The sequence below is a fragment of the Mesorhizobium sp. M0496 genome, from assembly GCF_040321205.1.
In the GTDB taxonomy this organism is placed as follows: domain Bacteria; phylum Pseudomonadota; class Alphaproteobacteria; order Rhizobiales; family Rhizobiaceae; genus Mesorhizobium.
This window is the reverse complement of record NZ_JAMYRC010000017.1, coordinates 1-56,522: the sequence shown is the minus strand read 5'-3', so window position 1 is coordinate 56,522 and position 56,522 is coordinate 1. Positions and strand designations below refer to the sequence as shown.

The 56,522-nt window shown below is 63.8% G+C and carries 54 protein-coding genes and 1 pseudogene; 29 read left to right on the top strand and 26 right to left on the bottom strand.

Translation table 11 applies throughout. The annotated features are described in order from the left end of the window. The first annotated feature begins 25 nt into the window (after positions 1-25). From murQ to NKI73_RS16520, 7 genes are all read left to right on the top strand, one after another. On the top strand, positions 26-949 hold the full coding sequence (gene murQ, locus NKI73_RS16550) for an N-acetylmuramic acid 6-phosphate etherase (protein WP_352631447.1): 924 nt from the start codon (positions 26-28) through the stop codon (positions 947-949). Positions 950-1,046: 97 nt separating this feature from the next. After that, a complete protein-coding gene (locus tag NKI73_RS16545) occupies positions 1,047-2,564 on the top strand; it encodes an ABC transporter substrate-binding protein (RefSeq protein ID WP_352631445.1) in 1,518 nt (505 codons plus the stop codon). A gap of 31 nt (positions 2,565-2,595) precedes the next feature. After that, positions 2,596-3,555 (top strand): ABC transporter permease, encoded by a 960-nt coding sequence (locus tag NKI73_RS16540; RefSeq protein WP_352631443.1) that lies wholly within the window; start codon positions 2,596-2,598, stop codon positions 3,553-3,555. Continuing rightward, entirely contained in the window at positions 3,555-4,394 is an 840-nt protein-coding gene (locus tag NKI73_RS16535) for an ABC transporter permease (protein WP_352631441.1), read from the top strand. The genes NKI73_RS16540 and NKI73_RS16535 overlap by 1 nt, the downstream gene beginning before the upstream one ends. After that, the gene (locus tag NKI73_RS16530; RefSeq protein ID WP_352631439.1) at positions 4,391-6,139 is read left to right on the top strand and encodes an ABC transporter ATP-binding protein; all 1,749 of its coding nucleotides are present in this window, start codon (positions 4,391-4,393) and stop codon (positions 6,137-6,139) included. The genes NKI73_RS16535 and NKI73_RS16530 overlap by 4 nt, the downstream gene beginning before the upstream one ends. A 229-nt stretch (positions 6,140-6,368) precedes the next feature. Continuing rightward, entirely contained in the window at positions 6,369-7,376 is a 1,008-nt protein-coding gene (locus NKI73_RS16525; RefSeq protein ID WP_352631437.1) for a serine hydrolase domain-containing protein, read from the top strand. Continuing rightward, entirely contained in the window at positions 7,376-8,491 is a 1,116-nt protein-coding gene (locus NKI73_RS16520) for an anhydro-N-acetylmuramic acid kinase (RefSeq protein ID WP_352631435.1), read from the top strand. Before NKI73_RS16525 ends, NKI73_RS16520 begins: the two co-directional genes overlap by 1 nt. On the opposite strand, the gene NKI73_RS16515 is transcribed toward NKI73_RS16520, so the two are convergent. From NKI73_RS16515 to NKI73_RS16505, 3 genes are read right to left on the bottom strand one after another with little or no spacing between them, the layout of a single operon-like run. Then, positions 8,492-8,920 (bottom strand): GNAT family N-acetyltransferase, encoded by a 429-nt coding sequence (locus NKI73_RS16515; protein ID WP_352631433.1) that lies wholly within the window; start codon positions 8,918-8,920, stop codon positions 8,492-8,494. Beyond that, a complete protein-coding gene (locus tag NKI73_RS16510) occupies positions 8,917-10,308 on the bottom strand; it encodes a sigma-54-dependent transcriptional regulator (RefSeq protein ID WP_352631431.1) in 1,392 nt (463 codons plus the stop codon). Before NKI73_RS16510 ends, NKI73_RS16515 begins: the two co-directional genes overlap by 4 nt. Further along, a complete protein-coding gene (locus tag NKI73_RS16505) occupies positions 10,305-12,125 on the bottom strand; it encodes a sensor histidine kinase (RefSeq protein ID WP_352631531.1) in 1,821 nt (606 codons plus the stop codon). Before NKI73_RS16505 ends, NKI73_RS16510 begins: the two co-directional genes overlap by 4 nt. Before the next feature lie 311 nt (positions 12,126-12,436). Here NKI73_RS16505 and NKI73_RS16500 point away from each other — a divergent pair, with 311 nt between their 5' ends. Then, positions 12,437-13,765, top strand: coding sequence for a dicarboxylate/amino acid:cation symporter (locus tag NKI73_RS16500; RefSeq protein ID WP_352631529.1), 1,329 nt, complete (start codon positions 12,437-12,439; stop codon positions 13,763-13,765). Between the two features lie 61 nt (positions 13,766-13,826). Here NKI73_RS16500 and NKI73_RS16495 read toward each other — a convergent pair. The 13 genes and pseudogenes from NKI73_RS16495 to NKI73_RS16435 form a co-directional block, all read right to left on the bottom strand. Beyond that, positions 13,827-13,959, bottom strand: a pseudogene (locus NKI73_RS16495) (ABC transporter); the annotation flags it as partial. Then, positions 13,952-14,974, bottom strand: coding sequence for an ROK family protein (locus NKI73_RS16490; protein ID WP_352631429.1), 1,023 nt, complete (start codon positions 14,972-14,974; stop codon positions 13,952-13,954). The gene NKI73_RS16490 and the pseudogene NKI73_RS16495, both read right to left, overlap by 8 nt. Beyond that, positions 14,971-15,693: a ribulose-phosphate 3-epimerase gene (locus NKI73_RS16485; protein ID WP_352631427.1), complete on the bottom strand. Its 723-nt coding sequence runs from the start codon at positions 15,691-15,693 to the stop codon at positions 14,971-14,973. The genes NKI73_RS16490 and NKI73_RS16485 overlap by 4 nt, the downstream gene beginning before the upstream one ends. After that, a complete protein-coding gene (locus NKI73_RS16480) occupies positions 15,690-16,523 on the bottom strand; it encodes an alpha/beta fold hydrolase (protein ID WP_352631425.1) in 834 nt (277 codons plus the stop codon). Before NKI73_RS16480 ends, NKI73_RS16485 begins: the two co-directional genes overlap by 4 nt. Further along, on the bottom strand, positions 16,523-17,341 hold the full coding sequence (locus tag NKI73_RS16475) for a sugar phosphate isomerase/epimerase family protein (RefSeq protein ID WP_352631423.1): 819 nt from the start codon (positions 17,339-17,341) through the stop codon (positions 16,523-16,525). The genes NKI73_RS16480 and NKI73_RS16475 overlap by 1 nt, the downstream gene beginning before the upstream one ends. Continuing rightward, entirely contained in the window at positions 17,341-18,417 is a 1,077-nt protein-coding gene (locus NKI73_RS16470) for a Gfo/Idh/MocA family protein (protein ID WP_352631421.1), read from the bottom strand. Before NKI73_RS16470 ends, NKI73_RS16475 begins: the two co-directional genes overlap by 1 nt. 11 nt (positions 18,418-18,428) lie before the next feature. Next, the gene (locus NKI73_RS16465) at positions 18,429-19,250 is read right to left on the bottom strand and encodes a sugar phosphate isomerase/epimerase family protein (RefSeq protein WP_352631419.1); all 822 of its coding nucleotides are present in this window, start codon (positions 19,248-19,250) and stop codon (positions 18,429-18,431) included. Positions 19,251-19,448: 198 nt separating this feature from the next. Further along, entirely contained in the window at positions 19,449-20,291 is an 843-nt protein-coding gene (locus NKI73_RS16460) for a carbohydrate ABC transporter permease (RefSeq protein WP_352631417.1), read from the bottom strand. Between the two features lie 5 nt (positions 20,292-20,296). Beyond that, positions 20,297-21,193, bottom strand: coding sequence for a carbohydrate ABC transporter permease (locus NKI73_RS16455; protein WP_352631415.1), 897 nt, complete (start codon positions 21,191-21,193; stop codon positions 20,297-20,299). Positions 21,194-21,329: 136 nt separating this feature from the next. Next, a complete protein-coding gene (locus NKI73_RS16450; RefSeq protein ID WP_352631413.1) occupies positions 21,330-22,577 on the bottom strand; it encodes an ABC transporter substrate-binding protein in 1,248 nt (415 codons plus the stop codon). A gap of 110 nt (positions 22,578-22,687) precedes the next feature. Continuing rightward, complete coding sequence (locus NKI73_RS16445) at positions 22,688-23,833, bottom strand: ABC transporter ATP-binding protein (protein ID WP_352631411.1); 1,146 nt, start codon at positions 23,831-23,833, stop codon at positions 22,688-22,690. An 87-nt stretch (positions 23,834-23,920) separates the two neighbouring features. Next, positions 23,921-24,871 carry a PfkB family carbohydrate kinase gene (locus NKI73_RS16440; protein ID WP_352631409.1) on the bottom strand — a complete coding sequence of 317 codons (951 nt, stop codon included), beginning with the start codon at positions 24,869-24,871 and terminating at the stop codon, positions 23,921-23,923. Positions 24,872-24,874: 3 nt separating this feature from the next. Further along, the gene (locus tag NKI73_RS16435) at positions 24,875-25,675 is read right to left on the bottom strand and encodes a beta/alpha barrel domain-containing protein (protein WP_352631407.1); all 801 of its coding nucleotides are present in this window, start codon (positions 25,673-25,675) and stop codon (positions 24,875-24,877) included. A 162-nt stretch (positions 25,676-25,837) separates the two neighbouring features. Here NKI73_RS16435 and NKI73_RS16430 point away from each other — a divergent pair, with 162 nt between their 5' ends. From NKI73_RS16430 to NKI73_RS16420, 3 genes are all read left to right on the top strand, one after another. Continuing rightward, positions 25,838-26,599, top strand: coding sequence for a DeoR/GlpR family DNA-binding transcription regulator (locus NKI73_RS16430; RefSeq protein ID WP_352631405.1), 762 nt, complete (start codon positions 25,838-25,840; stop codon positions 26,597-26,599). A gap of 270 nt (positions 26,600-26,869) precedes the next feature. Continuing rightward, positions 26,870-28,018 carry a Gfo/Idh/MocA family protein gene (locus NKI73_RS16425; protein WP_352631403.1) on the top strand — a complete coding sequence of 383 codons (1,149 nt, stop codon included), beginning with the start codon at positions 26,870-26,872 and terminating at the stop codon, positions 28,016-28,018. Positions 28,019-28,028: 10 nt separating this feature from the next. After that, on the top strand, positions 28,029-28,988 hold the full coding sequence (locus tag NKI73_RS16420) for an alpha/beta hydrolase (RefSeq protein WP_352631401.1): 960 nt from the start codon (positions 28,029-28,031) through the stop codon (positions 28,986-28,988). On the opposite strand, the gene NKI73_RS16415 is transcribed toward NKI73_RS16420, so the two are convergent. Next, entirely contained in the window at positions 28,985-30,019 is a 1,035-nt protein-coding gene (locus tag NKI73_RS16415; RefSeq protein WP_352631399.1) for a LacI family DNA-binding transcriptional regulator, read from the bottom strand. The two genes, NKI73_RS16420 and NKI73_RS16415, sit on opposite strands and share 4 nt — an antisense overlap. Positions 30,020-30,374: 355 nt before the next feature. Between NKI73_RS16415 and rsgA the strand changes: the two genes are divergently transcribed. Then, on the top strand, positions 30,375-31,400 hold the full coding sequence (gene rsgA / locus NKI73_RS16410; RefSeq protein WP_352631397.1) for a ribosome small subunit-dependent GTPase A: 1,026 nt from the start codon (positions 30,375-30,377) through the stop codon (positions 31,398-31,400). Positions 31,401-31,418: 18 nt separating this feature from the next. Here rsgA and NKI73_RS16405 read toward each other — a convergent pair whose 3' ends face one another. Beyond that, complete coding sequence (locus tag NKI73_RS16405; RefSeq protein WP_352631527.1) at positions 31,419-31,952, bottom strand: sterol desaturase family protein; 534 nt, start codon at positions 31,950-31,952, stop codon at positions 31,419-31,421. A 185-nt stretch (positions 31,953-32,137) separates the two neighbouring features. Between NKI73_RS16405 and NKI73_RS16400 the strand changes: the two genes are divergently transcribed. Beyond that, on the top strand, positions 32,138-32,608 hold the full coding sequence (locus NKI73_RS16400) for an NUDIX hydrolase (RefSeq protein ID WP_352631395.1): 471 nt from the start codon (positions 32,138-32,140) through the stop codon (positions 32,606-32,608). Between the two features lie 10 nt (positions 32,609-32,618). Here the strand turns inward: NKI73_RS16400 and pobA are convergent, their stop codons facing one another. From pobA to pcaD, 6 genes are read right to left on the bottom strand one after another with little or no spacing between them, the layout of a single operon-like run. After that, the gene (gene pobA, locus NKI73_RS16395) at positions 32,619-33,791 is read right to left on the bottom strand and encodes a 4-hydroxybenzoate 3-monooxygenase (protein WP_352631393.1); all 1,173 of its coding nucleotides are present in this window, start codon (positions 33,789-33,791) and stop codon (positions 32,619-32,621) included. Further along, on the bottom strand, positions 33,791-34,843 hold the full coding sequence (locus NKI73_RS16390) for a 3-carboxy-cis,cis-muconate cycloisomerase (protein ID WP_352631391.1): 1,053 nt from the start codon (positions 34,841-34,843) through the stop codon (positions 33,791-33,793). The genes pobA and NKI73_RS16390 overlap by 1 nt, the downstream gene beginning before the upstream one ends. 12 nt (positions 34,844-34,855) lie before the next feature. Beyond that, complete coding sequence (pcaG, locus tag NKI73_RS16385) at positions 34,856-35,470, bottom strand: protocatechuate 3,4-dioxygenase subunit alpha (protein ID WP_352631389.1); 615 nt, start codon at positions 35,468-35,470, stop codon at positions 34,856-34,858. Continuing rightward, a complete protein-coding gene (pcaH, locus tag NKI73_RS16380) occupies positions 35,470-36,225 on the bottom strand; it encodes a protocatechuate 3,4-dioxygenase subunit beta (protein ID WP_352631385.1) in 756 nt (251 codons plus the stop codon). Before pcaH ends, pcaG begins: the two co-directional genes overlap by 1 nt. Next, positions 36,215-36,622 carry a 4-carboxymuconolactone decarboxylase gene (gene pcaC / locus NKI73_RS16375; protein ID WP_352631383.1) on the bottom strand — a complete coding sequence of 136 codons (408 nt, stop codon included), beginning with the start codon at positions 36,620-36,622 and terminating at the stop codon, positions 36,215-36,217. The genes pcaH and pcaC overlap by 11 nt, the downstream gene beginning before the upstream one ends. Continuing rightward, complete coding sequence (pcaD, locus tag NKI73_RS16370) at positions 36,615-37,424, bottom strand: 3-oxoadipate enol-lactonase (RefSeq protein WP_352631381.1); 810 nt, start codon at positions 37,422-37,424, stop codon at positions 36,615-36,617. The genes pcaC and pcaD overlap by 8 nt, the downstream gene beginning before the upstream one ends. 93 nt (positions 37,425-37,517) lie before the next feature. Between pcaD and pcaQ the strand changes: the two genes are divergently transcribed. The 8 genes from pcaQ to NKI73_RS16330 all read left to right on the top strand — a co-directional run bounded on the left by pcaQ (position 37,518) and on the right by NKI73_RS16330 (position 45,613). Further along, positions 37,518-38,435: a pca operon transcription factor PcaQ gene (gene pcaQ, locus NKI73_RS16365; protein ID WP_352631379.1), complete on the top strand. Its 918-nt coding sequence runs from the start codon at positions 37,518-37,520 to the stop codon at positions 38,433-38,435. Between the two features lie 143 nt (positions 38,436-38,578). Continuing rightward, positions 38,579-39,895: an ABC transporter substrate-binding protein gene (locus tag NKI73_RS16360; RefSeq protein ID WP_352631377.1), complete on the top strand. Its 1,317-nt coding sequence runs from the start codon at positions 38,579-38,581 to the stop codon at positions 39,893-39,895. A 21-nt stretch (positions 39,896-39,916) separates the two neighbouring features. Then, positions 39,917-40,660, top strand: a complete 744-nt coding sequence (locus NKI73_RS16355; protein ID WP_352631525.1) for an ABC transporter ATP-binding protein — start codon at positions 39,917-39,919, stop codon at positions 40,658-40,660. Beyond that, positions 40,657-41,385, top strand: a complete 729-nt coding sequence (locus NKI73_RS16350; protein ID WP_352631375.1) for an ABC transporter ATP-binding protein — start codon at positions 40,657-40,659, stop codon at positions 41,383-41,385. Before NKI73_RS16355 ends, NKI73_RS16350 begins: the two co-directional genes overlap by 4 nt. Beyond that, entirely contained in the window at positions 41,382-42,278 is an 897-nt protein-coding gene (locus NKI73_RS16345; protein WP_352631373.1) for a branched-chain amino acid ABC transporter permease, read from the top strand. Before NKI73_RS16350 ends, NKI73_RS16345 begins: the two co-directional genes overlap by 4 nt. Then, a complete protein-coding gene (locus tag NKI73_RS16340) occupies positions 42,275-43,339 on the top strand; it encodes a branched-chain amino acid ABC transporter permease (protein ID WP_352631371.1) in 1,065 nt (354 codons plus the stop codon). The genes NKI73_RS16345 and NKI73_RS16340 overlap by 4 nt, the downstream gene beginning before the upstream one ends. A gap of 2 nt (positions 43,340-43,341) precedes the next feature. Next, complete coding sequence (locus NKI73_RS16335) at positions 43,342-44,127, top strand: coniferyl-alcohol dehydrogenase (protein WP_352631524.1); 786 nt, start codon at positions 43,342-43,344, stop codon at positions 44,125-44,127. 40 nt (positions 44,128-44,167) lie between these two features. Then, on the top strand, positions 44,168-45,613 hold the full coding sequence (locus NKI73_RS16330; protein WP_352631369.1) for an aldehyde dehydrogenase: 1,446 nt from the start codon (positions 44,168-44,170) through the stop codon (positions 45,611-45,613). Between the two features lie 34 nt (positions 45,614-45,647). On the opposite strand, the gene NKI73_RS16325 is transcribed toward NKI73_RS16330, so the two are convergent. Beyond that, positions 45,648-46,577: an aldose 1-epimerase gene (locus NKI73_RS16325; protein WP_352631367.1), complete on the bottom strand. Its 930-nt coding sequence runs from the start codon at positions 46,575-46,577 to the stop codon at positions 45,648-45,650. A gap of 109 nt (positions 46,578-46,686) precedes the next feature. On the opposite strand from NKI73_RS16325, the gene NKI73_RS16320 reads away from it, so the two are divergent. From NKI73_RS16320 to NKI73_RS16285, 8 genes are all read left to right on the top strand, one after another. Next, on the top strand, positions 46,687-47,430 hold the full coding sequence (locus tag NKI73_RS16320; RefSeq protein ID WP_352631365.1) for a FadR/GntR family transcriptional regulator: 744 nt from the start codon (positions 46,687-46,689) through the stop codon (positions 47,428-47,430). Then, positions 47,427-49,154: an IlvD/Edd family dehydratase gene (locus NKI73_RS16315; protein WP_352631363.1), complete on the top strand. Its 1,728-nt coding sequence runs from the start codon at positions 47,427-47,429 to the stop codon at positions 49,152-49,154. The genes NKI73_RS16320 and NKI73_RS16315 overlap by 4 nt, the downstream gene beginning before the upstream one ends. A gap of 11 nt (positions 49,155-49,165) precedes the next feature. Further along, positions 49,166-49,942, top strand: coding sequence for an SDR family NAD(P)-dependent oxidoreductase (locus NKI73_RS16310; protein WP_352631361.1), 777 nt, complete (start codon positions 49,166-49,168; stop codon positions 49,940-49,942). 32 nt (positions 49,943-49,974) lie between these two features. After that, positions 49,975-50,973, top strand: coding sequence for an AraD1 family protein (araD1, locus tag NKI73_RS16305; RefSeq protein ID WP_352631359.1), 999 nt, complete (start codon positions 49,975-49,977; stop codon positions 50,971-50,973). Between the two features lie 52 nt (positions 50,974-51,025). Next, positions 51,026-52,051, top strand: coding sequence for an ABC transporter substrate-binding protein (locus NKI73_RS16300; protein ID WP_352631357.1), 1,026 nt, complete (start codon positions 51,026-51,028; stop codon positions 52,049-52,051). Positions 52,052-52,127: 76 nt separating this feature from the next. Then, entirely contained in the window at positions 52,128-53,231 is a 1,104-nt protein-coding gene (locus tag NKI73_RS16295; RefSeq protein WP_352631355.1) for an ABC transporter ATP-binding protein, read from the top strand. Then, the gene (locus NKI73_RS16290) at positions 53,228-54,100 is read left to right on the top strand and encodes an ABC transporter permease (RefSeq protein ID WP_352631353.1); all 873 of its coding nucleotides are present in this window, start codon (positions 53,228-53,230) and stop codon (positions 54,098-54,100) included. Before NKI73_RS16295 ends, NKI73_RS16290 begins: the two co-directional genes overlap by 4 nt. Continuing rightward, positions 54,097-54,897, top strand: a complete 801-nt coding sequence (locus NKI73_RS16285) for an ABC transporter permease (RefSeq protein ID WP_352631351.1) — start codon at positions 54,097-54,099, stop codon at positions 54,895-54,897. Before NKI73_RS16290 ends, NKI73_RS16285 begins: the two co-directional genes overlap by 4 nt. 15 nt (positions 54,898-54,912) lie before the next feature. Here NKI73_RS16285 and NKI73_RS16280 read toward each other — a convergent pair whose 3' ends face one another. Continuing rightward, complete coding sequence (locus NKI73_RS16280; RefSeq protein WP_352631349.1) at positions 54,913-56,316, bottom strand: FAD-binding oxidoreductase; 1,404 nt, start codon at positions 56,314-56,316, stop codon at positions 54,913-54,915. Between the last annotated feature and the right edge of the window lie 206 nt (positions 56,317-56,522).

Here is a 56,522-nt window from a genome sequence, read left to right as displayed (position 1 = left end):
GCCACATGGTTTTGAAAGCATTGGGATGACCGAACAGAGGTTGATGTCCGAGCTGGACCGGCTGGTTTCCGAAGGCCGGAACCCTCGGACCATGGATATCGACCTGCTGCCCACCATCGACGTCCTGCGCAAGATCAACGACGAGGACAAGGCCGTCCCTGCGGCCGTCGAAAAGGTCCTGCCTGAAATCGCTGCCGCGGTGGACCGCATCGTGCTTGCCTTCCAGAAAGGCGCGCGGCTGATCTATATGGGTGCCGGCACCAGCGGCCGGCTTGGTGTTCTCGATGCATCGGAGTGTCCGCCCACGTTCGGCGTGCCCGAAGGCATGGTGGTTGGCCTGATCGCCGGCGGTCCCGACGCCCTGGTGCGGTCGACGGAAGGCGCCGAGGACGATCCGAAAATGGGCGCCAAGGCATTGCAGGACATCAAGCTCACCGCCGACGACGTGGTGGTCGGCATCGCGGTCAGCGGCCGTACGCCCTATGTCATCGGCGGGCTGAACTATGCCAGGCAGGTGGGCGCAACGACGGTTGCCCTGTCCTGCAATCCGGCCTCGACCATTGCCGGCATCGCCGACATCGCCATCTCGCCGGTCGTCGGCCCGGAAGTGCTCACCGGCTCGACCCGGCTGAAGTCTGGAACCGCGCAGAAGCTGGTGCTCAACATGCTGACCACCGCCTCGATGATCCGCATCGGCAAGAGCTACCAGAACCTTATGGTCGACCTTAACCCGTCCAACAAGAAGCTGGTCGCGAGGGCGATCAGGATCGTCATGCAGACGACCGGCTGTACGGCGCGACAGGCAAAACAGGCGCTCGGCCAGACCGGCAACGATGTGAAGCTGGCGATCCTGGTGACGATCACCGGCACGGGTGTCGAGGAGGCGCGCGCGACTCTCGGCAAGGCCGGCGGTTTCCTGCGAAAGGCAATCAGCGACATGACGGCATGAGCCGCATAGACTGGGCCGATGGTCCAAAGCATGTGTGTCTTGGAAGCGGTCGGCAGAAACTGCAAGGCATCGAGTCAAACCACAAAGGGAGACGAAAATGGCAAGGCATCTCACAAGAACACTGCTTTCAGGTATCACGCTGGCCGCGATGCTCGGCATTGCGACGATTTCGAGCCACGCGGCAACGCTGCACATGGCCTGGTCGCAAGACGCAACCGGGCTTGACCCGCACAAGCAGACGGCCTTTTCATCGCTGCGGCTCTTGGAGCTGATCTATGAGCCGCTGGTGCGGGTCGATGCCAGCCTGCGGATTATCCCCGCCGTCGCCACCTCCTGGGAATTCTCCAAGGACGGCAAGGAGCTGACCTTCAAGCTCGACCCCAAGGCGAAATTCCAGGACGGCAGTGCCGTGACCTCGGCCGACGTCAAGGCATCGTTCGAGCGTATCCTCGACGAGAAGACCGGTGCCGCGGCCCGCGCCAACTTCCTGTCGATCGCCAGCATCGACACGCCCGATCCCGCCACCGTCGTGTTTCATCTGTCGCAGCCTGATGCGCCGATCCTGACGGCGATGAGCGACGTCAACGCGGCCATCGTTCCGGCCAGCGAGATCAAGGCCGACTCGATCGGTACCAAGGCTTTAGGCTCCGGACCCTTCAAGCTCGACAAATGGGATCCCAATGCCAAGGAAGTCCTGAGCGCCAACAAGGATTGGGCCGGCGGTGCGACCGGCGTCGACGGCATCGAGATCAGCGTGCTGCCGGACGAGGCTGCGATCCTGGCCGCCATGCGCACCAAGCAGATCGATTTCGCGCTGCTCAACGACCCGCTCGTCGCCACGCTGGTGCCCAGGGAACCCAGCCTGCAGCTGAACCGCGTGCCGGTGCTGGCCTATCACGTGCTGCAGCTCAATCCGTCACGCAAGCCGATGACCGAGCTCAAGGTACGCCAGGCCATCTCTTGCGCCATCGACCGGCAGGAGGTGCTGGACACCGCATCGCTCGGCGAAGGCAAGGTGACCGGACCGCTGACCATTCCTGCTCTGGCGACCGACCCGAGCCAATTGTTCTGCTACAAGCGCGACGTCGAAAAAGCCAAGAAGCTGATGCAAGAGGCAGGCTATGCCGACGGCTTTTCGGCGACGGTGATCGGCGCCACCGGCGAACCGCCGACGGCAGCGGCGGAGGCGCAGGTCATTCAATCGCAACTCGCCGAAATCGGCGTCAAGCTCGACATCAAGATGATGGAACTCAACGTCTATGTCGACGCCTGGCTGAAGGGCGATTTCGACATGGCGATCGCGCTCAACGGCGGCCGCGCCGACCCCTACACCATGTACAACCGCTACTGGACCAAGGCGGGCAATCTGCAGAAGGTGGCGAACTACATCGACGATACGCTGGACAGCCAGATGCAGCAGGGCCGCGCCGAGACCGACCCGGCGGCGCGCAAGGCGATCTTCGCCGCGTTCGAGAAGCACCTCGCGGAAATGTCGCCGTGGATCTGGCTCTACACCTCGTACAGCTATACGGCCCAGCAGAAGAACATCGCCGGGTTCGTGCCGACGCCGACCGGTACGCTGTTCAGCCTGAGCAAGGTTACCATTCAGCAGTAGCCGCCGGCATTGGACGAGAGGTACTCTTCGCGTGAACTATCTGATGCGACGACTGGCGACGTTTCCTCTCGTCCTGCTTGGCGTGTCCATCCTGGTCTTCGTGGCGATCCGGATGGTGCCGGGCGATTCGATCACGGCCATGCTGGGCACCGAGGCCGGTCTGCTGACGCCGGCGCAACGTGACTCGCTCGCCGCATATTTCGGCATCGACCAGCCATGGTTCGTCCAATACTGGCGTTGGATCGGCGGTATCCTGCACGGCAATCTGGGCATCTCGGTCACCTATGGCAGGCCCGTGCTGGACGTCATCCTCGAGCGCTTTCCGCTGACGCTCGAACTGGCTGTGGTCTCGATGATCATCGCGCTCGCCGTCGGCATGCCGGCCGGGATCTTCGCCGCCACGCACAATGAGAAACTGTCCGATCTGGGTGTGCGCATCGTTGCCATGATCGGCCAGTCGACGCCGAGTTTCGTGCTTGGCCTGCTGATCATCTACACGCTGTCGGCCGGCTTCGGCGTGCTGCCGGCGATGGGCGAATTCGCACCGCTCTGGCAGGATCCCCTGCGCAATCTCAGCCAGCTGATCCTGCCCGCCATCACGCTCGGCTTTGCCTTCGCCGCGTCGGTCACCCGCATATCGCGTTCGGCCATGCTCGACGTATTGAGCGACGACTATGTGCGCACCGCGCGCAGCAAGGGCGCCTCGGCGCGCAGCGTCATCTGGCGGCACGCTCTGCCCAACGCGCTGATCCCGGTCGTGACGCTGAGCGGCATCGAATTCGGCTATCTGCTGGGCGGTGCCGTCATCGTTGAGCAGATCTACGCCCTGCCCGGCCTCGGCCGCATGGTACTCGATGCGATCCAGCAGCGCGACTATGCGCTGGTGCAGGGCAGCGTGTTGTTCATCGCCTTCAACTTCATGATCGTCAATCTCCTGGTCGATCTCGCCTATGTCGCGCTCGATCCGCGCATCCGGCTGGGAGAGTCCTGATGCGCATCCTGCGCGCCATCTTCGGCCACGGCAGCGGCCGCATCGGCGGCGTCATCGTCGGCGTCTATCTCACGGTCGCCATCCTCGGCATGCTGGGGCTGACGCCGCACAACCCCATCACGCAATATCGGGTCGACCGGCTGCATGCGCCCAATGGCGCCTACTGGATGGGCACCGACCTGTTCGGCCGCGACGTGGCCAGCCGGCTGATGGCCGGCATCGGTCAGTCGTTCACGGTTGCCTTCTTTTCGGTCGCCTTCGCGACCCTTGCCGGCACGGTTCTGGGGCTGGCCGCAGCCTGGCTCGGACGCCGCTGGGACGGTGTCGTGATGCGGGTCATGGATGTGCTGCTCGCGTTCCCGGCCATCCTTTTGGCGCTGCTCATCGTCACCGTTGCCGGACCCGGCACATGGACCAGCATCGTTGCCATCGGCATCGTTTACACGCCGATCTTCACCCGGGTCGTACGCGGCCCTGCTTTGTCGCTCAAGGCGCGTGAATTCGTCGATGCCGCACGCACCTTCGGCAGCAGTTCAAGCTATATCGTGACGCGCCATCTGCTACTCAATCTGGTGGCACCGTTGACGGTACAGGTGACACTGGCATTGGCCTGGTCCCTTTTGACCGAAGCAGGTCTGAGCTTCCTCGGGCTCGGCACGCAGCCGCCGGCGGCATCGCTCGGCCTGATGCTGAGCGACAGCCGCAATCTGATGGAGACGGCGCCCTGGCTGATGATCTTCCCGGGCCTGGCGATCATGATCAGCATCCTAGGCTTCAACCTGCTTGGCGACGCCTTGCGCGATATTCTCGACCCGAAGATGCGGAGGGCGCCGGCATGATCCCGCTGCTGTCCGTGTCGGACCTGCGCGTCGGCTTCGGCCGCAATCCGCAAGCCAATGAGGTGGTGCGCGGCGTCAGCTTCGATCTGGCCGACGGCGAGACGCTGGCCATTGTCGGCGAAAGCGGTTCGGGCAAATCCGTCACCGCGCTGTCGATCAACCGGCTCATCGATTTCGGTGGCGGCCGCATCACCGGCGGCGCGATGAAACTGAAACGCGCCGACGGCAGCCTCTTCGACCTGATGACCGCGACCGAGCCGCAGCTGACCGGCATTCGCGGCGCCGAGATCGGCATGATCTTCCAGGAGCCGATGACCTCGCTCAATCCGGTGCTGACCATAGGCACGCAGATCGAGGAATCGTTTCGGCTGCACCGTGGCCTGACCGGAAGACAAGCCACGGCAGCGGCCAAGGATGCGCTCGACCGCGTGCGCATTCCCGATGCCGCGCGGCGGCTGAAATACACGCCCAACCAGCTGTCGGGCGGCATGCTGCAAAGAGTGATGATCGCCATCGCGCTGGCCTGCAATCCGCGCCTGCTGATCGCCGACGAGCCGACGACGGCGCTCGACGTGACGGTGCAGGCGCAGATCATGGCGCTGCTTGCCGAGCTGAAGCGGGAAACCGGCATGTCGATGATCTTCATCACCCACGACATCGGCCTGGTGGCCGGCATCGCCGACAAGGTGATGGTGATGCAGAACGGGCAGGCCGTCGAGCAAGGCGAGCTGAACCAGATCCTCGATAATGCGCAGCACCCCTACACGCAGCATCTGCTGCGGGATGTGCCGCATTTCACCAACGGCAGCACAACGCGTTCGGACGGACGGCGCGACAAGGGCGCGAGCCATGAGCCGGCCTTGAAGGTCGACGGCCTCGTGGTGCGGTTTCCTCTCAAGAGCAGTTTCTTCAGCCGCGCCACGGGCGCCGTGCATGCCGTCGATGGCGTCGATTTCGATCTGATGCCAGGCGAGACGCTGGCCATCGTCGGCGAGAGCGGTTCAGGCAAATCGACCACCGCGCGCGCCGTGCTGGGGCTGGTGCGGTCGACGCGCGGCAGCTTCTCGGTCGGCGCTCGAAAGGCTTCCGCGCAGCAAAGCGCCCTGCCCGTGCAGATGGTGTTCCAGAACCCCTACGCCTCGCTCAACCCCAGGCTCAGCATCGAGAGCATTCTGGCCGAACCGGTGATCGCCACCGGCGGCCGGGTGAATGCCGGAACGCGGGCCAGGATGGCGAGCCTGCTGGAACGCGTCGGCCTGCCGAAAAACAGCCTGGAGCGCTATCCCCACGAATTCTCGGGCGGCCAGCGGCAAAGGCTGTGCATCGCCCGCGCGCTGATGCTCAACCCTTCCGTCGTCGTTCTCGATGAGGCGGTGTCCGCCCTCGACGTCTCGGTGCAGGCCAAGGTGCTGGAACTGCTGGTCGACCTGCAGCGCGAGTTTGGCCTGGCCTACCTGTTCATCTCGCATGACATGGCGGTCGTCGAGCGGATCGCTCACCGCATCGCCGTCATCTATGCCGGCCAGATCGTCGAGATCGGCGACGCGACCTCGGTGCTGTCGAAGCCGAAGCATTCCTATACCAAAAAACTCATTGCCGCCGTGCCGACCATCGACCGCCGCCACGAGCATTTCGAGATCGACACGCGCCAGGTCCCCTCGCTGGTGCGCCCGCAAGGGTTTGAGCCGGCGCCGGCGAGGTGGGAGCAGTTTGGCGGGGATCATATGGCGAGGATGGAAGCGTGATGGGTGGCACCCTGGAATACACGAGGTCGGCGGGACAGCACCCCCCTCTGCCCTGCCGGGCATCTCCCCCGCAAGGGGGGAGATTGGATGTCGCCTCGGCTTTCGCCAATCTCCAACGTTGGAGGGTTGTCGGAACATCGACGCTGCCAATCTCCCCCCTTGCGGGGGAGATGTCCGGCAGGACAGAGGGGGGTGTGAAGGATCGCTACCTCTCCGATGGAGGCCAACCTTGAGCGACCTCCCCCAACTCTTCGATCGTGCCTTCCAACCATTGGCAGCTGCAGTGACGGCCGGCCGTATTCCCGGCGGCGTGCTCGGCATTGTCGATAGAAATGGCGAACGCATCATCCGATCGATCGGCTCCGCGCAGCTCGTGCCAAAGCCCCGCCCCATGCAGGACAACACCTGGTTCGACCTGGCATCGCTAACCAAGGTCATCTTCACCACGCCGCGCATCCTGAAGCTGGCGGAGGATGGCGTCATCGATCTCGATGCGCCGTTGATCTCCGTCCTATCCGATCTTCGCCAGTATAATGCAGAGGCCTGGGAGCGGAAGGTGACGTTTCGGCAGTGTCTCGGCCACCAGACGCCGTTTCCGGCCGTCGAACCTATCTACACTTACGGGCGCGACCCCGAGCTGCTGCGCGCCTTCATCCTGCAGCGCGAATGGCGGGCCCGCGATCCCGTTTATTCCGACATCAACTTTATCTTGCTCGGCTTCGCGCTGGAGCGGCTGTCGGGCAAAACGATCCGCGACATGGAGCCCGGCCCGGGCTTTGCCTGGTCAACGGAGCCCGATGTCGCCGCCGCGACCGAGGACTGCACCTGGCGTCATCGCGTGCTCTCCGGCGAGGTGCACGACGACAATTGCTCGGCGTTGCAAGGCGCCGGGCATGCCGGCCTGTTCGGAACAGCCGCTTCGGTGCTGGATTTCGCGCAAGGGCTGCTGGGCGGCACTGGCGCCTCGGAGCGTTCGATCGCGTTGATGCGCGCGCCCTTGTCCGCCACCCGAACCCATGGCTGGGAGCGCCCCTATGCGGGCTGGTCCGGCGGGGCCTTGTGCAGCCCGGGAACCATCGGCCACACCGGCTTTACCGGCACGGGATTGTGGATCGACTTCGACGGAGGCAAGGCCTGGACCTTGCTCACCAACCGGATCCATCCGACACGTCATTTCGACAGCGGAATCGTCGCGCTTCGCCAAGCGGTCGGCGATCTCTTCAATGGAGCTCAATAATGAAACCAATCTGGGCCGTCGGCCTGATGACCGGCACCGTGCTGGACGGCAACATCGATGTCGCCCTGATCAAGACCGATGGCGAACGGATCGAGGATTTCGGCACCTATCGGCTGATGCCCTATCCCCCGTCGATCCGCTCCCTGCTGGAAGAGACGCTGAAGGAGGCAAGAGCCTGGAATTTTGTCGGGCCGGAGCCGGCGATTTTTCGCACCGCGGAGGAAGTCCTGACGCGCGCCCAGTCGGCGGCGGTCAAGGAATTGGTCGAAGGCTACGGAATGACGATGGCCGATATCGGCGTCGTCGGCTTTCACGGCCAGACCGTGCTGCATCGTGCGCCGCAAATCGGCCGGCTGGGCCAGACAAGGCAGCTCGGCGATGGCGAGCTGATGCACACCCTGTTGGGCACCAAGGTTGCCTATGATTTCCGCTCGGCCGATATGCGCGCCGGCGGGCAAGGCGCGCCCTTGGCCGCTGCCTATCACACCGCGCTGATGCGCAGCGCCGGCGCCAGTGGCGAGGTGGCGGTGCTCAATCTCGGTGGCGTCGCCAACATCACCTGGTGGGACGGCGCCGACAATGTCATTGCCTTCGACACCGGACCGGCCAACGCGCCGCTCAACGATTTCATCAAGTCGAAGGGGCTCGGCGAAATGGACCGCGACGGCGTGCTTGGCCGGGCGGGAACGGTGGACGAGGCCCGTCTCGCCAAGCTGCTGCAGCACCCCTATCTGACCAAAGCCTACCCCAAATCGCTGGACCGTTTCGACTTCGGCGCCGCGATGGCGGACGGCCTGGGCGCCGAGGATGGTGCGGCGCTGCTCACCGCCTTCACCGCTGCCGCCGTCGGCAAGGCGCTCGACCTTTTGCCGCACCGGCCGAAAAAGCTCGTGGTCAGCGGTGGCGGCCGTCACAACCCGACGATGATGGCGATGCTAGCCAGCCGCGCCGGCGTCGAGGTGATACAGGCCGAAACCCTCGGCTGGAGCGGCGATGCCGTGGAGGCTGAGTGCTTTGCCTTCCTCGCGGTTCGCGTGCTGCGCGGCCTGCCGATCAGTTTTCCAAGCACCACCGGCGCACCGCAGCCGATGCGCGGCGGGCGGCTGGCCGGCTGATCAAGCCGGCGATAGTTTCTTCTGAAGAAAAATACGGCTGCGGCCGACCGGGAAATCGGCCAGCGAGCCGAAGGGCTGATAGCCCTGGCGCTGATAGACCTTGGCTGCATTCGGATTGAACGTATCGATCCAGGCATTTTGACAGCCGCGCGCCATCGCTTCCTGTTCGGCGGCGTCCAACATCCTGCCGGCCATGTGCTGGCCGCGCAGCCTTTCATCGACCCACAGCCATTGCACGTAAAGCCAGCCCCAGGCGGTGTAACCCGAAATGCCGGCGACGACCGCGCCAGCCTCGTCGCGCACGAACACCGCCAGGGCTTTTCTCTCGGAAACGCCGACATCGCCGTCGTTGAACGCCGCTAGGCGTTCGGCGAGAAAGGTGAGGTCTTCCGGCAAGGGATTTGCCGTCGTCTCAAGTGTCGTCTTCATATCGATCCCCGAACTGGGTGCGCATCCTGATCGCCGCCGTTGCGAAATTCGGATGCGGCAATGCCGTAGCGCTTGAGCTTGTCGTAGAACGTCTTGCGTGGCACGCCGAGCGCGTCGATGGCGCTGCGCACATCGCCACCATGATCGCGTAGCGCATCGCGGATGAGTTGCGCCTCGTAGTGGCCGACCCGTTCGGGCAGCGTGGCAGCAGGCTCCGGCAGATGCGCGGGAACCGCCTCCGTCTCATTGTCCGGGCCGAGACCGAGCGCGACGCGATCGGCAAAATGGGCAAGCTCACGCACATTGCCCGGCCAGGCATGCGCCTGGAGATGGCCGCTGGCCGCGGCGTTCACCTTGGCGATGGGCCGGCCGAACCGTTCCGAGGCCTTGCCGAGGAAGTGCCCGAACAGCATCGGGATGTCACCGCGTCGCTCGCGCAGTGGCGGGATGCGTAGCGTCACCACGTTGAGGCGAAAATAAAGATCCTCGCGAAAATCGCCGCGCTGGTCTGGCCGGCCGAGATCCACCTTGGTCGCTGCGACAACCCTGAGGTCGACGCGGCGGGTCTCGTTCGAGCCAAGCGGGGTCACGCTGCGCGTTTCGAGCACCCTCAGCAGCTTGACCTGGAGGGCCGGCGGCATGGATTCGATCTCGTCGAGGAACAGCGTGCCGCCGCTGGAGTGCTGGATGCGGCCGATGCGTCGCCGCTGCGCGCCGGTGAACGCACCCGCCTCGTGGCCGAACAGTTCGCTTTCTATGACGGTCTCCGGCAGGGCGCCGCAATTCAGCGCCACGAAGGGTTTTGCCCGACGCCGCCCCCATCTGTGCAGGAGGTCCGCCACCACTTCCTTGCCGGTTCCTGTCTCCCCTTCGACCAACACATCGACATCCATATCGGCGATCTGGCGCAAGGTTTCGCGCAGGCGCCGGATGGCGGGCGCCTCGCCGATCAGCGGCAGGCCGTCTGCAGCTTGCGCCGCGGCCTCACGCAGCCGCCGGTTCTCCATCACCAGCCGCCGCTTCTCCGATGCTCGTTTCAGCGCCTCGACAAGGCGATCGCCGGCATAGGGTTTCGGGATGAAATCGTAGACGCCGTCCTTGAGCGCGGCCACAGCAAGATCGACATCGCCATGCCCGGTGACCAGGATCACCGGTATATCAGGGTCGATCGCCTTGATGCGATCGAACAGCTGCAGACCATTCATGCCCGGCATGCGGATGTCGCTGACGACCACGCCCTCGAAATTCCGGTCGACGACACCAAGGGCTGCCTCGGCGGCGTCGAGCGCGGCCACGGTGAAGCCGGCAAGCTCGAGCAATTGCTTGGTGGCGTGCAGCAGGTCCGCATCGTCATCGACGAGCGCGACCAGCCCTGATTCCTCAATCATTCTATCCGCCTCAAGTCGATGGTGAAGGAGGCGCCACTGGCGCCGCCGGGATCGAGCCGCAGCGTGCCGCCCAATTCCTGGGCGATCTCCTGCGAGATCACCAGCCCGAGGCCGAGCCCCTTCTCCTTGGTGGTCTGGAACGGCATGAACAGATTGCCGGCTGCCTCCGGACCGAGACCAGGACCGTTGTCGCGAACCGAAATCAGCACCCTGTCATCGCGCTCGGCGAGTTCGATCTCGATGCGGGGATCAGGTTGGTCCTTCATGGCGTCCAGCGCATTCTGCAGCAGATTGACCAGGATCTGCTCCAACCGGATGCGGCTGGCCATGACCACCGGCGAGGCGTTGCCGCGCGGCTTGACGATGGTCACGCCGGAATCGCGGATGCGGCCGGACAGCAGCGACAGCGCGCCGTCGATCGCTTCGCGCACCGGCAAGGGCGAAGCAGCGACACCCGGCCGGCGGGCAAAGGTGCGCAGCGTATTGGTGATCGCGCCGATGCGTTCGGTCATCGAAACGATCGATGTCAGATTGCCACTCGCCGGCTCAGTCTTGCCGCCGTCGAGAAAGCGCCCGGCATTCTCGGCATAGGTGCGGATCGCGGCGACCGGCTGGTTGATCTCATGCGCCACGCCGGCCGCGATCTGTCCTAGTATCGACAGCCGGTTGGCCTGGGCGAGGTCGTCACGCAGCCGGCGGACCTTGGCCTCGGCGTTCTCACGCTCGGCGATTTCGCCGGCAAGTGCGGTGTTGGAGCGCGTCAACTCGGCCGTTCGCGTGCTGACCCGGCTCTCCAGTTCGGCATTCATGCGCGCCAGTGCTTCCTGCCGAAGCCGGCGGGCGCGCCGGCGCCGGGTGAGCACAAAGGTTAGCAAGCCCATCAGCAGCAGCCCGAGCAGCGTGGTCAGGCGCGCGGTGTTGGCGGCGGCGGAAAGAGCAGCATCGGCGGGCGTCAGCAGCCAGAGACGCCAGCCGGGGACAGCACCCGGCAGGTCCTGCACCACTTCGACAAACTGGCGAGACTTTCCCGAGCTGTCGATTGTCGCCAGACCGTCACCAGAACCGCGCCGCAACGGCAGCGGTTCGAACCCGGCATCGGCCAGCTGAAGCTGCTCGTGGGCAGCGGCCGCGTCAGCGGGGGAGAGCGGTGCCAACGCTTGAAACCGCCAGTCGGGCTGGCTGGTGGCAAGCACCACGCCGCGTTCGTCGGTGACGAAAACAAGGAACCCGCTGGAGCGCCAATTGGCTTCGACGCCGTCGAGCTCGACCTTCAACACCGCAACGCCAAGCGGCTTGCCGCCATCGTCGACCCGGCTGGCCAGGTAGAGGCCTGGCTTGCCGCTGATCGTGCCGAGGCCATATTGGCTGGCGGCTCCCTTCGCCATGGCCTCCTGGAAATAGTGACGAAAATTGTAGTCGATGCCGACAAAGCTCGCCGGTTCGCCGGCATTGCTCGCTGATATGGCGATGCCTGCCGTATCGATGACATAGATGGCCGACGCCGAGGCATCGCCGGCGATCGACTTGAGCTTGTCGTTGAGGGCCTTTTCTTGCATTTTTCCGGCTCGGCGCAGAGCGCCGCGCACCGCATCGTCGCGGGCCAGCACCAGTGGAACCAGGCGCTGCTTTTCGATTTCGCCGGTCAGCGTTCCCGCCGCCAGTGGCAGGGCGGCAAGTGCTGTGTCGCGTAAATTGTCGGCCGCCTGGCTGGCGGCGATGCGCCCGGCAATGGCGATCGCTCCGGCCAGGAAGGCAAGGGCGATGACCACGACAAGCCAGCGGCCATCGCGCAGCCGGGCCACCGCCTCGCGCAGCAATTCACGGCCGGCAAACCCTTGGGGTTCGCTATCGGTGCCTGCTTGCGGCGTCTGCCCTCTCCCTTTTTGTTCGCGGCCTTTCGGCCAGTGTAATGCGAAAATCCGCCCAGGCAAACGATGCCTGTGCGGAAATCCGCACAGGCGGCGCCCGCATGATCTCGCACAAAGGCGGAAATGCCGGGATTCCGGCCTTTCTGCGAACTGGCACGACGCTTGCAAAAGTCCTTGCAGCGGCGTGCGACCGGAGCGCCGCGATGGGAGAAGTCACGCAGGGCGATGCATTTCCGCCCTATCCGGCCAGGGAGAGTTCGATGCACATCGCAGATCATTCAGGCGCGGCTTCCGCGCGGCGCAAGCCTTTCTATGCCCAACTCTACGTGCAGGTGCTCGTCGCGATCACCGTCGGCATCCTGCTCGGCCATTTCTATCCGTCGGTCGGCGAAAGCATGAAGCCGCTCGGCGACGCCTTTATCAAGCTGGTCAAGATGATCATCGCCCCGGTCATCTTCCTGACCGTGACGACGGGCATTGCCGGCATGAGCGACCTGCAAAAGGTCGGGCGTGTCGCCGGCAAGGCGATGCTCTATTTCCTCACCTTCTCGACGCTGGCGCTGATCATCGGCCTCGTCGTCGCCAATGTCGTGCAGCCGGGCGCCGGCTTCAACATCGACCCGGCGACGCTCGACGTCTCGACGGTCAACACCTACGCCGCAAAGGCGCACGACCAGTCGGTCACCGGCTTCCTGATGAACATCATCCCGACGACGATCGTCGGTGCCTTTGCCGACGGCGACATCCTGCAGGTGCTGTTCTTCTCGGTGCTGTTCGGCATTGCGCTGGCGCTGGTCGGCGACAAGGGCACGCCCGTCCTCAATTTCCTGCAGGCGCTGACGACGCCGATCTTCAAGCTGGTCAGCGTGCTGATGAAGGCAGCCCCTATCGGCGCTTTTGGCGCCATGGCCTTCACCATCGGTAAATACGGCATCGGCGCGGTCATCAACCTCGCCATGCTGGTCGGCACTTTCTACGTGACGTCGTTTCTGTTCGTGTTTGTCGTGCTGGGTGCGGTCTGCCGCTACAACGGGTTCTCCATCCTGTCGCTGATCCGCTACATCAAGGAAGAGTTGTTGCTGGTGCTGGGCACCTCATCGTCGGAGGCAGCCCTGCCCTCGCTGATGGAGAAGATGGAGAAGGCCGGCGCCAAGCGCTCGGTGGTCGGTCTGGTCATTCCGACCGGCTATTCCTTCAACCTCGACGGCACCAACATCTACATGACGCTGGCTGCGCTATTCATCGCGCAGGCAACCAACATCCACCTGTCGATGGGCGACCAGATCCTGCTGCTGCTGGTTGCGATGCTCTCGTCCAAGGGTGCCGCCGGCATCACTGGGGCAGGCTTCATCACCCTCGCCGCCACGCTTTCGGTGGTTCCGGCGGTGCCGGTCGCCGGCATGGCGCTGATCCTTGGCGTCGACCGTTTCATGTCGGAGTGCCGGGCGCTGACCAACTTCGTCGGCAATGCCGTCGCCACGCTGGTGGTGGCGCGCTGGGAAGGCGAACTCGACGAGGCCAAGCTGGCGAGAGCGCTGGCGGGCACCGCGGATGACAACCTGCCGGCGGATGTCGTTCCCGCCGAGTAATAATCCGTCCGGTCTCATACCAACAACAGCCGGAGGCATGCTGCCTCCGGCCGTTGTCGTTCAGCGTCGACTTTCCGCGGCCGACGGGCCGACGAAGACGCCTATTCGCGGTTGCGGACATCAAGGTCGACGCCCTTGATCACCTCCACGCCGCCATAGGACTTGCGCGCACCGCGCAGCTTGAGCTCAGCCATTGAAGTCCCTCCTCTGGTCCGGACAGATGCTCGGGCCGACAGGCATGCGAGCCGCCAAGGTGCCCACATCATCGAACAGGACGAGGCTGGCAGCGCCAACCAGCCCGGCATGGCGACCGAGCTGGGCCTGAACGACCGGCACGTCGCGATAGGCGCGCATGGCCCGCTGCCTGATGGTCGCCTCGATGGTCGGCAGCATCAGGTCGAGCCCATTGGCAATGCCACCGCCGACGACCAGCACATCGGGCGAATAGAGATGCAAGAGGTTGGTGAAGCCGACGCCCAGCCAGCGGGCTTCCTCGTCCAGCAAGGCCGAGGCAAGACCGTCCCGCAGCCGTGCCGCTTCGACGACATGGCGGCCGGTCACCTCCGCGTCCCCCGAGAGGCGCCGCAAAGTCGAGCCGTCGCCGGCAGCCGTGGCGGCGGTGGCGCGGCGACCGAGGGCGGTTCCCGAAGCGATGGCCTCGAAACAGCCGACGACGCCGCACACGCAGCGTTCGCCTTCATTGGTGATGGTCATATGGCCGATCTCGGCGGCAAGGCCACGGCGGCCATGCAAGATGCGCCCGTCGACGACGACACCGCCGCCAATGCCCGTGGAAACCGTGACGAAGACCAGCGAGCGAGCGCCGTGACCGGCGCCGAAGCGCCATTCGCCGAGTGCAGCCGCGTTGGCGTCATTTTCCAACCGCACCGGCAGGCCAAGCCGCCGTTCGAGAATATCGGCAAGCGGCACGTCCAGCCAGCCGGCCAGTGTCGGCGGGCCGACGGCAATGCCGGCCAGCGGATCAAGCGGCCCCGGCGCGCCAACGCCCACACCCACAATGGCGAGCGTCGGCGCCTCGGCATGGACGGTTGCCGCCAGCGCCTCAATCTGGCCGATCACCACATCGGGACCAGCCTGTGCCTGCGTCGGCACCGCCGCGAATGCCAGGATATTGCCTTCGCGGTCGACCAGGGCGGCGCGAAGCTCCGTCCCACCGAGATCGATCGCAAGGGCAGCTTGTATCGTCATGCCGCGACCTTCAAGCCGTGGAGCCAGCCGATGCGACCGGCGAGGTCCTTGTCGCCAAAGGCGAGCGAACCGAGAACCACGGTTTCGGCGCCGGCGGCACGCAGCAATGGCACGGTCTCGTGGCGGATGCCGCCATCAGCCGCCAGAACCACGTCTGCCTCGCGGCCGGCCTGCTTGAGGATGGCGCGGGCGTAGCCCAGCCTGTCGCAGGCCTTGTCCGACAGGCTCTGCCCCTTAACGCCGATTGCCGTCCCGAGAAGCGTGACGAAAGCGACCTCGGAGACGAAAGGCGTCACCGTCTCGACCGGCGTCTCCAGCCTGAGCACGACGCCCGCTTCGGCGCCAAGTTCGCGTGCCAGCCGGACGGCGCGCAACCCCGCCTCGCCATTCTCGGCATGGACGCTGATCACATCGGCGCCGGCCTCGATGAACTGGCGCGTCTGCGCCTCGACGATTGCTTCGTCGACCATCAGATGGACATGGACGGGCTTGGCCGTCAGCCTGGCGATGCGGGCGACGAGATCGGGAAAGAACAGGAAGGACGGGGCGAAATGCCCATCCGCCACATCGATGTGATGAAGATCGACATAGGGCTCGATACGCCTGAGATCGCTCTCGAAATTGGCGAGATCAGCGGACCACAGCGAGAATTCGGCGATCATGCGATCGCGCGGCAGCGCGGCGATGGCGGCAGGGCCGGAAAGAGGTTTCGAGATCATGATTGGTCCTGGTTGTTGAAACGAGCATCGAGAAAGCCCGCGATAGCAGCGCGGATTTCGGCGAAATGGCGATCCTTGTCGGTGGCCTTCGGCGTCACCTCTGCGAAGGCGGCATTGGGGATGGTTTTGGCAAGGCTGCGGGCGGTCGCCAGCGGATGGACGAGATCGATGCCGCTGCCAATCACGAGCGTCGGGATTGCGAGGCCAGCGGCCGCTGCCCGCGTGACGCCGGGCCCGTCCTCTGCGATGGCTTGCATCACCTCGGCGAAGACAGCCGCGTTTTCGCGCGCGAAGAAGCCAAGCAAGGAAGCGAGATTGTCCGGCGCTTCAGTGCGAAAGCGGGCCGCTGTCGCCGAGGCCGCGAAGGCTTCGCGCGCTTCATCCAGCGGGCGGTTGCGGATGAGTTCCGCCACTTCCACGTAAGCGCGTATGTTTTGCGGCGCCGCTTCGAAAGCCCAGGCCGGGCGCACAAGCACCAAGCCCAGGACGCGGTCCGGGTGCCGGGCGGCAAGCTGCAAGGCGATCGCCGCCCCCATCGAGACGCCGCCGGCGACGAAATGGTCGATGCCAGCCGCATCGGCAGCGGCCAGCACGTCATCGGCGAACATCGCGATCGAAAAGGGCCGTGTCGTACCGGCGCCAGAGCCGCCCTGCGCGCGGCATTCGACGGTCAGCCGGTGGTATGGCGGGCCGTCGGGAAAATTCTGCGCCGCCTGCGCTGCATCGCCACCGAGGCCATGCTGGAAGACGACGGGAAGCCTGCCCAGCCCCGTGTCGAAAACACGAAGTGCGGCATCGTCGCGAAGCAGGATCGCCGGCACGGCGTCCATCAGAGGAGCCCTCGCAGGAAGGCGGCGACGCCGGGGGCTTCGTCGGCGGACAGGCCGTGGGTGACGAGCGATCCACCGAAGCCCGGCGCTTTCAGCCGCGCGACGAAATCCGGAAAATCGACAATGCCTTGCCCGGCGGTCGCAAAGCGGCCGTCACCATGGCGGTCCTTGGCATGCGCCATGGCGATATGGCCGGCGGCCTCATCGATCGCTGAGGCGACAATGGCACGCGCCTCGTTGGGCGTCGCATGTTCGAACAGGTTTGCCGGATCAAGCACGATCTTCAGATGCTTCGATCCCATCTCGGCGATCAGCCTGGTCGCGTCCTTGGCCGAGGTGACGATGTTGGCCTGTTCGGGCTCGATGCCGAGATCGACACCGGCCGCTTCGGCCAACGCCAGCGCCTTCGCCATCTCGGCGGCCATGTCGGACCAGGCGGCCGGCTGGCCATTGTCGGGATGATACGCCCATTGATCGGCGGTGTTGCGCGAGCCGGTGCAGAGCGTGACCAGCGGGATGTCCAGGGCAGCAGCAGCCTCGATGACGACGGTCAAGCGCCTGAGACCATCGTCGCGGACGCCCTTGTCGGGATGCGCCATGTTGTAGGTGCCCGAAAGTGCGGCGAGTGAAACACCGCTCGATTGCGCGGCGGCGCGGATGGCTGCAATGGTATCCGCCGGCATCGCATCCGGCATCGACGGCAGGCCGGCGCAGGCGAGATTGAACTGCGTCGTCTCGTATCCCGCCTGCCGAACGGCTGCGAGCACCGCAGCCGGCTCGGCACCGGGAAAGGTCTTGGCGAAGATGCCGAGACGCATCACACCGCTCCCGAAACCGAGGCGAGTTCGATCCGCTCGCCTGATACCACCGAGCGGGCGATGGCCACCATGGCGCGGATCGAGGCGATGCCGTCCTCGACATTGGCGCCACGCATCGGCGCGCCCTCCAGCACGGTTTGAGCAAGACCTTCCAGCTGGCGGCGGAAGAAATGGCCATCGGCGCCGAGCGGCTTGTGGGCGGTGGCAGTCTTCTCGTGAAATATCTCCACCTCGCTGGCGCGGAAGTACCAGGGGTTGAATGTCCTGGCGATGACGGAGCCGTTCTCGCCATAGAGCTGAAAGCCTTCGTGCCAGTCCATGCGGACGGCGACGGTGAGGTCGAGATGGCCAAGCGCGCCGCTGGCGAACTCGGTCTCGACGAACCAGCAATAGGCACCAAAGCGTTCGTTGAGGCGGGCGCGCACGGCGACGATGTCGCCGCACAGGAAGCGCGCCGTGTCGACCAGATGCGAGCCGTGCGCCAGCATGAAATACTGCCGCAGATCGGCCTTGGGATTGCCCGCCGGCTTCTTCGCCAGCTTGCTGGTGACGGGCAGCGGTTGCACGGCATCGGTGTTGGTGTAGCGATGGGTGGAATCGCAGTACCAGGCTTTCAGCGCCAGCACCTCGCCGATCTCGTCGCGGACAAAATCGCGCGCGGCCTCCAGCGCCGGATCAAAGCGCTTCATGTGCCCGACCTGCAGGACCTTGCCCGAGCGCCTGACCGCCTCGGCCAGCGCCTCGCCTTCCTCGACCGAGGTACCGATCGGCTTTTCGCACAGAACATGCTTGCCGGCGTCGAGCGCCTTGATCGACATCGGCACGTGATAGGCGTCCGAGGTGGCGACGATCACCGCCTCCAACTCCGGATCGGCGAGCATCGCGTCATAGTCGGCATAGACCCTCCGCGGCTCGTAGGTGGCGCCCATGCGCGCGAGCAGATCGGGCGCCGCATCGCAGATGGCGTAAAGGTCGGCATTGCCGGCCTTGACGCAGGATTCCAGATGCGCGAACTGCGCGATGGGCCCGCAGCCGAGCACGCCGACCCTGAGGCGTCTGTCCTGTTTCTTGATCATCGTCTCGTTCTTCAGGCGCCGTAGGAGCGCATTGTCTGGCGGTTGGTCTTCACCGCGCCGGCGGGATCGGCGGCGGCCGTTTCGGATTCCTCCTCCAGCACCAGCCAGCCGTTGAAGCGTGGCGCGGTGTTGGCGATCTCGATGACTTCAGGCGTGTCGCAGACGCCCTTGCCCAGCATCGCCCAGGTGCCATTGGCGTCGACGTCCTTGAGGTGGATGTAGCGGATGCGGTCGCGGTAGGTGCGCAGCGTATCGGACATGTCCTTGTGGCCGCGCAGGATATGGCCGGTATCCGGCACCCAGCCGACCAGATCGGGGTCGAGCAAGGCAAAGATCGTGTCGTAGTCGGCGCGGTCGAACAGCAGCGTGTTGTGGTGCGAACTCGGATGCACCGCGACATCGACCCCGGCCTTGCGGCCGATCTCGGCGGCGCGGTTGTAGACCTCGGCTGCGATACCGAACTTGTCGTCGCGCGGCCCTTCAGACACCACAGTCGCCGAGCCCATCGAGATCAGGGCGCCGGGGAACGCAGCGGCGAAGTCGATCCAGCGTTTGGCGGCTTCGAGGTCGGCGCCGATCTGATCCTTGAGCGTGAAACCGCTGTTCGAGCCGAAGGCGAAGGAAACCAGTGTCAGGCCGGAGGATTTGAGCGCGGCCGCGAATTGCGACGGCTTGTCGGCATAGCGGCCGATCATGGTGTCGGTGATCTCGATGCCGGCATAGCCGCCATCGGCGATCGCCTTCAACAGATCGTCGGGGCCGCCGCTCCAGCCCTTGCCAAGCATTTCCCAGGTGAAGGTCTGGCAGCCGACTTTGAGGTCTTTCACGTTCATCCATTCATTCCTTGATACCGCCTATTCCTTGATGCGCCCTGCGTCAGCCGTTCGATGATGTGGCGCGGAAAGAGCGGCACGAGCACGATCGGCGGAACGGTGACGACGGCCGCGGCCGCAGCCATGCCTGCCAGCAGACAGGGCCCAATCATCGATTGCGATACGCGGGGCCCTGCTCCTTCGGTTGGGATGGACATCCTACTTGACCGAGCCCGCGGTCATGCCGGCGAGGAAGTACCTCTGGGCAACGAGGTAGATCAGCAAGAGCGGCAGCGAGCCGAGCACGCTCATCGCCATCATCTGGTTCCATTCGAAGGCGTGCTGCCCCATCAACAGCTGGATGCCGATCGGGACGGTGCGCATTGACGTCGACTTCGTCAGCGTCAGCGCAAAGAGAAATTCGTTCCAGCACAACAGGAAGGTGTAGACCGACGTCGCCACGATACCAGGCAGTGAAATCGGGACGATCACCCGCCAAAGCGCTGTCCAACTGGTGCCGCCATCGACAGCCACGGCTTCATCGAGATCGCGGGGCAAGGTGTTCAGATATCCCGTCATCAGCAGGATCGCGTACGGCAGTGTAAACACCAGGTAAGTCAGGATCAGTGCGATGTAGGTATCGAAGATACCGTATGAGACGACAAGCCCGAAGAAGGGGATCAAAAGTGTGATCGGCGGAATCGTCTGCGTGCTGATGATGAGTGTGTTCAGGCTGCCCTTGCCGCGGAAGTTGAAGCGGCTGAAACCGTAGGCCGCCAGCAAGGCGATCAGCACCGTCAGCACGGTCACCGCTCCCGCCACGAAATAGCTGTTGAAGAAGAAGCGCAGCTTTACCGGATCGCCAAGGATGGCTGCATACGCTTCCAGCGTGAAGGCCTTTGGCAGGATGGTTGGTGGTAGGGCAAAGATTTCGGTATTCGATTTGAACGAACTGCTCAGCATCCAGTAGATCGGGAATGCCGCGAAAAAGAGCCCCGCTGCAAGCGCTACATGGAGCGCGACGGTGATCAGCCTGTCTTTCGGCGTATGCCTTTTCCTCATGGTGACTACCGAGCCTTTTGATAGCGAATATAGAACAGCGTCAGGCCGAGAGAGATCAACAAGATGACCACAGCGCTCGCCGAAGCCTGCGACAGGTTGTAGCTCGAAAACGCCAGCTTGTACGTGTAGGTGCTGAGAACCTCGGTCGAGTAGATCGGGCCACCGCCCGTCGTTATCCAGATTAACGGGAAGACCTGCATGGTCCAGATGAAGTCGAGCAGCGAGATGCTGATGATGATCGGCATGAGCATCGGGATGGTGATGAAGATCAGCTTCTGGTAGGCTTTCGCCCCGTCGATATCGGCGGCCTCGTAGAAATCCTTGGGAATGCCCTGCAAACCCGCGAGCAGGCTGACCATGAAGAGCGGATAGCCCGCCCAGATATTGGCAAAGGTGACGGCGTGCAGCGCGGTCTCAGGCGAGGAAAACCATTCGACCTTGGAACCGATGACGCCGATTTGCATGAGAATGCTATTCACGACACCGTTCGGCTCAAGCAGGAGGCGCCAGATCACGGCGATAATCACTGCGGTGAATAGCCAGGGCAGTATGTAGAGCACGCGCAGAATATTGCGCAGCGTCGGATTGATGCGGTCGCTGTTCAGCATGAGCGCGAAGATCATGCCGATGGTCATGTGGAAAATGACGCTCATGCATGTGAAGTAGAGCGTGTGCCACAGCGAAGCCCAGAATACGGGATCGTCGAAGATCGCCTGGTAGTGTTTCAGTCCGGCAAAGGATGGGTCGCGACGCAGCACCGCGCTGTTCTGGAACGAGTAGGCAATCACCGTCACCATCGGCAGCAGCATCAGAAGCCCGATTGTGAGCAGCGAGGGCGACAGATAGAGGTAGGGTGCGACCGCTCGTTTCAGCTTGTGGTGGGAGCGCTTTTGCCGGGTCATGTGCCAACCTTGGGATACGCCTTCAAGAGAAGGTAAGCTTCGAACAGGTCCATCTCAAATTGCCGATCCGTTGTTGCCGGGTGGCCTGCCCCCAGTCACGCCACCCGGTCGAAGATAGCAACCGGGAACAGGCCGATCAGAATTTCGCCATCCAGCCCTTCTGAGCGGTGGCCGCGGCTTGTTCCGGAGACTGCTCGCCGGCGAGCATCTTCTGGGCTTGCACGTCGAACTGGGTCATCAGGTCTTCAGCCACCGGCAGGCCCGTGAACTCATTGGCGAGATAACCGGTCTTGAAGATTTCAAAAGCCTTGCCGAAAGCCTTGTCCGAGGTCACGAAATCGGGCTTGGCGTTGACGTTGCCCGGGAAGGCGTTTGCAAGCGACACGAGCTTGGCGTTCACCTTTTCACTCATCAGATATTGGACGAGTTTCCAGGCCTCTTCCTGATGTTTCGAGGCAGCAGAGATGCCGATGCCCCAGGAGGCATAGGGAAGGCCGCGCTTGCCGGTATAGTTTTCCACGACTGGGACCGGGATGAGGTCGAAGTTCAGCTTGGGATTGCGCTTGCGGATGAGGTTCACATGCGCGAGCGAGTCGATCATCATCCCGACGCGGTCGTTGACGAACTCCTCGACCTTTTCCTGCTCGGTCTTGGTGGCGATGCCGGGCGAGATGGTGCCGGCGTCGTTGAGTGATTTGACGAAGGTGAGCATATCCACCACCGGTTTGCCCTCAAGGCCTGGCTTGCCGTTCGCCATCATCGACTGACCCGAAGCCCAAACCCATGACATCATGTCGTTCTGGACGCCGGATGGCGTTTGCAGCGACAGGGGCAGCACCCAGCCATACTGGTTCTTGTCGGCGTGCGTCATCTTCTTGGCGGCTTCGAGAAACTCCGCACGGGTCGACGGCAGCTTGGTCACGCCTGCCTGGGCGGCGAGGTCCAAATTCACGAAGACCGGATAGACGAAGGAAGCCACGGGAAACATCACCGCCTTGCCGTCCACCTTGATGATGTCCGCGACCTGGCTCTTGTCGAAACCGCTCGCATCCATCATCGGATTCATGTCGGCGAGTGCGTTCTGCGCATTCAGATTGTTCACCCAGGCACCGTCGAGACCGACGACGTCGCTGAGCGTTCCGGTTGCAGCCCCAACCGAGATCTGGTCTCGCGTGGTCGCGTAGGGGCCGCTGACCAGCGTCACCTTGATTCCGGGGTTTGCGGCCTCGAAGTCATCCATGATTGCCCTGAGCGAGCCAGCCGGCAATTCGGGCTCCCACCATTGGGTGAATTCCAGCGCCGTATCCGCCATGGCGCCGGTTGCGCCAAGCAACCATGCGGCCGCGGCTATTTTCAGCATCGCTGGTTTTATACGAAACGTCATTTTCTCCTCCTTCTTTATATTCGACCGCACAATGCGGCCGATCGTCTGGTTATTCAGAAGTCTCCTTATGCAGGCGCCTCGCCCTCGCCCGCGGGTCTTGTCGCGAATATTCAGATCGCCAGATGCGTCTCGGGATCGAAGAAATGGAGCTTAGCGTCATCCAGGGCCAACCTGATTTCCGAGCCGGAGCAGACTGTGCTGACCGGTTCGAATTTCGCCACCGCATTCGACGCCAAGCCGAAATCCTGCACCGCGTCAGGATCGCCGGAGTCCACCCGGACCGCGTCGATGTTGAGATGTACGATATGTTCGGATCCGAGTTCTTCGATCGAGGTCACCTTTGCCGGTATCGTCTGATACTTACGGCCGGATTCGAGGCTGCTGTCATAGAGATCCTCCGGTCGTATCCCGAACACGACCTTGCGCCCCGCATACGACCTCAAGTCCGGCCTGCGCACGAAGGCTGCATCCTGCAGCCGGATGGCTAAGGCGCCGGACATCAGTTCGTCGCCCGTCAGGGTCGCCTCGAAAAGGTTCATTGAAGGAGACCCGATGAAGCCGGCAACGAAGGCGTTCACCGGCGATTCATAGAGCCTCTTGGGTGTGTCGACCTGCTGCAGCACGCCGCCTTTCAACACCGCGACCCGGTCGCCCATCGTCATGGCTTCGGTTTGGTCGTGGGTCACATATATGGTCGTTACGCCGAGCTGCTTTTGCAGACTGGTAATTTCGGCGCGCATTTGAACGCGCAGTTTCGCGTCCAGATTGGAAAGGGGTTCGTCCATGAGAAAGGCTGCCGGCTCGCGCACCATGGCGCGGCCCATGGCAACCCTTTGACGCTGTCCGCCGGAAAGGTTGGCGGGTTTGCTGTCCAGCAAGGACGTCAGCTGAAGGGTCTTGGCGATCTCGTCCACGCGCTTTTTGCGCTCGGCCTTCGGCTTGCCCGCCAGCCGCATCGAAAAGCCGATGTTTTCGAACACCGTCATATGCGGGTAGAGGGCGTAGCTCTGGAAGACCATCGCGATGTCGCGGTCCTTGGGCGGCATGTCGACAACGTCGACTCCGCCGATCCGAAGGCTGCCGCTGGTGACGTCCTCCAATCCCGCGATCATCCGCAACGCGGTGGATTTGCCACAGCCGGACGGCCCGACGAGAATCAAAAACTCGCCATCTTCGACCGACAGGTTCAATTGGTCGATTGCGTGAAAATTGTTCCCGTATGTCTTGCAGATATTCTCAAGAACGACTTCTGCCATATTCCTCCCTCCACAAGTCTAAGCCACTGATTTTATGATTGTCCTCGGCTTATGTTCACCTGCGAAATGTTCCTCGGATAGTTCGGACTAAGTTCCGGTATCGAGCCGCGCATATTTCAGTTCGACTGCCGACGGCGCGTTCGTCGATGCCAGAAGTTCCATGACCTGGTCGTTGGTCGGAAGCGCCTCGCGCCCGCCCCGCCCCGTTATTGAAAGGGCCGCCGCCGCGGCCGCGAATGCGACCCGGCCTGCGGTGTCGGCCCCGCGCGCCAATGCAAGGGCATAGGCGCCATGAAAGCAGTCACCGGCGCCGGTCGAGTCGACGACGGCAACCCGGTGCGGAGGCAGGTGCCAGAGCCCTGTCTCGTCGCGTCCGCGATAGAAGACGCCCCTGCCACCATCCGTCAGAACCACGGCGGACCGCGACGGCAACCACAATGCATCGAGTATCTCGGCCGGTGACCGGCGGCCCGTGGCCGTCCGCGCAAAGCCGAGCGGAAGAATAAGATGGTCGCAGAGCCCGATCAGTCTCTCGGTGGCTGGGCCGCGGCTCCATTCGACATCGCCGAGGATCGCAAGGCCGAGATCGCGAGCCCGAGCCACGACATCCAGCGACCCGATCCCGTAACTATCGACGATCAGGACGGTCGCGCGGCTGAGGACCTCGTCCGGAAAGTCCGGCGCGGTGCCCAGCATCGCTTCGTCGTCATACGCGATGAACCGCTCGCCATCCGAACCGACGGTGATCCGCGAGCGCACCGGACGCGCGTGCGGGTGGCGCGGCGCGAACGCGGTTTCAACGCCGCTCGCAACGAGATCGCACAACACGGCGTCGTCGGCGGCACTGCCCAGCCATCCGACGAAGCCGGCGGTTCCGCCGAGCCGCGCGACGGCGGCAAGTGCCGTCGCGACATTTCCCCCGAAAGCTCGGGCACTTTGCAGAACCTTCCCCTTGCCCGCCGACAACGGCTGATCGACATAGACGATGTCGTCGATCGCAATAGCTCCGAAGCCGAGGATCGAAGGGACGGTGGGCATCGTTCAGGCACCCGCCTTCGCCAAGGCGTCTTGCGCCGAAAGGCCGTCGTGGATGACGCCCCGAAAGGCAATCGCTGACTTTTCCGGATCGCCATGCCCCCAGAGATTGCGGCCCACCACGGCACCGCGCGCGCCGGCACGGATGGCGTCCGCCGTCTGCTGAAGGGCGCCGAGCAGCGTGTCGGTCTTCGGACCACCGGCGATCACAACCGGCACCGGGCAGGTCCGGACGGTCTCTCGAAACGATTCGAAATCGCCCGTGTAACCGATCTTGATCACGTCGACGCCGGACTCGTAGCCGATACGTGCCGCATAGGCGATCTCGGCGGGGGTGAAGACGATTTTTGCCCCGTCGGTGAAATCGCGAGGGTAGATATGCGCCACCACCGGCATGCCGTAACGGGCCGCCGCATTCACCGAATCGGTCAGCCAGCGTATGTATTTGCCCTCGGTTGCGCCGCGCACCGGAATGGCCACGGCCAACGCGTCGGCGCCAGCGCGCACCGCATCCTCGGGCGTTGCGATCAGTTCACTGATGCGATCGTCTGGGGTGAAGCAGCCGGCCTGGATCACCAGGGAAGCCTTGCCCGCATATTGCGGCCACAGATGGCGCGCGGTGCCAGGCTGGATGCTGACGTAGTCGGGTTTGCCTACCATGACGCGTGCAAGCGCGCCCGGCAGATCGGCAAGACCTCCTTTGCGCACGTCGCCATAGCCGACAAAGTGGTCGACCGCGCCGCCAAAAAGATTCCCCGATGGATGTGAGAAGAGGCGCGCCAGGCGCACCTTGGTTCCGAGGCTCATGAGTCCAAAACTCTCCAATCGATTGATTTCAAAATCCTGGACCCAGTGTTTGCGAAAGAAAGGACAAATGCAATCTTTCGAAAGCTTTCGAATTCGCGTATTTTTGGTAGAGTGAACCGAGGCCAGGGCGATCGCTTGGCGCATGGAGGCAAGGACAGGGCAATGTTGTCAGAGCAGAGACGCCAATCGATCCTGGGTGAAGTGCAACGCAGCGGACAGGTTCGCATCAAGGACCTGTCAGACGATTTTGGCGTGTCGGAAGTCACGGTGCGCTCCGACCTCGAGATACTGGACCGCAAGGGACTGCTGACCAAGACCCGTGGAGGCGCAGTGACCCGGACCACGGATTCGACCACGGCCGCGTTCGCCCGGCGGATGCAAACGAACCTCGATGCAAAGAAACGCATCGCCCGGGCAGCGATAGAACTGTTCGAGGACAACCAATCGGTCATCTTCGACGGCGGCTCGACATTGATGCAGGTTGCCATGCTGTTACCGCCGCTCAGCAATGTCGTGGTCGCGGCCACGGCGATGAATATCGTGCAGCATCTGATGCATCGGCCCGGGCTCGACGTTCACATGATCGGTGGCCGGGTCTATCCAGACACGGTGAGCACGCTGATTACCGATGCCGACACCGCTCTCGGCGGCTTGGTAGCGCATCAGGTCCTTGTTGGAGCGCATGCGATTGACTCGTCACTGGATGTGGTCGACGTGAACGAAGACATGGCGCGAACGAAGCGAAACCTCGTGCGCATGGCCCGGCGCGTTGTCCTCCTTGCGGATTCGAGCAAATGGGGCGTCAGCGGGACCTCCAAGGCCTTTTCGCTGTCGAGCGTCGATGTTGTGATCACCGACGATGGCCTGTCCGGCCCGATACGCAGCCAGCTTGATAGGACCGGGGCCAAGGTGATCTATGCCTGACCCCGTCGCCGTCCCTGGCCGTGACGGAAATATCCAACGCGCTCATACCCCACGGGATTCGCATCGGCGGTCGGCCGTTTTTTCATGTCTGTCATTTTCTCCTCCTAGGGCCGGCAGCCTCCCGAAATATCGCGCCAGCGTTTTCGCATGTTGTATAAAAATTTTACGCGCGTCAATATTTAAAATGTTGTATAGCCCCGTCGAAGGCGATCCGTTGCCGGCTGGGCGGATCCAGCAGACCCATCACCGCATTGGGAGGTACGATCTAGAATGCACGGAAAATCAAAGACGAAATTCGGGATCGGCGTCATCGGATGCGGCAATATCTCGATGACCTATCTGCGCAATACCGCGCTCTTCGGCGGGATCGAATTGCGTGCCTGCGCCGATATCTCGGCCGAGATGGCGGCTGTGCGGGCGAAAGAATACGGCATCCAGGCACTCGGCGTCGATGCGCTGCTGGCCGACCCCGAGATCGATCTCGTCCTCAACCTGACCATTCCGGCGGCGCATTTCGACATTTCGTTTGCCGCACTTTCGGCCGGCAAGCACGTGTTCACCGAAAAGCCGCTTGCCACCTCGGCCGCCGATGGACAGCGCCTGGTCAACGAGGCGAAGTCACGCGGCCTGCTGCTCGGCTCGGCGCCCGACACCTTCCTTGGTGCCGCCGGACGCCGGGCACGCCGGCTGATGGACGAGGGCGCCATCGGCCGTCCGGTAACCGGCACCGCCTTCATGATGGGCCGCGGCATGGAGCACTGGCATCCCAACCCGCAATTCTACTACCAGCCCGGCGGCGGTCCGGTGTTCGACATGGGCCCCTACTATCTGACCATGCTGGTCAATCTGCTCGGTCCGGTCGAGCGCGTCATGGCGATGGCAACACGCGGCCAGGAAGAACGGCTGATATCAGCCGACGGGCCGTTCAAGAACACCACATTCAAGGTCGGCACGCCGACCAACGTTTTGTCGCTGCTCGAATTCCGCTCCGGTGCGACCGTCACCTTCGGCGCCTCGTGGGATGTCTTTCGCCACTCCAACCACCCGATCGAGCTGCACGGCACGGAAGGCTCGCTGCGCCTGCCCGACCCCGACACGTTCGGCGGCACCGTATCGCTGTCGGAACGCGGCACTGAGTGGAAGGATTTCGCAAGCGAAGGCGAACTCTATGGCGCCCGCAACTGGCCCTATGCCGCGCCCGACCGCGCCAACTACCGCATGCTCGGCGTCGCCGATCTGCTGCGTTCGCTTCAAACCGGCAGCACACCGCGCGCTTCCGGCAATCTGGCGCTGCATGTGCTTGAGATCATGGAGGCGATCCTGCGTTCCGGCGAAACACAGGGCTCAGTCGCCATCGCGGGCGATGTCGTCCAGCCGGCCCTGCTGACCGAGGAAGAGGCGAGCAGCCTGCTGGCCTGAGGATATGACGATGACACTCGACCCGGATGCGCTGCGCGTCCTCGAAATCAGCCGCGCAGCCGGCGGCGAACCGTTCGAGACCGGCAGCGTGGCGGCAGCGCGCGCCGCCTACAATGCCTCGTTCCCGACGCTGCAGGGCGAGCGCGAGCCGGTCGCTGCGACCCTGGAACAGCAGATCGACGGGCCGAACGGGCCTGTTGCGCTCCGCGTCCATCGCGGCATCGGTGCGCCGCAAAGCGGGGCGCCGGCCCTGCTCTATCTGCATGGCGGCGGCTGGGTCATCGGCAATCTCGATTCGCACGACGAGATTTGCCGATGGCTGGCCAATCTCGCCGGCGCCGTCATTGCCTGTCCCGATTATCGCCTGGCACCGGAACACAGATTTCCCGCAGGATTGGAGGATGGCCTGGCAACGCTGCGCTTCATGGCGCAGAACGCCGCCGCTCTCGGCATCGACCGGGCCCGCATAGGCGTTGCCGGCGACAGCGCCGGCGGCAATCTCGCCGCCGTGCTGGCGCTGCTTTCCCGCCATGAGCTGGCGCCACCCATTACGGCGCAGATCCTGATCTATCCCAACACCGACGCACGGCAGACGTCTGACAGCTACCGGCGTTTCGGCGACGGCTTCGGGCTCACCGCAACCACCATGGCATGGTTCCGCGACCACTATGTGCGAACGCCCGACGACATGCTGGACAGGCGCATCTCGCCCTTGCTGGCGCCTGATCTCGCCGGTGTCGCGCCGGCTTTCGTGGCGCTTGCCGGCTGCGACATCCTCGCCGACGAAGGGACGGCCTATGCGGCGCGCCTGCAAGCCGCGGGCGTGCCCGTGATTCTGCGGCAATGGCCGGGCCAGACCCATGGCTTCGTCTCGATGGGACGCCATATCCCCGCCGCCCGGCAAGCGGTAGCCGAGGCGGTGGCTGCCTGGCGCCACTTCGAGAAGGGTTTGCTGACGCCGGACGCTTAGGCCGACTGACGCATCACCAGGGTGGCACCGAGCTTGACCGTGCGTGCCAGGCTTTGCTTCGGCGGATCGGCCTCATCCAGCAAGGCCAGCAGGATCTCGACACTACGGCCGGCCATGGCGGTGAAATCCTGCGCCATGGTGGTCAGCGCCGGACAAGTGTAGCGGCTCAGTGGATGATCGTCATGCGCGGCAACGCGCAGATCGCAGTCGGGCTTGCGACCGATCTTCAGGCCACGCGAGTACGCGGCCGCCATCACGCCAAAGGCGAGACGGTCATTGGCGCACAGGATGGTGCGGCCGGGCAAGGTGCCGGCCTCCAGCATTCTTTCCATCTGCTCGTAGCCGACGCGTTCGAAGTCCCAGGTGTAATCGCGCGCCGCCTCGATGACGACCGGCTTGAACCCGGCAGTTTCCATCGCGACGATGTAGCTTTCCTGGCGTTCGCCGGAGTTGTGGTTGACATGCGGAATGTCGAGATAGGCCGGGGGCTCACCCGACCGGCAGAGATAATCGACGATGGTCGACACGCTCTGCCGGTTGTCGTTGCCGACGAACGGCGTATCGCCCTCGATATAGGTGTCGAAATAGACGATCGGAATGTCTTGCCCGAGCTTGTCGAAAACGCTGCGGTCGGAAGCCAGGCCGAGCGGGGCGATGATCGCGCCGGCGACCTTCAGCGACAGCAGCGTCCTGACCGACTCCGCCTCCAGCTTCGGCAAACCGTGCGAGGAGATGACGATCGGCCAGTAGCCTTCGTCGCGGCAGCGAAATTCGATGCGACTGACCATCTCGGCGTAGAACGGATCGGTGATCGTCGGCACGACGATGCCGATGTTGCGGGTGCGCTTGCGGTTGAGGTTGCGCGCGAAAAGGTTCGGCTGATAGTCCGAGGAGCGCAGGGCAGCTTCGATGCGCGCCCGTGTCGCCGGCTTCACGCTCGCTGGATCGTCGAAAAATTTGGACAGCGTCGGCCGAGACACGCCACATGCCTGGGCGAAGTCATCCATCGTGCGGTGCGTCTTCTCCGCCATCGATATTCCTGATCCCTTACCGTCATTGCCGAGCGGATGAGCCGTCACCAGTCATGCGGCCGTTGACCGGACGCAGCAATGCTTGACCGAACTTATTCTGTCAAATTTTTACAGTTCCCAATACAGCGCAAAAATATTACGTGCGTCAAATTATTTATTGGCGCCCTTAAATCGGCTGACGCACCGATGCAAACGCGCGGCGCGTTTGCCGCCCGACTATCGACCACGGCCCTGCTTGCCAAATGTCGCCACGCCGCCCATACACGGCTTGGGCAATCGCCCAGCCGAGGTCCACTTCTCCTTCGATTTTTTGCCAGGGATACTATCCAATGTCCGCGACGCCGTGGTCAAAGCCATGACGGATCGCTCCACGCCATCGCTCACCAGCCTGGGCTGGACGGATTTCTTCGGCGACCAGCTCGAGCCCGATGAAGCCCATCTCGTCCCGACGCGTATCGCCACGGTCCATCGCGACCGGCTGACCGGCCTGTCCCAGGCAGGGCCAGTCGATCTGACGCTGCCGGCGCAGGCGAACACCGGTGATTATGCCGTCGGCGACTGGGTGCTCGTCGACGCGCATGACAGGCTCGTGCAACGTCGCCTGACCCGCAGGACGGTGCTGGAACGGCGCACCCAGGGCGGCAGGGTGCCGCAGCTTGCCGCAGCCAATGTCGACACGCTGTTCATCGTCACCTCGTGCAATGCCGACTTCAATCCCGCCCGGCTCGAGCGCTATCTGGCGCTGGCCAACGAGGCCGGGACGACGCCGGTGATCCTGCTGACCAAGGCAGACACGGCTGAGGACGCCGAGGCGTACCAGAAGCAGGCTGCAGCACTTCAGCGTGGACTGGCCGTCGTGACGCTGAACCCGCGCACCGCAGATGCCGCGACCGCGCTGGTCGCCTGGTGCGGTGCTGGCCAGACGGTAGCGTTGATCGGCTCCTCGGGCGTCGGCAAATCGACGCTGGTCAACACGCTGGCCGGACCGGCGCAGCAATCGCCGCAACAGACCGGAGGCATTCGCGAACACGATGCCAAGGGACGCCACACCACCACATCGCGATCGCTGCACGCCATCGCCGGTGGCGGTTGGGTGATCGACACGCCAGGAATGCGGACGTTGCACGTCAGTGATGTCGCCTCCGGCATCGACACGCTGTTTGCCGAAATCACCGAACTCGCCCCGCTCTGCAAGTTCCGCGACTGCACGCATGTGCATGAGCCGGGCTGCGCGGTGCAGGCTGCCTTGAAGGCCGAGACGCTCGATCCGGAGCGCCTTGCCCGCTGGCGCAAACTGTCCGACGAAAACCAGCACAACACGCCGGTTCAGGGGGGGCCGCGCGGGGCCAAGTCTCCCGGCGGTCGCGGAAAGAGGCGTTGAGCGGCGAGGACTGAGGATTCAGAGCCGCGCTGTACCGAAGACCCGATCCCAAAGTGCCGACGTAACACCGAAATTGGCCGATTCGTCGATGTGATGATGCACGGCGTGGCGGCGCTTGAGCGTGTAGAGATAGCTCGGATGGGTGGTATGCCAGTGATGGATCATGTGGTGGATGCTGATGTACCAGAGGTATCCCAGCATCAGCCCGCAGCTTACACCGCTCGCGGTTGCGAAACCTGAAACCATCCAGACGGGCACAAATGCAACCAGCGCATGCACCCCGAGGCTGAGCCAGGTCGGCGTGCCCACCGAACTGCGCTCCTCGACATGGTGACGATCATGCAGGTCCTTGATGTAGGGAATGTGATGAAGGATGAACCTGTGCAGCACGTACTCGGTCAGCGTCCAAAGGAAGAGACAGACGAGGACAGTGCCTATCCAGCCTGGCGCACCCTCTTCGCCGGCCTCAAGCAGCCCGGCCACTGCCAGCACGGCGATCACCAGCGGATAGATCACGAAGTCGCTATAGTAGCCAATAAGACCCAGTTGCATCGTCACCTAGCCTTCGAGCCGCCAAATAAGCGATGGTATCAGATTGCCGGACTCGCGGATGAGGTGCAATGCAGACGCAGCTGACATAGCGTCGCAATGCCGTGGAGCAAGGTTCGCACCAACGATTCAGGCACAGTCGATAGGCTGCCGCCTTCGAAACCAACGTCGCAAACGGACGCATCACAATGGCAAAACGCAGTGCTGGGTTGCTGATCTATCGCCGCGGCGACGGCGGTCTCAGAGTGTTGCTGGTTCACCCGGGCGGGCCGTTCTGGGCGAAGAAGGACGACGGTGCGTGGTCGATACCGAAGGGCCTCGTCGGCGAGAACGAAGATGAGTTGGCGGCGGCTCAACGCGAGACCGAGGAAGAGCTCGGCGTCAAGGTCGATGGGTCCTTCACGCGTCTCGGCGATTACAGGCAACCGGGCGGGAAGATCGTCATCGCCTGGTCTGTCGAGGCGACCGTTGACATCGATGTCGCCGCCATCACGAGCAACATTTTTACCATGGAATGGCCGCCAAGGTCGGGATCCCTGAAGGAGTTCCCGGAGATCGACAGAGCGGGCTGGTTCACCTTGGCCGAGGCCGAGGTGAAAATCCTCAAGGGGCAGCGCCCGATGCTATTGGATTTTGCCAGGCAGCAAGGCGCCGGATGATCCGCAGGCCTCAGTACGGCAGGCCGACATAATTTTCGGCAAGTGCGGTCGATGCGGCACGCGATTGCACGAGGTAGTCGAGCTCGGCCTCCTGGATGCGCTGGCCGAAGTCGCCGGTGTCGGGAAAGCGGTGCAGCATCGTCGTCATCCACCAGGAGAAGCGCACTGCCTTCCAGACCCGTGCCAGCGCCTTGCCTGAATAAGCGTCGATGCCGGCGTGCGATTTCTCGACATAGAAGTCGCGCAAACCGGCGAAGAGATAGCGTACGTCGCTGGCGGCAAGGTTGAGGCCCTTGGCGCCGGTCGGCGGCACGATGTGGGCGGCGTCACCGACCAGGAAAAGCCTGCCGAAGCGCATTGGCTCGGCAACGAAAGAGCGCAGCGGCGCGATCGACTTCTCGAAGGATGGGCCGGTGACGACATTTGCCGCCGTCTGCTCGGGCAAGCGGCGGCGCAACTCGTCCCAAAAACGGTCGTCGGACCACGCCTCGACGCGATCGTCTTGCGGACATTGCACATAGTAGCGGCTGCGGTGCGTCGAGCGCATCGAGCACAGCGCAAAACCCCTTTCATGATTGGCGTAGACCAGTTCGTGATCGGCAGGCGGCACTTCGGCCAGCACGCCGAGCCAACCGAACGGATAGTGCCGTTCGAAGGTTTTCAGCGCATCCGCGGGTACAGATTTGCGGCTGACGCCGTGATAGCCGTCGCAGCCGGCAATGAAGTCGCAGTCGATGCGATGCGTGGCGCCGTCCCGGTCATAGGTGACGAAGGGCGCTGCGCCATCGAAATCGTGCGGCGTGACGTTTGCCGCCTCGTAGATCGTGGTCAGTCCTGCCGCGTCGCGCTTGTCCATCAGGTCGTGCGTCACCTCGGTCTGACCATAGACGGTGACATGCTTGCCGCCTGTCAGCGTCTCGAGGTCGATGCGGTGCAGGCGTCCGTCGAAGGCCAGCGAGATGCCGGAATGCGGCAGCCCCTCGGCGTGCAGCCGTGCCGCAGCACCCGCTTGCTCCAGCAATTCGACCGTGCCTTGTTCGAGCACCCCTGCCCGCACCCGGCCAAGCACATGCTCGCGGCTCGCGCGTTCCAGAGTGACCGTCTCGACGCCGATACCGGCCAGCAGCTGGCCGAGCAGCAGGCCGGACGGTCCCGAACCAATGATAACGACCTGGCTGCGCATCAGTGGCCGAGACTCTCGACCTGTGCGGCCAGTTCGGCGGCAAGGCGCAGCGAAGCGGCGGTTGCGACGGCCATCTGCGGCAGCAACAGCCATTCCAGCGTCCATGCCGCGCCCGAGCGCTCCTGTTCATGCACAAGCGCCTGATGCATGCCGGAAAGCTGCGTGGCGTTGAAGCGGGCAAGCGCCACCAGCGCTTCGGCCTTCACGGGGTTCTGCTTGTGCGGCATGGCCGACGAGCCGCCACCACCGGAAAGCTCGATCTCGGTTCCGCCTTGCGCCATCAGCGCAATGTCCTGGCCGAACTTGCCGAGGCTGCCGGTCACCAGCGACATCAGGCCGGCAAAGTCGGCGAGCGTGTCGCGCTGGCTATGCCATTGCGGTGCGTCGCCAAGGCCGAGTTTTGCGGCAAGGGCCGAGCGCACTGCCGGCCCCTTGTCATCAAGCTTTTCCAGCGTGCCGGCTGCACCGCCGAACTGCATCACCAGCAGGCGTCTCGATTGCTCCGAAAGCCTCTGCTGATGCCGTTGCAGCGGCGCCCGCCACGCCTTTACACGGTCCGCCACTTCGATCGGAATCGCCGGTTGCATGCGCGTTATACCGGTCAGCTCCCTGCCGCCAAAACGCTCTTCGAGCGAAGCGAGGCGCATGACGGTTTCGGTCAGCAGCAGATCGAGATGCTCGACGACGGATTTCAGCCGAAGCATCAGGCCGGTGTCGATGACATCCTGGCTGGTCGCGCCGAAATGCACTTTCTCGCCATGCGGTTCGCCGACCGCCGCTCTGATCTGGCGCACCAGTTCCGGCACAATGACGCCGTCCCTGGCGATAGCGGCCCGCAGCAAGGCAGTGTCGGGCGGGAACGTGGCCAGCGCTGCCACGATCGCTGCGGCATCATCCTTGGTGATGAACCCGGTTTCGGCCTCCGCTTCCGCCAGCGCACGTTCGAAAGCCAGCATCGCATCGATTTCCGCTTCGACGGAAAAGTACCGGCTCGCTACCTCGTCACCGAGAAGAGCGGAGAGCAGTGGATGATCGAAGGGCGATACGGTCATGGCGCGAGTCTCCTAGCTGTCGAAGAAGACCGTTTCCTTCTCCCCCTGGAGATGGACATCGAAGATGTAGGTATCGCCCTTGCGCTCGGCGATCAGCGTCGGCACGCGGATGCGGTGCTCGATGCGTGCCAGGATCGCATCCCCGGCATTGGCCTTTTCCTCATCGGAAAAATACAGCCGTGTGTGCAGGCCGAGATTGATGCCACGGGCGACGATCCAGAGTGTGATGTGCGGCGCCATCAGGCTACCATCGCTGAACGGCACCCGGCCCGGCTTGATCGTCTCAAACGTGCACAGGCCGGTGTCCATGTCGGTCGGGCAACGGCCCCAGCCGAAGAAATTCGGATCGGCAGCACCGCGCAGCTCGGCCGGTGAATTGTAGAGCCCGTCCGCATCGGCTTGCCAGATCTCGATCAGCGCGTCCTTGAGCGGCGTGCCGGTGCCGTCGAGCACCCGGATGCGCAGGCCGATGCGTTCGCCCTTGGTCTTGTCGTTGACCATGGTGGCGCCGAGATCGGTCGGGTAGACGCCGCCGATGCCGCAGAAATTGGGAGTCAGTCCGATGTGGACGTAAGGTCCCGCGGTCTGCGAGGGGCTTTCCCTAAGCCGGTCGAGCGACTGGGCCATCAATTGCCCTCCAGCCTGTTTTCGAACAGCGACGAGCGGCGCCCGCGCAACACGATGTCGAACTTGTAGGCGCGCGCGTCGAACGGGATCGTCGCCTGCATGTCGAGCGCGGCAATCAGCGTCTCGACGGCTGCCTTGTCGGGGATGCCGCGCGCGATCGGGCACTGCCAGATCAGCGGGTCGCCCTCGAAATACATCTGCGTGATCAGCCGCTGGGCAAAGCCATGGCCGAACACCGAGAAATGAATGTGCGAGGGGCGCCAGTCGTTCGGCCCGTTCGGCCAGGGATAGGGACCGGGCTTGACGGTACGAAAGGCATAGCCGCCATCCTCGCCCGATATGGCGCGGCCGCATCCGCCGAAATTCGGATCGAGCGGCGCCAGATAGCCGTCCTTCTTATGGCGATAGCGGCCGCCGGCATTAGCCTGCCAGAATTCGAGCAGCGCGCCGGGCACGCCAACGCCGCGTTCGTCGAGCACCCGCCCATAGACGATGATGCGCTCGCCGAGCGCACTTTCGCCGGGCCCGGCGAAATTGTGGATCAAATCGGCATCGAGTTCGCCCAGCATAGCGTGGCCGAAGACAGGGCCTGCTATTTCCGACAGTGTGTTGTCGAAAGCGAGCGGCGCCTTCTGCGGCGAGCGCAGCACTGAGGTCTTGTAGTTCGGCGTCAACGCGGGCGGATGCCAGGTCCGGTCACGCTGGAAGAAGGCGCCGGTCTCGGGCCTCCGGTTCGAGCCGGACTCAGCGGGCATTCTTGGCTCCGTCCATTTCCGAAAACACGTCCTTGGCGATCTTGAAGGCACGGTTAGCGGCCGGCACCCCGGCATAAATGGCGACATGCAAGAACGCCTCGCAAATATCGTCGCGCGAAGCACCGGTGTTGGCGGTGGCGCGCACATGCATGGCGACCTCCTCATCATGGCCGAGTGCGGCCAGCAGCGCCAGCGTGACGATCGAACGTTCGCGCTTGGTGAAACCCGGCCGCGCCCACACGGTACCCCAGGCGGCCTCGGTGATCAGTTCCTGGAAAGGCTGGTCGAAATCGGTGGCGGCGACCTCGGCCCGGTCGACATGCCGGTCGCCGAGCACGGAGCGTCGCACCGCGAGGCCGGTGCGATATCTGGCTTCGTTGCCGGGGACTTCATCCATGGGTTTCGGCTCCAGGGGCAAGCGATGCGATAAAATCGCGGATCAGGGCGACCAGCGCTTCAGGCTGTTCGACGCAAGGGATGTGGCCGGCGTCGCGGATGATTTCGAAGCGCGCGCCCGGGATCAGCTCGGCCAGGGAGCGGACAAGATCGGGAGGCGTCGAGCCATCCTGATCGCCGGCGACGCAGAGCGTCGGCACCGCGATGTGGCGTGCAGCATCGGTGAAATCCGCATCGCGAACCGCCACGCACGTCCCGATGTAGCCCGCAAGCGCTTGCCTGGTCATCATGTTCCAATAACCGTCCAGCTCGGCCAGACGCGCCGCGTGGAAGGCGGGGGTGAACCACACTTTGAGCACGCCATCCGCAACGGCCTGGATGCCCTTGCTTTCAACCGTCGCGATGCGTGTGTTCCAGCTGTCTGTCGTGCCGATCTTGTGGGCCGTGTCGCAAAGGATCAGGCCTTCGACCATTTCTGGGCGCCGGCGATAGAAGCCTTGTGCGATCAGGCCGCCGACCGACAGGCCGCACAGCACGACCTTGCTCAACCCGAAATGATCGATGAGCGCCGAGAGATCGTCGACATGATCGTCGATCGATCTGATGTCGCCGATATCGGACAGCCCATGGCCGCGTTTGTCATAGACCAGCAGCGGCATTTCACCATCGAGCGCCGTGACAATTTCGTCCCAGATCCGGAAGTCGGTGCCCAGCGAATTGATGAATATGATCGGGCGCGCATTGCCGGCCGCCTTGATGTGGCGATGGTGCAGCGTGATGCCGCCGATGGTGACGAATGGCACGATTTCGATCCTCCATCCCCACATTGCACAAGGCGTTTGGTTCGGTAAAATGATATTTTGTGCCATTTCATTAACTCAGGGGTTATCAAATCCATGTCCGTAGGCCGCATCCGGTTCCGCCACCTGCAGGCCTTCCTTGAAGTTGCGCGGCAGGGGAGCATGGCGCGGGCGGCCGATTTCCTGCATGTCAGCCCGCCGGCGGTGACCAAGACATTGCGCGAACTGGAAGAGGCGCTGGGTGTGGCGGTGGTCGAGCGCGACGGCCGCGGCATCAGGCTGACGCGCATCGGCGAAATCTTCCTTCGCCATGCCGGCACGGCGATCACGGCGCTGAAGCAAGGCGTCGATTCCGTCCGCCAGGACGGGGCGGTCAACCGGCACCCGATCCGTATCGGCGCGTTGCCGACAGTTTCGGCGCGGGTCATGCCGCTCGCTATGAGCCTGTTCCTCAGGGAGGGTACTGGTGCGGCGATCAAGATCGTCACCGGCGAGAACGCGGTGCTGCTCGAACAGTTGCGCACCGGCGCGCTCGATCTCGTCGTCGGACGGCTGGCGGCGCCGGAGAACATGACCGGTTTCTTCTTCGAGCACCTCTATTCTGAACCAGTGCTGTTCGTGGTGCGGGCGGGACATCCGCTGCTCAACCCGGGACAGGATGTGTTCGCACGGCTCGACGAATTCCCGATGCTGATGCCAACACGGGAATCGGTCATCCGTCCCTTCGTCGACCGCCTGTTCATCACCAACGGCATGACCGCGCCGGCAACCGAGATCGAAACCGTCTCGGACTCCTTCGGCCGCGCTTTCCTGCGGCAGAGCAATGCCGTCTGGATCATTTCGGCCGGCGTCGTTGCCAACGAACTCAGCAGCGGCGCCTTCGTCGCCTTGCCGGTCAACACCGACGAAACCAAGGGGCCAGTCGGCCTGACGATGCGCACCGACACGGCGCCCTCGCCGGCCTTCTCCATCCTGCTGCAGACCATCCGCGAAGCGGCACGACAAGGCAGCTGACGCCTGAGACCGTCCGAACTGAAAGCGGCCTCGATTGCGGAATTTCCTAACCCATGGGTTAATGAAACACCGCAAAATATCATTTTACCGAACCAAACCGCTGGTGCACTGTGACGATGGAGGACCACAAAGGGAGGAACAAGATGACGCACGCACTCGGCAGCAGATCCATTATTCCAGGCGTTTCGCGGCGCCAGTTCATCGCCGCCTCGATCGCCGGCGGTGCAGCGCTCACGCTTGGCGGCCGCAGCGCCTTTGCCCAGGCAGGCGACACGCTCAAGGTCGGCTTTGTCAGCCCGCGCACCGGACCGCTGGCCGGCTTCGGCCAGACCGACGGCTACGTGCTCGACCTGGCCCGCAAGGCTTTGGCCGGCGGCCTCGATATCGGCGGCAAGAAATACAGCGTCGAGATCCTCGATCAGGACACACAATCCGATCCGTCACGCGCCGGCCAGTTGGCCAAGGACCTGATCAATAACCAGGCCATCGACCTGATGCTGGCGGTATCGACGCCAGAGGTGATCAATCCGGTCGCCGATGCCTGCGAGGCCGCCGGCGTGCCGTGCCTGTCAACGGTCATGCCGTGGGAAGCCTGGTATTTCGGCCGCGGCGCCAAGCCCGATGTGCCCTCGCCGTTCAAATGGACCTATCATTTCGGCTTCGGCGTCGGCGAGTTCTTCAAGGCCTATATCTCGCAATGGAACCTGATCGAGACCAACAAGAAGGTCGGCGTCATGTATCCGAACGATGCCGACGGCAATGCCATCCGCGCCCATCTGGCACCGCTGCTGGCCAAGCAAGGTTTTACCATTGTCGATCCCGGCGCCTATGAGACCGGCACCACCGACTATTCCTCGCAGATCGCGCTATTCAAGCAGGAAGGCGTCGAGATCTTCAACTCATTCCCGATCCCGCCGGATTTCGCCGCGTTCTGGCGCCAGGCGGCGCAGCAGGGACTGATCAAGCAGATCAAGATCTGCCAGGTCGCCAAGACCGGACTGTTTCCGTCCGACATCGAGGCGCTCGGCGATCTCGGCGTGAAGATTTCGAGCGCCGCTTATTGGCACAAGGCCTTCCCCTACAAGTCGCCGCTGACCGGCGTTTCGGGCATCGAGCTGGCTGACGGCTACGAGGCGGCGAGCGGCAAGCAGTGGACGCAGCAGCTCGGCGCCTCCATGTCGCTGCTCGACGCCGGCTTCGAAGCGCTGAAGGCAAGCACCGACGCCAAGGACAAGGCGGCGGTGGCCAAGGCGTTGAGCACGCTCAAGACAGAGACAATGGTCGGCAAGGTCGACTTCACCAGCGGCCCCGTAGCCAATGTCTCGCCCGGCCCGATCATCGGCACGCAATGGGTCGCCGCCAAGGAAGGAGCCAAGTTCCCGCTCGATTATGTCGTGACCGAAAACGCCACGGACCCGAACGTGCCCGTCGAAGCCAAGCTTCTGCCTTACAACGGCTGATGGACCGCTGACGAGGATCACCTGGTGACCCATCCGCAACAACAGGCGATCCTCGCTGCCGCCGGTATCCACAAACGCTTCGGCGCGCTTGTGGTGCTGGATGCGGTCAACTTCAGCATGGATGCCGACGAGGCGGTCGGCATCGTCGGCCCGAACGGCGCCGGTAAGACCACGCTGCTCAGCGTGCTCGCCGGCGCCTTTCCGCCAAGTTCGGGCACGGTCAGCTTCAAGGGCGGCGATGTGACGCCACTGACGGCAACGCAGCGCTGCCGGCTCGGCCTGGTGCGCACGCATCAGGTGCCCAAACCGTTCAGCGGCATGACTACCTTCGAAAATGTCTTCGTCGCCGCCTCGCATGGCGCAGGCCTTAGCCGCGACGAGGCCTATGAGGAAGCGCTCGGTTCGCTGAAACTGTGCGGCATGCTTGGCGTTGCCAACCGGCGCGCCGAAACGCTCGGGCTGCTCGACCGCAAGCGGCTGGAACTGGCGCGCGCGCTGGCGGCCAGACCGACGCTGCTGCTGCTGGACGAGATCGGCGGCGGACTGACCGATGGCGAAGCGGGCGAGCTTGTCGACACGATCAAGGAATTGCGCCGGCGCAAGATCGGTATCGTCTGGATCGAGCACATCGTGCATATTCTCCTGCAGGTGGCAGAGCGGCTGATCTGCATGGACGCTGGCAAGATCATCGCCGATGGCGATCCGCAAACGGTGATAGCCGACCCCGAGGTCGTGCGCGCCTATCTCGGCGGAGGCCCGAAATGAGCCTGCTTGCGGTCGAGGACCTGGTTGTCCGGCACGGCCTGTTGCAGGCGGTGCGTGGTGTGAGTTTCACGATCGAACGCGGCGAAACGCTGGCACTGGTCGGCGCCAACGGCGCCGGCAAGACGACGCTGCTGAGGGCAATCGCCGGCGCGCACCAGCCGGCAGCCGGCCGCGTGCTGCTCGGCGGTGCCGATCTCACCAACGTGCCATCGCACAAGCGTGTCGGCATGGGCATCGCGCTGGTGCCTGAGGGGCGAAAACTGTTCGTGCAGATGACGGTCGAGGAAAACCTTCTGCTCGGCAAGACCGCCGGCCGGCCAGGTGACTGGAGCGTCGACAAGGTGCTTGAGATGTTCCCCAATCTGAAGCCACGCCGCCATGCCAAGACGGGCCACCTCTCTGGCGGCGAACAGCAGGCGACGGCGATCGGCCGGGCGCTGATGAGCAATCCGGACGTGCTATTGCTCGACGAGGTTTCACTTGGCCTGTCGCCGCTGATCGTCGACCGCGTCTATGCAGCACTTCAAGGTCTGATTGCCTCAGGCACCACGATCATCCTCGTCGAACAGGACCTCAACCGCGCGCTCGCGGTCTCCGACCGGGTCATCTGCATGCTCGAAGGGCGTGTCGCGCTCGAAGGGGCGAGCAAGGCGGTTTCGCGCGAGGAGGTGACGAAAGCCTATTTCGGCCTGCACCGGAAAAGCCCCGGGAGCGTTCCCGTATGAGCAACCAGATCATCCAGGGCATTCTTCTGGGCGGCTATTATGCGCTGATCGCCTGCGGACTGTCGTTCATGTTTTCAGTGATGCGCATCATCAACCTCGCCCATGGCAGCCTTGCCGTGTTCGCCGCCTTTGCGCTGTGGTGGCTCGCCTCGCGGTACCATGTCTCGCCATTTCTGGGCCTGATCATCGTGCTGCCGCTGATGGCGGCGATCGGCTGGGCGCTGCAGCGCTTCCTGCTCGAACGCAGTGCGCGCGGCGGTGCGCTGCTGCCCATCCTGACGACGTTTGGCCTCGCCATCGTCATCGACAATCTGCTGTTCGAGCAGTTTGGTGCCGACACCCGTTCGCTGGCGCCCTATATCGGCAGCCTGTCCTACGATTCCTGGGAATGGCCAGGCAGCATCTATGTCGGCAAGCTCGCCGTGATCATGTTTGCTACCGCCGTGATCCTGCTGGGCGGGCTGCAATTGTTTCTCACCCGCACAAGGCTTGGCCGCTCGATTCGCGCTACTTCGGAGGACCCCGATACGGCCGGCCTGGTCGGTGTCGATGCACGCCGGGCCAATGCGATCGCCTCGTCCATCGCCATGGTCACGGTCGGCCTTGCTGGCGCGTTCTTCGGCATGCGCGCCACCTTTGATCCCTATGCCGGCACGCCGCAACTGCTGTTCGCCTTCGAGGCGGCGGTGATCGGCGGCGCCGGTTCGTTGTGGGGGACGCTGATCGGCGGCATCGTGCTGGCGCTTGCCCAGACGCTCGGTGCGCAGGCGCATCCGCAAGGGTTTCTGATCGGCGGCCACGCAGTCTTCCTCGTCGTGCTGTTCGTGCGGCTTTCAACGTCAGGCCTCGGCCTGCGCGGCCTGCTGCGCTTTCCCATGAGGAAGCCAACATGAGCGCCGTCTCGGCCTCGCCGGTCATCGAGCGCGGCACGGCGACGTCGCGGATCGCCGCGATTGCGGTCGCCGTCATCATCGCGCTGCTAGCGATTGCACCACAGTTCCTGTCGAACGGCGCTGTCGACCGCATGACCGCGCTGTTCGTCTATGTGATCCTGGCGGCGATGTGGAATGCGCTGGCCGGCTTCGGTGGGCTGGTCTCGGTCGGCCAACAGGTGTTCTTCGGGCTCGGCGCCTATTTCGCCATCCGGCTGGCCGATGCCGGCCTCAACCCGTTCCTCGCGCTCTTCGCCTCTGGAACCATCGTTGGCGCGGTCTCCTGGCCGCTCTCGCTGTTCATGCTGCGGCTGAGGAACGGTGAGTTCGCCATCGGCATGTGGGTGATCGCGGCGTTGACGCATCTCCTGGTCAATCTCGACCGGCTGGTGCAAGGCGAAACCGGCACATCGCTGATCTCGCTCAATTTCTACGACGCCGGCACCAGACGCGTGACGATCTACTGGCTGGCGCTGGCCTCGATGACCGCCCTGCTCGCCATCCTGTTTGGCCTGCTGCGCGGCAGCACGGGTGCGGCGATCCGCGCGATCCGCGACAATGAGGATGCCGCCGCCTCGGTAGGCGTGCGTGTCACCGGCACCAAGCGGCTGCTGTTCGTGCTTGCCGCCTTCGGCATCGGCATTGCCGGCGCGCTGTGGCTGGCGACCTCGATCACCTTCCAGCCGAAGACCTACTTCAACGTGCAGTGGACCGCCTACATGATCTTCATGGTGCTGGTCGGCGGCATCGGCACGTTCGAGGGGGCCATTCTGGGGGCGCTGGTGTTCTTCCTCATCGAGACATGGTTCGGCGGCACCGGCGTCTGGTATCTGGTCGGGCTTGGCGCCACCGCGGTGCTGTTCTCGCTTTTCCTGCCGCACGGCCTGTGGGGGACGATCGAGGAGCGTTTTGGGCTTCTCCTGCTGCCGGTCGGTTACCGCGTAAGGCTTCCGGCGAACATCGCCGACGGCGGTACCGCGCCTTCGCCACAGCAAGCCGCAATACATCAGGAGAAGGCATGACCATGCTTTTCGGCAAGACGATCCTCATCACCGGTGTTGCCTCCGGCATTGGAGCGCGCACGGCGGAACTCGCCGGCCAGCTCGGCGCCGACGTGATCGGCGTCGATGTGCGTGAGCCGACCGCTCCGGTCGGCAGCTTCGTCAGGGCCGACATTTCGTCGAAAGCCGGCGTCGATGATCTCGTCGCGCGTCTGCCGCAGCGCATCGATGCGCTCTGTAATGTCGCCGGCCTCTCCGGCAACACCGGTGCGGCATCGACGCTGGCCGTCAACTTTTTCGGGCTGCGGGCTCTGTCGGAAGGCATCGCGCCAAGGCTTCGCGAGGGCGGCGCCATCGTCAACGTCGCCTCCATCGCCGGCTATGGCTGGCGCGCCAATCTCAATCGCGCCGCGTCCATGGTAGGCATCGAGGGTTTCCCGGATGTCGCCAAGGTGGTCGAAGACCATGCTGTCAAGAACGAGGAAGGCTATCCCGTCTCCAAGGAACTGCTCTTGCTGTGGACTTTCCGCGCCGCGCATCAGGATCTGTTCAAACGCCGTGGCATCCGCGTCAATGCGGTGAGCCCGGGGCCTGTCGAAACGCCGATCCTGAAGCAGTTCCGCAGCGTGCTCGGCGACGCCCGTGTCGACAGCGACATTGCAAGGGTCGGGCGCGCCGGCACATCGGGCGATATCGCCCCGGTTGTGCTGTTCCTGTGCTCGGACGGCGCGCGCTGGGTCAACGGCGCCAACGTGCCGGTCGATGGCGGCCTCGAAGCATCGATCAATGCCGAAGTGCTCGGCTTCTAAACCTCAATCAGCAGCTCCAATCGGAGCAGTGGAGATTACAATGGATATTGGACTTCTGATCGACGGTGGCGAACGGGCAGCCTCGGGTGCGGCGTCCTACGACCGCATGGACCCGTTCACCGGCAAACTGGCGACGCGTGCCGCGGCAGCGAGCGTTGCCGATGCCAATGCCGCGGTCGAAGCCGCCGCAGCCGCCTTTCCGGCGTGGTCGAGGACCGGGCCCGGCGAGCGCCGCGCTCTGCTGTCGAAGGCTGCTGACGTGATGGCGTCGAAGGTCGGCGAGTTCACCAGGCTGATGATGGAAGAGACTGGCGCCACCGGTCCCTGGGCCGGCTTCAATGTCATGCTGGCGGCCAACATGCTGCGCGAGGCGGCGGCGATGACGACGCAGATTTCCGGCGAGATCATCCCCTCCGACAAACCGGGCACGTTGGCCATGGCGATTCGCCAGCCGGCTGGCGTATGCCTCGGCATCGCGCCGTGGAACGCACCGGTCATTCTCGGCACCCGCGCAATAGCGATGCCAATCGCCTGCGGCAACACCGTCGTGCTGAAGGCCTCCGAAATGTGCCCCGGCACGCACCGGCTGATCGGCCAGGTGCTGGTCGAGGCTGGGTTGCCCAAAGGCGTCATCAATGTCGTCACAAACGATCCCAGGGACGCGGCAGGCATTGTCGAAGCATTGGTCGGACACTTTGCAGTCAAGCGTGTCAACTTCACCGGCTCGACCAAGGTCGGCAGGATCATCGCCGAACTCGCCGGCCGGCACCTGAAGCCGGCGCTGCTCGAACTCGGCGGCAAGGCACCACTGCTGGTGCTGGACGATGCCGACATCGACGCGGCGGTCAACGCGGCCACCTTCGGCGCCTTCATGCATCAGGGCCAGATTTGCATGTCTACCGAGCGCCTGATCGTCGATGAGAAAGTCGCCGATGAATTCGTTTCCAAGCTGGCTGCCCGCGCCTCACAACTGCCGGCCGGCGATCCGCGCGGCCATGTCGTGCTGGGCTCGCTGATCAGCAGCCAGGCGGCCGACAAGATGGAGGAGCTGGTTGCCGATGCGGTCGGCAAAGGCGCCAAATTGGTGGCGGGCGGCAAGCGCACTGGCACCGTGGTCGAAGCGACGCTGCTGGACCATGTTACGCCGGCAATGCGTGTCTACGCCGAAGAATCCTTCGGACCGGTCAAGCCGGTGATCCGGGTGAAGGGTGAGGACGAGGCGGTGCGCGTCGCCAACGACACCGAGTACGGCTTGTCGTCAGCCGTGTTCAGCCGCGACATCAAGCGTGCCATGGCGGTCGCCGCGCGCATCGAAGCCGGCATCTGCCACATCAACGGCCCGACCGTCGACGACGAGGCGCAGATGCCGTTCGGCGGCGTCAAGGGCTCGGGCTATGGCCGCTTCGGCGGCAAGGCCTCGATCGCCGAGTTCACCGATTTGCGCTGGGTGACGATCGAAGATCCGGGCCAGCACTACCCGTTCTGATCCGGCCTCGCATTGGGCGGTTCGACATGGGCGATCAGATCGCTTGCGAAGGCGTGAAGCGAACGCTTGCGGATCGCATCTGCCCGGGTGCCAGCACCATGCAGCCGGTGTCGATGCCTGCGTCACCCCTGCGGTTGAATGCATCGGTGATGTTGCTGACCGGCTCGGCACAAAAGAACGGCTCGCCCGATGGCGTGTAGAGGACGAGGAAATCGAGTGGCGCCTCGGCCTCGATGTCCAGCTGACGCCCATGCTCCGGCCAGGCGATCCGGACGCGACGAGCCCATCCGGTGAAGACCGTATCGAAGTCCGTCTCTGACACGTCGAAGCCCGTGGTCGGATTGGCACCGGCTGGCGGCAAGACGTGCCGTGTGGGCAGGATTTCCGCATCGGTTTCCCACATGCCGGACACCCGCGCCTGAACATGCGTCCACGGCGTCGACGGGAAGTAGGGATGGAGGCCGAAACCGGCCGGCATCGGGCTGTCCGAGAGGTTGCGCAGCGAGATGGCAACAACCAGCCTGCCGTCGATCAACGAGATCGCTTGCTCGGCTTCATAGCCCCACGGCCAGGAATCGGCGACGTGGCGATAGCGCAGGACGATCATGCCTGCTTCGTGCCGCACGACCGTCCATGGCCGACGCCAGCCATGGCCATGTTCATGATGCGGATCGTCGGAGTTGGTCGGCAGTTCGACGGTGCGGCCGGCGAATGTGAAGCGGCCGCCCCTTATGCGATTGGAATAGGGAACCAGCGGGAAGCAGGCCATGGCGCCGGCATCGCGGTTGTCGATCGCCGCCGAATCCGCGGGGCGCAGCCAATCCACCACGGTGCCGTTTTGCCGCCAACGATACGATGCCAGCGCGCCACCGGCGGCAGGCGCAATCTCTACAGCCGCAATGCCATCGCTGATCGAGACCAGCTCTTGATGCTGCTCGGCAACGGCAGCGGAATTCTTTGTCATCGGCACTCCCCCATCCCTTGACTCCAATTGCCACGCCTATAAGACATATCATATGAATAGTATGAAGAATAAGAAATCTTTCAGCACGGCGCGCACATCAAGAGTTGCGGTGGCTGTTTCCAGCGGCTCGACGGCGCTGCATGCGACGGTCGTCGAGCAGATCGGGCTGCGCATCGTGCAGGGCGACTTCCTGCCCGGCGAGGCACTGCCCAACGCCGACGATTCCAGCGAGATGCTGGGGGTCAGCCGCACCGTGCTGCGCGAGGCGATCAAGGTGCTGGCCGGCAAAGGGCTGGTCGAATCGCGGCCGAAGACCGGCACACGGGTACGTCCCCGCTCCGACTGGAATTTCCTCGATCCGGATGTTCTGTCGTGGCGCTACGCCGGCGGTGTCAGCGCCGACGATGTCCGGGCGCTGTTCGAATTGCGCCGGGCGATCGAGCCGATGTCGGCCGCACTCGCCGCCAGGCGCGCCACACCGGCGCAGGTCGCTGAGATCAATGCCGCGCTGGCCGAAATGGAAGCCGTGGTCGACGATGGCGATCGCTTCGCCAAACCTGACCTTTTGTTCCACCAGACCATTTTGCGCATGACCGGCAATGAGCTGATCGGCTCGTTGGCGGCACTCGTCGAAACGGCATTGGTGATGAGCTTTCGCCTCTCAAACGACAATCCGGCAGGGCAGCGCCACTCTTTGCCGCTGCATCGGGAAGTGGCCGAAAAGATCGCATCCGGCGATGCCGCCGGCGCGCAAAAGGCGCTGCTGGTGCTCATCGACAATGCCGAGGAAGACGTGCGCCGCAGCGTCGAGAACCGCAACAAGCGCCGCCAGGATCGGGAACAGACATCGTGACCGACACCAAACGCAAACTGCGGTCCGAGGCCTGGTTCGGCGGTGATGGCAAGAACGCCTTCATGCACCGCAGCTGGATGAAGAACCAGGGTATTCCCGCCGACGCTTTCGACGGCCGCCCGGTGATCGGCATCTGCAACACCTGGTCGGAACTGACCCCGTGCAACGCGCATCTGCGGGCGCTGGCCGACCACGTCAAGCGCGGCGTCTATGAGGCCGGCGGCCTGCCGCTCGAATTCCCTGTGATGTCGCTGGGCGAGAGCAACATGCGCCCCACCGCCATGCTGTTTCGCAATCTGGTCAGCATGGATGTCGAAGAGTCCATCCGCGGCAATCCGATCGACGGCGTCATCCTGCTGGTCGGCTGCGACAAGACCACGCCGGCGCTGCTGATGGGCGCCGCATCGTGCAATCTGCCGACCATCGCCGTTTCCGGCGGGCCGATGCTCAACGGCAAGTTCCGCGGACAGGATATCGGCTCGGGTACGCATGTCTGGAAATTCGCCGAGGAAGTGAAGGCCGGCCGCATGCCGGTTGCCGACTTCCTCGCCGCCGAACAAGGCCAGAGCCGGTCGGCGGGCAGCTGCATGACGATGGGCACGGCTTCGACGATGGCCAGCATGGTGGAGGCGCTCGGCATCGGCATGCCGGACAATGCCGCAATCCCGGCGGTGGATTCGCGCCGCGGCGTGCTCGCGCAGATGGCCGGACGCCAGATCGTCGATCTGGTCCGCAGGGACGTTACGATCGCGCAGATCCTGACCACGCAAGCGTTCGAAAATGCCATCCGCGTCAACGGCGCGATCGGGGGCTCGACCAACGCGGTGCTGCATCTGATCGCCATCGCCAACCGGATCGGTGTCGATCTCAGCCTTGAGGACTGGGACCGACTTGGCCGTGACGTTCCAACCATTGTCGATTTGATGCCGTCGGGCCGGTTCCTGATGGAAGATTTCTACTACGCCGGGGGGCTAGCTGCGGTCATGGCGTCGCTTGATGAAGTGGGGCTTCTTCATCGCGACGCCATGACCGTCAGCGCCAAGACCATCGGTGAACTGATCGACGGCGCGCCCAACTACAACAGCGAGGTGATCCGGCCGCTGAGCGAGCCGCTGACCAAGGAAGGCGGCATCTCCATCCTGCGCGGCAACCTGGCGCCCAATGGGGCGGTCATCAAGCCGTCGGCGGCAACGCCTAAACTGATGCAGCATCGCGGCAAGGCGGTGGTGTTCGAGAACATCGAGCACTACTACGCCCGCATCGACGATCCGGAGCTGGATATCGACGCCTCCTCGGTGATGGTGCTGAAGAATTGCGGGCCGCGCGGTTATCCCGGAATGGCCGAGGTCGGCAACATGCCGCTGCCGGCAAAACTGCTCAAGCAGGGCGTCTCCGACATGGTTCGCATTTCGGACGCGCGCATGAGCGGCACCGCCTACGGCACCGTGGTTCTGCATGTGGCACCGGAAGCAGCCGCGGGTGGCGCACTGGCGCTGGTGCGCGACGGTGACCTTATCGAGCTCGATGTCGCCGGCCGCCGGCTGGAGCTTTTGGTATCGGATGAGGAGCTGGCAATCCGCCGGCGTGACTGGAAGCCGCCAGCGCCGCCGGAAGGCGGCTATCAGAGCCTTTATGTCGAGCGCGTTCTGCAGGCCGACAAGGGCTGCGATTTCGACTTTCTCGTCGGCCGGCGCGATGCCGGCATTCCTCGGCATTCGCACTAGAGGGGCGCGCGATGACGGATGAAATCGGCTACGCGATCTATCCAAGCCTCAAGGGCCGCAGCGTGTTCATCACCGGTGGCGGCAGCGGTATCGGCGAAAGCCTGGTGCGCCATTTCTGCGCACAAGGCAGCCGCGTCGCCTTCGTCGACATGGCCGAGGAGCCTTCACGACGTCTGGTCGATGCGATCGCGGCCGAGGGACATGCCGTGCCGCTGTTCATTCCCTGCGACCTGCGCAACGTCGAAGAGTTGCAGGCGGCCACCGTGCGGGCGATGCAGCACAACGGCCCAATCCAGGCGCTATGCAACAATGCCGGCAATGACGACCGCCACCAGACCAAGGACGTGACGGTTGCCTATTGGGACGACCGCATGGCGGTCAATCTGCGTCACCAGTTCTTCGCGGCGCAGGCGGTGCGTCCGCAGATGAGCACGCTGGGCGGCGGCTCGATCATCAATTTCGGCTCCATCACCTGGATGGTCGGCGATCCGGATTGCCCAGCCTATGTCACCGCGAAAGCCGCTGTTTACGGCATGACCCGGGCGCTGGCCCGCGAACTCGGCCCCGAGCGCATCCGCGTCAACTGCATGGTGCCGGGCTGGGTGATGACCGAGCGCCAGATGCGCCTGTGGTTGAACCCAGCCGGCGAACGCCAGATCGCGGAAAGGCAGTGTCTGCCCGACCGGCTGCAACCCTCCGATATCGCGCGCATGGCGCTGTTCCTCGCCGCCGACGACAGCCGCATGTGCACAAGCCAGCAGTTCATCGTCGATGCGGGCTGGGTGTGACCCGTATGGCTGCAAAGGAAGAAGGTTAGTTCATGCGTCTTGTTCAGTTCAGAATGGCCGACGGCAGCAGACAGGTTGGCCGTGTCTCCGATGACGGCAATCATCTGCACCCGCTCGAAAAGACCAGCAGCGTGCTGGAGCTGGCCGAAGCGGCAATCGCCCAGGGCACGTCCATCGCAGCGCTGGTCGAGAAGCGGACCGGCACAGCGGCGATCGACTACGATCAGCTGTTGCGCGACGGCCGCGTGCTTGCCCCGGTCGACCATCCGGAACCGGCGCGCTTCCTGGTCACCGGCACCGGCCTGACCCATACCGGAAGTGCCGCCGCACGCGACAAGATGCATGTGCTGACCCATGGCGAGGATGCCGAGGAATCGGATTCGCTGAAGATCTTCCGCATGGGCCTGGAGGGCGGCAAGCCCGCCGCTGGGCAGATCGGCATCCAGCCCGAATGGTTCTTCAAGGGCGTCGGCACCTGTGTCGTGCCGCCCGGCGCCGACCTGCCTATGCCCACCTTTGCGCGCGCCGGGGCCGAAGAAGCCGAGATCGTCGGCCTCTATCTCAACGGCCCGGATGGCCGCCCCTACCGCATCGGCTATGCGCTCGGCAACGAATATTCCGACCATGTGACGGAAGCCGAGAACTACCTCTATCTCGCCCATTCCAAGCTGCGCTCCTGCTCGATCGGACCGGAGCTTTTGGTCGGCGACCTGCCCGACGAAGTGCGCGGTCATTCCCGCATCCTGCGCGACGGCACTGTCATCTGGGAGCAGGAGTTCCTGTCGGGCGAGGCGCACATGTCGCACTCGATCGCCAATCTCGAACACTTCCATTTCCGCTACCCGATGCACCGCAGGGCGGGCGATCTGCATGCCTATTTCTTCGGCGCGGCGGTGATGAGCTACGCCTCCGGCGTCAAGACGGCTTCCGGCGACGAATATGAAATCCAGGCACAGACATTCGGCAAGCCACTGCGCAACCGGATGGTATCGGTGCCGGACGAGGGACTGGTCGCCGTCACCCAGCTGTGACGGCGAAGGTCCGGAAATAGCGGTCCACCAGAATGACAATGGGAGATTGAAAATGGGACTGAAAAAACTGTTTCTAAGAATGGCGACGATCGGGCTCGGCATCGGCCTGATGACATCGGCGGCGCTCGCCGCGAACCTGCGGGTTCTGGCCTGGGACGGCTACGCCGACGCCGACTGGGTCAAGGACTTCACCGCTGCGACCGGAATCGGCGTCGATGTCGTCTTCATCGGCAGCGACGACGAGATCTGGGCCAAGATCAAGGGCAGCGAAGGCCAGGACTTCGACGTTTTCGCCGTCAACACCGCCCAGCTGCAGCGCTATATCAAGGCCGATCTGGTGTCACCGATCGACGTCACGAAGCTCGCCAACCAGAAAGAGGTGCTGCCGCGCTTCCGTGATCTGACTGCGGTCAGCGGCGTGACCAAGGACGGCAAGGTCTACGGCATTCCGTTCTGCTTCGACTCCATCGGCCTGATCTACGACACCGACAAGGTCAAGCCGGCACCGACCTCGATGTCGGTCCTGTGGGACCCGGCCTACAAGGGCAAGGTGCTGGCCTACGACAATGGCGAGCACAATTTCTCGTTCACCGCACTGACGCTCGGCTACAAGGATCCATTCAATCTCAACGAAGAGCAGATGGCGGCGGTCAAGGCCAAGCTGGTCGAACTCAAGCGCAACGTGCTGAGCTTCTACACCACCGCCGACGAGGCGCAGCAGATCTACCAGAACAATGATGTCGCCCTGATCTGGGCCAATTACGGCCAGCAACAGGTCAAGGCGCTGCAGAAGATCGGCGCCCATGTCGCCTACGTCAATCCAAGCGAGGGCGCGCTCGCCTGGCTCGACAACTGGGTCATTTCCAAGGGCGTCCGCGACAATGCGGCGGCCGAGAAATGGATTGATTTCATGCTCAGCAAGAAGGTCAGCGGCGAGCTTTCCGAGCGCACCGGCTTCGGCAACACGGTGACGGAAACCGGCAGCGCCGGCGGCAACGACAAGTTGGTCTGGCTCAACAATGTCGAGGACCCGCTCAAGCGTTCGGACCTGTGGAACGAGGTCAAGGCGACGCCCTGATATTGCCGTACCCTGCCTTCGAAGGACCCGGCGGTCCGGAGGTTCCGGACCGCCGAAGCGTATGCGAGAGTATTTCATGAACCAGAACGCCGACCTGCTGACGCTGCGGTCCGTCTCGAAATCCTACGGCACGGTCCCCGTGCTGCACGACATCGACCTGTCGATCCGGGACGGTGAGTTCCTCACCGTGCTTGGGCCGTCGGGTTCCGGCAAGACCACGGTCCTGCGGCTGATCGGCGGACTGGAACCGCTGACGTCGGGCAAGATCCACCTGGATGGGCGAGACATCAGCCGCATGCCGATCAACCGACGGCCGTTCAATACCGTGTTCCAGGACTATGCGCTATTTCCGCACCTGACCGTTTCCGGCAATGTCGGCTACGGGCTTTCGGTTCGCCATGTCCAGCGCAAGGAAATCGCGCGCCGTGTCACGGAGGCGCTGGACCTGGTTCAGCTCGGGCGTTTCGCCGACCGCTTTCCCGCACAGCTCTCCGGCGGCCAGCGCCAGCGCGTCGCGCTCGCCCGTGCACTGATCTGCCAGCCGCGCCTTATCCTGCTCGACGAGCCGCTCGCCGCGCTCGACCTCGAACTGCGCCGGCAGATGCAGGTTTTCCTGAAATCCATCCAGCGCGAAATCAAGACCACCTTCCTGTTCGTCACCCATGACCAGGAAGAAGCCATCGGCATGGCCGACCGGATTTGCGTCATGGAAGCCGGCCATATCCGTCAGCTCGGCACGCCGCATGACCTTTACTACAAGCCGAATTGCGAGTTCGTCGCGCGCTTCTTCGGCGAGAACAATCTGGTGGCCGGGAAACTCGGACCGGTGCAGGGCAAGCTGCGATCTATCGAGACAGCGCTTGGGCGCCTGGTTTGTTCGATCGGTGACCAGCCGCATTTGAAAGCCGCGACGGATGGCGCCAGCGCCTACGCCGCATTCCGCCCCGAGGCCTTGCATCTTGCGGATGCAAAGGACACCGACAACCGCTTTTCCGGCACGATTTCCGATCTGGCCTTTGCCGGCTCATCGACCGTCGCCACCATCACGGCCGGCGCCGACAATGCCGCGCAACGCTTGCGGCTGCGCGTGCCGAGCCGTGTCAACGGCAGCACACTGAAACCTGGCGAGACAGTGTCGCTTTCGTTTGCGCCGCATGAAGGCCACCTGGTGCTGGCATGAGCAAAGCCAGCTCGACACTGCCTGCGCAAAGACGGCTGTCGCTGCTGGTGACAGTGCTGGCGTTTGCCTTGCCGGTGGTCTTCGTCCTGGCGCCGCTGGCGATCTTCCTCGGCTACAGTTTCTTCAGCGTCGACCAGGGCACGATCGTCTACGGGCTGTCACTGGGCAACTATGTCAGGTTCTTCACCGATCCGGTCTTTCTCCCGGTGTTTTGGAACACCATCGTTCTGTGCGTCTCGGTGGCCATTATCTGCATCCTGCTTGCCTATCCCGCCGCCTATTTCCTGACGACGCTGAAAGGCCGCTGGCGCTATGCCTTGCTGATGCTGCTGCTGGTACCGCTGCTGATGAGCTACGTTATCAAGATCTATGCGATCCGCAGCATCCTCGGCCTCAACGGCTTTCTCAACAAGGCGCTGGTGGCGCTTGGTGTCCTGCAGGAGCCGTCGACGCTTTTCGTGTTCAACATGAACGCCATCCTACTGACGCTGACGTTGTTGCTCATTCCCTTCGCCATCCTGCCGATCTTCCTGTCGCTGGAACGAATTCCGCAGGTGCTGCTGCGCGCCTCCGACGATCTCGGGGCAAGCGGCTTGCAGACCTTCCTGCGCATCACCTTGCCGCTCAGCCTGCCCGGCGTCGCTTCGGCGGCGAGCTTCGTCTTCGTGCTGGCGATCGGCGATTTCCTGACGCCGCAGATGGTTGGCGGGATCAGCGGTTTCACCTTCGGCCGCATCCTCTACAGCCAGTTCGGCACGGCCTATAACTGGCCGTTCGGCGCCGCGCTGTCGGTGGCGCTGGCAGTCGTGGTGATCGCGGCAATCCTCGTCGGCGAACGCTTCGGACGCAACCGGGGGATTTCGGTATGAGCGCCCTGCCCCGGTTGTCCACCATCTTTCTGGCTGCGATCACGACACTGGTTGCGGTGTTGCTCTACAGCCCCCTGTTCGTGCCGATCGTGTCTTCATTCTTCACCATTGCGCACGGCAATGTCGACTGGTCGTCGCCGACCCTCTCGACCTATGTCGCGCTGGCCGAAAATCACGACATATTGGCCGCCTTGCGCACCACGCTGATCGTCGGTGTCTGCACTGTCATCCTGTCGGTGGTCAGCGGTACGCTGCTGGCGCTCTACTATCACGGCCGGCGTTCCGGGCGTTCGATCCTGCAGTTCATCATCTTCCTGCCGTTCCTGATGCCGCCGATCATCAGCGGCCTGGCGCTGCTGATCTTCTTCCGCGAAATCGGCCTCGAACGGTCCCTTATTACGGTCGTCATCGGACACACGGTCTTCGTGCTGGCGATCGTCTACCGCACGGTGCTGATGCGGCTACAGTCGATGAGCCGCACGCTGGTCGAGGCGTCCTACGACCTCGGCGCCACGGGCTGGCAGACGTTCTGGCGCATCATCCTGCCGAACCTGTCGAGCGCCATGGTCGGCGGCGCGATCCTGGCCTTCGCGCTGTCGTTCGACGAGACCATGATCACCATCCTGGTCACCGGCACGCAAAGCACATTGCCGGTCAGGCTGTGGGCGATGATGCGGCTTGGCTTCTCACCCGACATCAATGCGCTGGTGGCGCTGATACTGATGTTCACCGTGCTGCTCTGCGTGCTTGCCGCCCGCTTTCTCATCCCCAGGCAAGTCGCGACGGAACAGACTTGAGTTACAGGGCAATTGTCATCGGGAGAAAGCGGTCGGGTTGAGGTCGAAAACCCGTCCCGGATTGAGGATGTTTCTGGGGTCGAGTGCTGTCTTCAGCCGCCGCATCGTGGCGATTTCGGCGTCGCTGCGGACCAGATGCAGCCACTTCTTCTTGTCGAGGCCGATGCCGTGTTCGGCCGAAACGCCGCCGCCGGCCGCTGCGACGCCGCGATAGACGATGTCATACGCCGCTGCCGGATCGACCGTGCGTACCTGATAGTGCAGATTGCCGTCTCCGAGATGGCCGAAGACATAGATGTCGGCGCCGGGGTCGACGGCATGGATGGCGGCGTCCGCCGCTTGCAGGAACGCTCCCATGCGCGCGAGCGGAATGCTGATGTCGACGCCGATCAGACCCTTGATCGAAAACAGGATGCGATTGGCGTCTTCGCGCACGTCCCAAAGGGCTCGGAATTCGCGCGACGACTGCGAGACGACGACATCGTCGATGACGCCGTCCTCGACCGCTTGCATCAGCACTTCGGCGAAGCGCTCGCCGTCGCGCTCGGGCTCGCTGCCCTGTATCTCGGCCAGCACATAAACTGACGAGCCCGCCGGCAGCGGCGCTGGCATGGCCATGCTGGCGACCATGACGTCATAGAGCGGTGCGAAATTGACCTCATAGGCGGACAGGAGCGGGCCGAGCTTTTGCCGCAGCAGCCCAAGCAGGGCGATTGCCGCATCGAGCGAAGAGAGCGCGCAGAAAGCGTTGACCTCGGACGCCGGCTTGGGATGCAGCCTGAGCGCGGCGCGGGTGACGACGCCGAGCGTTCCTTCCGTGCCGATGAAGAGCTGGCTGAGGTCGTAGCCGGAATTGTCCTTGGGCAGGCCCTTGAGCGAAGTCAGCACGCTGCCGTCGGCAAGCACGGCTTCCAGTCCCAGAACCTGCGCCCGGTACATGCCGTAGCGCAGTACACGGATGCCGCCGGCATTGGTGGCGACATTGCCGCCGATCGTGGCCGAACCGCGTGCGCCGATATCGACGCCGAACATCAGCCCGGCGCTGTCGGCTGCCTCCTGCACCGCCTGTAGCGTCGCGCCCGCTTCGGCGACGATGCTGGCAGCCTGGCGATCCGGAATGGCGAGGCCGGTCATGCGCTCCAGCGACAGCACCACCTCACCCGGCTGCACACGCGCGGCACCCGTCAGGCTGGTGCGTCCGCCCTGCACCACAACCGGCTGGCCGAGATCGTTGCATGCGGCGAGTGCCGCCGCCACACCCTGGGTGTCGCGCGGGCGCAGCACCGCTTCGGGAAGCGCGCCGAGCTTGCCGTCGGGATCGTCGCGATAGCGCTGGTCCACATCCGAACCGGCGAGCACGCCGCCCGCGCCCAGCCGGTTGTCGAGAGCGGATAGAAGTCGTTGGATTTCAGGCGACATCAGCCAATCCTATTCTGGATCGCCTGCCGGTCAAACGCTTGTTCGTGCAAACGACATCGTCCGCGTGACCCTTGTGGGTATGCGGATGGGCCGGTGGGGGGGGGGGGGGGGGGGGGGGGGGGGGGGGGGGGGGGGGGGGGAGGGGGGGTGGGTGGTTGTAAACAAACGGAGCCCCCCCCACCCGGCGAGGTCGGGGGGGGGGGGGG

Coding starts and splice junctions, on each gene's coding strand:
- NKI73_RS16455 (WP_352631415.1), bottom strand. CDS start 21,193: ATGACCCGGCAAAAGCGCTCCCACCACAAGCTGAAACGAGCGGTCGCA.
- NKI73_RS16490 (WP_352631429.1), bottom strand. CDS start 14,974: ATGACGATACAAGCTGCCCTTGCGATCGATCTCGGTGGGACGGAGCTT.
- NKI73_RS16285 (WP_352631351.1), top strand. CDS start 54,097: ATGAGCGCCCTGCCCCGGTTGTCCACCATCTTTCTGGCTGCGATCACG.
- NKI73_RS16425 (WP_352631403.1), top strand. CDS start 26,870: ATGCACGGAAAATCAAAGACGAAATTCGGGATCGGCGTCATCGGATGC.
- NKI73_RS16345 (WP_352631373.1), top strand. CDS start 41,382: ATGAGCAACCAGATCATCCAGGGCATTCTTCTGGGCGGCTATTATGCG.
- pcaQ (WP_352631379.1), top strand. CDS start 37,518: ATGTCCGTAGGCCGCATCCGGTTCCGCCACCTGCAGGCCTTCCTTGAA.
- NKI73_RS16435 (WP_352631407.1), bottom strand. CDS start 25,675: ATGAGCCTCGGAACCAAGGTGCGCCTGGCGCGCCTCTTCTCACATCCA.
- pcaG (WP_352631389.1), bottom strand. CDS start 35,470: ATGGCCCAGTCGCTCGACCGGCTTAGGGAAAGCCCCTCGCAGACCGCG.
- murQ (WP_352631447.1), top strand. CDS start 26: ATGACCGAACAGAGGTTGATGTCCGAGCTGGACCGGCTGGTTTCCGAA.
- NKI73_RS16340 (WP_352631371.1), top strand. CDS start 42,275: ATGAGCGCCGTCTCGGCCTCGCCGGTCATCGAGCGCGGCACGGCGACG.
- NKI73_RS16440 (WP_352631409.1), bottom strand. CDS start 24,871: ATGCCCACCGTCCCTTCGATCCTCGGCTTCGGAGCTATTGCGATCGAC.
- NKI73_RS16465 (WP_352631419.1), bottom strand. CDS start 19,250: ATGAACGTGAAAGACCTCAAAGTCGGCTGCCAGACCTTCACCTGGGAA.
- araD1 (WP_352631359.1), top strand. CDS start 49,975: ATGCGTCTTGTTCAGTTCAGAATGGCCGACGGCAGCAGACAGGTTGGC.
- NKI73_RS16280 (WP_352631349.1), bottom strand. CDS start 56,316: ATGTCGCCTGAAATCCAACGACTTCTATCCGCTCTCGACAACCGGCTG.
- NKI73_RS16335 (WP_352631524.1), top strand. CDS start 43,342: ATGCTTTTCGGCAAGACGATCCTCATCACCGGTGTTGCCTCCGGCATT.
- NKI73_RS16430 (WP_352631405.1), top strand. CDS start 25,838: ATGTTGTCAGAGCAGAGACGCCAATCGATCCTGGGTGAAGTGCAACGC.
- NKI73_RS16475 (WP_352631423.1), bottom strand. CDS start 17,341: ATGCGTCTCGGCATCTTCGCCAAGACCTTTCCCGGTGCCGAGCCGGCT.
- NKI73_RS16330 (WP_352631369.1), top strand. CDS start 44,168: ATGGATATTGGACTTCTGATCGACGGTGGCGAACGGGCAGCCTCGGGT.
- NKI73_RS16390 (WP_352631391.1), bottom strand. CDS start 34,843: ATGACCGTATCGCCCTTCGATCATCCACTGCTCTCCGCTCTTCTCGGT.
- NKI73_RS16485 (WP_352631427.1), bottom strand. CDS start 15,693: ATGATCTCGAAACCTCTTTCCGGCCCTGCCGCCATCGCCGCGCTGCCG.
- NKI73_RS16460 (WP_352631417.1), bottom strand. CDS start 20,291: ATGAGGAAAAGGCATACGCCGAAAGACAGGCTGATCACCGTCGCGCTC.
- NKI73_RS16450 (WP_352631413.1), bottom strand. CDS start 22,577: ATGACGTTTCGTATAAAACCAGCGATGCTGAAAATAGCCGCGGCCGCA.
- NKI73_RS16310 (WP_352631361.1), top strand. CDS start 49,166: ATGACGGATGAAATCGGCTACGCGATCTATCCAAGCCTCAAGGGCCGC.
- pcaC (WP_352631383.1), bottom strand. CDS start 36,622: ATGGATGAAGTCCCCGGCAACGAAGCCAGATATCGCACCGGCCTCGCG.
- NKI73_RS16515 (WP_352631433.1), bottom strand. CDS start 8,920: ATGAAGACGACACTTGAGACGACGGCAAATCCCTTGCCGGAAGACCTC.
- NKI73_RS16470 (WP_352631421.1), bottom strand. CDS start 18,417: ATGATCAAGAAACAGGACAGACGCCTCAGGGTCGGCGTGCTCGGCTGC.
- pobA (WP_352631393.1), bottom strand. CDS start 33,791: ATGCGCAGCCAGGTCGTTATCATTGGTTCGGGACCGTCCGGCCTGCTG.
- NKI73_RS16400 (WP_352631395.1), top strand. CDS start 32,138: ATGGCAAAACGCAGTGCTGGGTTGCTGATCTATCGCCGCGGCGACGGC.
- NKI73_RS16420 (WP_352631401.1), top strand. CDS start 28,029: ATGACACTCGACCCGGATGCGCTGCGCGTCCTCGAAATCAGCCGCGCA.
- NKI73_RS16415 (WP_352631399.1), bottom strand. CDS start 30,019: ATGGCGGAGAAGACGCACCGCACGATGGATGACTTCGCCCAGGCATGT.
- NKI73_RS16360 (WP_352631377.1), top strand. CDS start 38,579: ATGACGCACGCACTCGGCAGCAGATCCATTATTCCAGGCGTTTCGCGG.
- NKI73_RS16520 (WP_352631435.1), top strand. CDS start 7,376: ATGAAACCAATCTGGGCCGTCGGCCTGATGACCGGCACCGTGCTGGAC.
- NKI73_RS16405 (WP_352631527.1), bottom strand. CDS start 31,952: ATGCAACTGGGTCTTATTGGCTACTATAGCGACTTCGTGATCTATCCG.
- NKI73_RS16300 (WP_352631357.1), top strand. CDS start 51,026: ATGGGACTGAAAAAACTGTTTCTAAGAATGGCGACGATCGGGCTCGGC.
- NKI73_RS16510 (WP_352631431.1), bottom strand. CDS start 10,308: ATGATTGAGGAATCAGGGCTGGTCGCGCTCGTCGATGACGATGCGGAC.
- rsgA (WP_352631397.1), top strand. CDS start 30,375: ATGACGGATCGCTCCACGCCATCGCTCACCAGCCTGGGCTGGACGGAT.
- NKI73_RS16480 (WP_352631425.1), bottom strand. CDS start 16,523: ATGGACGCCGTGCCGGCGATCCTGCTTCGCGACGATGCCGCACTTCGT.
- NKI73_RS16535 (WP_352631441.1), top strand. CDS start 3,555: ATGCGCATCCTGCGCGCCATCTTCGGCCACGGCAGCGGCCGCATCGGC.
- NKI73_RS16295 (WP_352631355.1), top strand. CDS start 52,128: ATGAACCAGAACGCCGACCTGCTGACGCTGCGGTCCGTCTCGAAATCC.
- NKI73_RS16545 (WP_352631445.1), top strand. CDS start 1,047: ATGGCAAGGCATCTCACAAGAACACTGCTTTCAGGTATCACGCTGGCC.
- NKI73_RS16530 (WP_352631439.1), top strand. CDS start 4,391: ATGATCCCGCTGCTGTCCGTGTCGGACCTGCGCGTCGGCTTCGGCCGC.
- NKI73_RS16500 (WP_352631529.1), top strand. CDS start 12,437: ATGCACATCGCAGATCATTCAGGCGCGGCTTCCGCGCGGCGCAAGCCT.
- NKI73_RS16445 (WP_352631411.1), bottom strand. CDS start 23,833: ATGGCAGAAGTCGTTCTTGAGAATATCTGCAAGACATACGGGAACAAT.
- NKI73_RS16325 (WP_352631367.1), bottom strand. CDS start 46,577: ATGACAAAGAATTCCGCTGCCGTTGCCGAGCAGCATCAAGAGCTGGTC.
- NKI73_RS16290 (WP_352631353.1), top strand. CDS start 53,228: ATGAGCAAAGCCAGCTCGACACTGCCTGCGCAAAGACGGCTGTCGCTG.
- NKI73_RS16350 (WP_352631375.1), top strand. CDS start 40,657: ATGAGCCTGCTTGCGGTCGAGGACCTGGTTGTCCGGCACGGCCTGTTG.
- pcaH (WP_352631385.1), bottom strand. CDS start 36,225: ATGCCCGCTGAGTCCGGCTCGAACCGGAGGCCCGAGACCGGCGCCTTC.